The 54,759-nt window shown below is 72.4% G+C and carries 55 protein-coding genes and 2 pseudogenes (2 of these 57 running past the window's edge); 27 read left to right on the forward strand and 30 right to left on the reverse strand.

Going from position 1 to position 54,759, the window contains the following annotated elements; genetic code table 11:
* The 5 genes from dnaG to cutA all read right to left on the reverse strand — a co-directional run.
* On the reverse strand, positions 1-1,310 hold the 5' portion of the coding sequence (gene dnaG / locus BMX65_RS03745) for a DNA primase (RefSeq protein ID WP_074998608.1). Its footprint begins 607 nt before the window's first position; only the first 1,310 of its 1,917 coding nucleotides appear in the window; its start codon is at positions 1,308-1,310; the stop codon falls past the left edge of the window.
* Between the two features lie 56 nt (positions 1,311-1,366).
* The gene (locus BMX65_RS03750) at positions 1,367-3,109 is read right to left on the reverse strand and encodes a pyruvate dehydrogenase (protein WP_074998609.1); all 1,743 of its coding nucleotides are present in this window, start codon (positions 3,107-3,109) and stop codon (positions 1,367-1,369) included.
* A 232-nt stretch (positions 3,110-3,341) separates the two neighbouring features.
* Positions 3,342-4,613 (reverse strand): NAD(P)/FAD-dependent oxidoreductase, encoded by a 1,272-nt coding sequence (locus tag BMX65_RS03755; RefSeq protein WP_074998610.1) that lies wholly within the window; start codon positions 4,611-4,613, stop codon positions 3,342-3,344.
* A 253-nt stretch (positions 4,614-4,866) separates the two neighbouring features.
* A complete protein-coding gene (locus BMX65_RS03760; RefSeq protein ID WP_074998611.1) occupies positions 4,867-6,192 on the reverse strand; it encodes a deoxyguanosinetriphosphate triphosphohydrolase in 1,326 nt (441 codons plus the stop codon).
* Positions 6,193-6,220: 28 nt separating this feature from the next.
* Positions 6,221-6,553 carry a divalent-cation tolerance protein CutA gene (cutA, locus tag BMX65_RS03765; protein WP_074998612.1) on the reverse strand — a complete coding sequence of 111 codons (333 nt, stop codon included), beginning with the start codon at positions 6,551-6,553 and terminating at the stop codon, positions 6,221-6,223.
* Between the two features lie 193 nt (positions 6,554-6,746).
* Here cutA and BMX65_RS03770 point away from each other — a divergent pair, with 193 nt between their 5' ends.
* Complete coding sequence (locus BMX65_RS03770) at positions 6,747-7,139, forward strand: VOC family protein (protein ID WP_074998613.1); 393 nt, start codon at positions 6,747-6,749, stop codon at positions 7,137-7,139.
* Here the strand turns inward: BMX65_RS03770 and BMX65_RS03775 are convergent.
* Both BMX65_RS03775 and BMX65_RS03780 read right to left on the reverse strand, forming a co-directional pair.
* Entirely contained in the window at positions 7,079-7,861 is a 783-nt protein-coding gene (locus tag BMX65_RS03775) for a helix-turn-helix transcriptional regulator (RefSeq protein WP_074998614.1), read from the reverse strand. The two genes, BMX65_RS03770 and BMX65_RS03775, sit on opposite strands and share 61 nt — an antisense overlap.
* Before the next feature lie 70 nt (positions 7,862-7,931).
* Positions 7,932-8,879, reverse strand: a complete 948-nt coding sequence (locus BMX65_RS03780; RefSeq protein WP_074998809.1) for an AraC family transcriptional regulator — start codon at positions 8,877-8,879, stop codon at positions 7,932-7,934.
* A gap of 167 nt (positions 8,880-9,046) precedes the next feature.
* Between BMX65_RS03780 and BMX65_RS03785 the strand changes: the two genes are divergently transcribed.
* On the forward strand, positions 9,047-9,910 hold the full coding sequence (locus BMX65_RS03785; RefSeq protein WP_074998615.1) for an NAD(P)H-binding protein: 864 nt from the start codon (positions 9,047-9,049) through the stop codon (positions 9,908-9,910).
* A gap of 161 nt (positions 9,911-10,071) precedes the next feature.
* On the forward strand, positions 10,072-10,395 hold the full coding sequence (locus tag BMX65_RS03790) for a cupin domain-containing protein (protein WP_074998616.1): 324 nt from the start codon (positions 10,072-10,074) through the stop codon (positions 10,393-10,395).
* Positions 10,396-10,416: 21 nt separating this feature from the next.
* On the opposite strand, the gene aroQ is transcribed toward BMX65_RS03790, so the two are convergent.
* Positions 10,417-10,923: a type II 3-dehydroquinate dehydratase gene (gene aroQ, locus BMX65_RS03795; protein ID WP_074998617.1), complete on the reverse strand. Its 507-nt coding sequence runs from the start codon at positions 10,921-10,923 to the stop codon at positions 10,417-10,419.
* 186 nt (positions 10,924-11,109) lie between these two features.
* Here aroQ and BMX65_RS03800 point away from each other — a divergent pair, with 186 nt between their 5' ends.
* Together BMX65_RS03800 and BMX65_RS03805 are read left to right on the forward strand one after the other, a co-directional pair.
* Complete coding sequence (locus tag BMX65_RS03800; RefSeq protein WP_074998618.1) at positions 11,110-12,030, forward strand: oxidoreductase; 921 nt, start codon at positions 11,110-11,112, stop codon at positions 12,028-12,030.
* Entirely contained in the window at positions 12,027-12,785 is a 759-nt protein-coding gene (locus BMX65_RS03805) for a response regulator (protein WP_074998619.1), read from the forward strand. The genes BMX65_RS03800 and BMX65_RS03805 overlap by 4 nt, the downstream gene beginning before the upstream one ends.
* Before the next feature lie 33 nt (positions 12,786-12,818).
* Here the strand turns inward: BMX65_RS03805 and BMX65_RS03810 are convergent, their stop codons facing one another.
* Positions 12,819-13,298 (reverse strand): LppU/SCO3897 family protein, encoded by a 480-nt coding sequence (locus BMX65_RS03810; RefSeq protein ID WP_074998620.1) that lies wholly within the window; start codon positions 13,296-13,298, stop codon positions 12,819-12,821.
* Between the two features lie 220 nt (positions 13,299-13,518).
* On the opposite strand from BMX65_RS03810, the gene BMX65_RS03815 reads away from it, so the two are divergent.
* Both BMX65_RS03815 and trxA read left to right on the forward strand, forming a co-directional pair.
* Positions 13,519-13,962 (forward strand): MerR family transcriptional regulator, encoded by a 444-nt coding sequence (locus BMX65_RS03815; protein ID WP_074998621.1) that lies wholly within the window; start codon positions 13,519-13,521, stop codon positions 13,960-13,962.
* Positions 13,959-14,300, forward strand: a complete 342-nt coding sequence (gene trxA / locus BMX65_RS03820) for a thioredoxin (protein WP_074998622.1) — start codon at positions 13,959-13,961, stop codon at positions 14,298-14,300. Before BMX65_RS03815 ends, trxA begins: the two co-directional genes overlap by 4 nt.
* 212 nt (positions 14,301-14,512) lie before the next feature.
* On the opposite strand, the gene ppdK is transcribed toward trxA, so the two are convergent.
* Positions 14,513-17,290 carry a pyruvate, phosphate dikinase gene (gene ppdK, locus BMX65_RS03825; protein WP_074998623.1) on the reverse strand — a complete coding sequence of 926 codons (2,778 nt, stop codon included), beginning with the start codon at positions 17,288-17,290 and terminating at the stop codon, positions 14,513-14,515.
* A 401-nt stretch (positions 17,291-17,691) separates the two neighbouring features.
* Between ppdK and BMX65_RS03830 the strand changes: the two genes are divergently transcribed.
* A complete protein-coding gene (locus BMX65_RS03830; protein ID WP_239501817.1) occupies positions 17,692-18,321 on the forward strand; it encodes a gamma-glutamylcyclotransferase family protein in 630 nt (209 codons plus the stop codon).
* 32 nt (positions 18,322-18,353) lie between these two features.
* Here BMX65_RS03830 and dusB read toward each other — a convergent pair whose 3' ends face one another.
* On the reverse strand, positions 18,354-19,502 hold the full coding sequence (gene dusB / locus BMX65_RS03835; protein ID WP_074998625.1) for a tRNA dihydrouridine synthase DusB: 1,149 nt from the start codon (positions 19,500-19,502) through the stop codon (positions 18,354-18,356).
* A 133-nt stretch (positions 19,503-19,635) separates the two neighbouring features.
* Positions 19,636-20,595 (reverse strand): helix-turn-helix transcriptional regulator, encoded by a 960-nt coding sequence (locus BMX65_RS03840; protein ID WP_177214178.1) that lies wholly within the window; start codon positions 20,593-20,595, stop codon positions 19,636-19,638.
* Between the two features lie 101 nt (positions 20,596-20,696).
* Here BMX65_RS03840 and BMX65_RS03845 point away from each other — a divergent pair, with 101 nt between their 5' ends.
* Positions 20,697-22,235 (forward strand): MFS transporter, encoded by a 1,539-nt coding sequence (locus BMX65_RS03845; RefSeq protein WP_074998626.1) that lies wholly within the window; start codon positions 20,697-20,699, stop codon positions 22,233-22,235.
* A 70-nt stretch (positions 22,236-22,305) separates the two neighbouring features.
* Here the strand turns inward: BMX65_RS03845 and BMX65_RS03850 are convergent, their stop codons facing one another.
* Together BMX65_RS03850 and BMX65_RS03855 are read right to left on the reverse strand one after the other, a co-directional pair.
* Positions 22,306-23,160, reverse strand: coding sequence for a GNAT family N-acetyltransferase (locus BMX65_RS03850; protein ID WP_074998627.1), 855 nt, complete (start codon positions 23,158-23,160; stop codon positions 22,306-22,308).
* 218 nt (positions 23,161-23,378) lie between these two features.
* Entirely contained in the window at positions 23,379-23,810 is a 432-nt protein-coding gene (locus tag BMX65_RS03855; RefSeq protein ID WP_074998628.1) for a hypothetical protein, read from the reverse strand.
* A gap of 285 nt (positions 23,811-24,095) precedes the next feature.
* Between BMX65_RS03855 and BMX65_RS03860 the strand changes: the two are divergent.
* Positions 24,096-24,715 (forward strand): annotated as a pseudogene (locus BMX65_RS03860) (HEAT repeat domain-containing protein).
* A gap of 169 nt (positions 24,716-24,884) precedes the next feature.
* On the opposite strand, the gene BMX65_RS03865 reads toward BMX65_RS03860, so the two are convergent.
* Positions 24,885-25,766: an alpha/beta fold hydrolase gene (locus BMX65_RS03865; protein WP_074998629.1), complete on the reverse strand. Its 882-nt coding sequence runs from the start codon at positions 25,764-25,766 to the stop codon at positions 24,885-24,887.
* Between the two features lie 224 nt (positions 25,767-25,990).
* On the opposite strand from BMX65_RS03865, the gene BMX65_RS03870 reads away from it, so the two are divergent.
* Positions 25,991-26,632: a gamma carbonic anhydrase family protein gene (locus BMX65_RS03870; RefSeq protein ID WP_074998630.1), complete on the forward strand. Its 642-nt coding sequence runs from the start codon at positions 25,991-25,993 to the stop codon at positions 26,630-26,632.
* A gap of 102 nt (positions 26,633-26,734) precedes the next feature.
* Here BMX65_RS03870 and BMX65_RS03875 read toward each other — a convergent pair whose 3' ends face one another.
* Positions 26,735-27,145: an ATP-binding protein gene (locus BMX65_RS03875; protein WP_074998631.1), complete on the reverse strand. Its 411-nt coding sequence runs from the start codon at positions 27,143-27,145 to the stop codon at positions 26,735-26,737.
* Between the two features lie 205 nt (positions 27,146-27,350).
* Here BMX65_RS03875 and BMX65_RS03880 point away from each other — a divergent pair, with 205 nt between their 5' ends.
* The 3 genes from BMX65_RS03880 (at position 27,351) to BMX65_RS03890 (ending at position 29,081) form a co-directional block, all read left to right on the forward strand.
* Complete coding sequence (locus BMX65_RS03880) at positions 27,351-28,223, forward strand: helix-turn-helix domain-containing protein (protein WP_074998632.1); 873 nt, start codon at positions 27,351-27,353, stop codon at positions 28,221-28,223.
* Positions 28,220-28,429 carry a DUF397 domain-containing protein gene (locus BMX65_RS03885; protein ID WP_107437375.1) on the forward strand — a complete coding sequence of 70 codons (210 nt, stop codon included), beginning with the start codon at positions 28,220-28,222 and terminating at the stop codon, positions 28,427-28,429. The genes BMX65_RS03880 and BMX65_RS03885 overlap by 4 nt, the downstream gene beginning before the upstream one ends.
* A gap of 106 nt (positions 28,430-28,535) precedes the next feature.
* Complete coding sequence (locus tag BMX65_RS03890) at positions 28,536-29,081, forward strand: hypothetical protein (RefSeq protein WP_074998633.1); 546 nt, start codon at positions 28,536-28,538, stop codon at positions 29,079-29,081.
* A gap of 22 nt (positions 29,082-29,103) precedes the next feature.
* On the opposite strand, the gene BMX65_RS03895 is transcribed toward BMX65_RS03890, so the two are convergent.
* Both BMX65_RS03895 and BMX65_RS03900 read right to left on the reverse strand, forming a co-directional pair.
* Positions 29,104-29,454 (reverse strand): hypothetical protein, encoded by a 351-nt coding sequence (locus BMX65_RS03895; RefSeq protein ID WP_074998634.1) that lies wholly within the window; start codon positions 29,452-29,454, stop codon positions 29,104-29,106.
* A gap of 150 nt (positions 29,455-29,604) precedes the next feature.
* Positions 29,605-30,705 carry an NADH:flavin oxidoreductase/NADH oxidase gene (locus BMX65_RS03900; RefSeq protein ID WP_074998635.1) on the reverse strand — a complete coding sequence of 367 codons (1,101 nt, stop codon included), beginning with the start codon at positions 30,703-30,705 and terminating at the stop codon, positions 29,605-29,607.
* A 108-nt stretch (positions 30,706-30,813) separates the two neighbouring features.
* On the opposite strand from BMX65_RS03900, the gene BMX65_RS03905 reads away from it, so the two are divergent.
* The 3 genes from BMX65_RS03905 (at position 30,814) to BMX65_RS03915 (ending at position 32,660) form a co-directional block, all read left to right on the forward strand.
* Positions 30,814-31,152, forward strand: a complete 339-nt coding sequence (locus BMX65_RS03905) for an ArsR/SmtB family transcription factor (RefSeq protein WP_019356100.1) — start codon at positions 30,814-30,816, stop codon at positions 31,150-31,152.
* A 144-nt stretch (positions 31,153-31,296) separates the two neighbouring features.
* The gene (locus tag BMX65_RS03910) at positions 31,297-31,893 is read left to right on the forward strand and encodes a Uma2 family endonuclease (RefSeq protein ID WP_074998636.1); all 597 of its coding nucleotides are present in this window, start codon (positions 31,297-31,299) and stop codon (positions 31,891-31,893) included.
* Positions 31,894-31,922: 29 nt separating this feature from the next.
* Positions 31,923-32,660: an SAM-dependent methyltransferase gene (locus BMX65_RS03915; protein ID WP_074998637.1), complete on the forward strand. Its 738-nt coding sequence runs from the start codon at positions 31,923-31,925 to the stop codon at positions 32,658-32,660.
* A gap of 78 nt (positions 32,661-32,738) precedes the next feature.
* Here BMX65_RS03915 and BMX65_RS03920 read toward each other — a convergent pair whose 3' ends face one another.
* Positions 32,739-34,121: a glycine--tRNA ligase gene (locus tag BMX65_RS03920; RefSeq protein ID WP_074998638.1), complete on the reverse strand. Its 1,383-nt coding sequence runs from the start codon at positions 34,119-34,121 to the stop codon at positions 32,739-32,741.
* 207 nt (positions 34,122-34,328) lie between these two features.
* Here BMX65_RS03920 and BMX65_RS03925 point away from each other — a divergent pair, with 207 nt between their 5' ends.
* From BMX65_RS03925 to BMX65_RS03940, 4 genes are all read left to right on the forward strand, one after another.
* Positions 34,329-35,315: a metal ABC transporter substrate-binding protein gene (locus tag BMX65_RS03925; protein WP_074998639.1), complete on the forward strand. Its 987-nt coding sequence runs from the start codon at positions 34,329-34,331 to the stop codon at positions 35,313-35,315.
* A gap of 11 nt (positions 35,316-35,326) precedes the next feature.
* The gene (locus BMX65_RS03930) at positions 35,327-36,127 is read left to right on the forward strand and encodes a metal ABC transporter ATP-binding protein (protein ID WP_074998640.1); all 801 of its coding nucleotides are present in this window, start codon (positions 35,327-35,329) and stop codon (positions 36,125-36,127) included.
* Positions 36,124-37,053, forward strand: a complete 930-nt coding sequence (locus BMX65_RS03935) for a metal ABC transporter permease (protein ID WP_074998641.1) — start codon at positions 36,124-36,126, stop codon at positions 37,051-37,053. Before BMX65_RS03930 ends, BMX65_RS03935 begins: the two co-directional genes overlap by 4 nt.
* A gap of 109 nt (positions 37,054-37,162) precedes the next feature.
* Positions 37,163-37,576 carry a Fur family transcriptional regulator gene (locus tag BMX65_RS03940; RefSeq protein ID WP_074998642.1) on the forward strand — a complete coding sequence of 138 codons (414 nt, stop codon included), beginning with the start codon at positions 37,163-37,165 and terminating at the stop codon, positions 37,574-37,576.
* 178 nt (positions 37,577-37,754) lie between these two features.
* On the opposite strand, the gene BMX65_RS03945 is transcribed toward BMX65_RS03940, so the two are convergent.
* Positions 37,755-38,546, reverse strand: coding sequence for a TetR/AcrR family transcriptional regulator (locus tag BMX65_RS03945; RefSeq protein WP_074998643.1), 792 nt, complete (start codon positions 38,544-38,546; stop codon positions 37,755-37,757).
* A 135-nt stretch (positions 38,547-38,681) separates the two neighbouring features.
* On the opposite strand from BMX65_RS03945, the gene BMX65_RS03950 reads away from it, so the two are divergent.
* Both BMX65_RS03950 and BMX65_RS03955 read left to right on the forward strand, forming a co-directional pair.
* On the forward strand, positions 38,682-39,623 hold the full coding sequence (locus BMX65_RS03950; protein WP_074998644.1) for an ATP-binding cassette domain-containing protein: 942 nt from the start codon (positions 38,682-38,684) through the stop codon (positions 39,621-39,623).
* Positions 39,616-40,371: an ABC transporter permease gene (locus BMX65_RS03955; RefSeq protein ID WP_074998645.1), complete on the forward strand. Its 756-nt coding sequence runs from the start codon at positions 39,616-39,618 to the stop codon at positions 40,369-40,371. The genes BMX65_RS03950 and BMX65_RS03955 overlap by 8 nt, the downstream gene beginning before the upstream one ends.
* 6 nt (positions 40,372-40,377) lie before the next feature.
* On the opposite strand, the gene BMX65_RS03960 is transcribed toward BMX65_RS03955, so the two are convergent.
* Complete coding sequence (locus BMX65_RS03960; protein WP_074998646.1) at positions 40,378-41,031, reverse strand: TetR family transcriptional regulator; 654 nt, start codon at positions 41,029-41,031, stop codon at positions 40,378-40,380.
* A gap of 123 nt (positions 41,032-41,154) precedes the next feature.
* Between BMX65_RS03960 and BMX65_RS32405 the strand changes: the two genes are divergently transcribed.
* Positions 41,155-41,334, forward strand: a complete 180-nt coding sequence (locus BMX65_RS32405) for a hypothetical protein (protein WP_143081802.1) — start codon at positions 41,155-41,157, stop codon at positions 41,332-41,334.
* Positions 41,335-41,336: 2 nt separating this feature from the next.
* Positions 41,337-41,645 carry a DUF4190 domain-containing protein gene (locus BMX65_RS03965; protein WP_107437376.1) on the forward strand — a complete coding sequence of 103 codons (309 nt, stop codon included), beginning with the start codon at positions 41,337-41,339 and terminating at the stop codon, positions 41,643-41,645.
* A 54-nt stretch (positions 41,646-41,699) separates the two neighbouring features.
* On the opposite strand, the gene BMX65_RS03970 is transcribed toward BMX65_RS03965, so the two are convergent.
* The 8 genes and pseudogenes from BMX65_RS03970 to leuA all read right to left on the reverse strand — a co-directional run bounded on the left by BMX65_RS03970 (position 41,700) and on the right by leuA (position 52,232).
* A complete protein-coding gene (locus BMX65_RS03970) occupies positions 41,700-42,548 on the reverse strand; it encodes an isoprenyl transferase (RefSeq protein WP_074998647.1) in 849 nt (282 codons plus the stop codon).
* A gap of 172 nt (positions 42,549-42,720) precedes the next feature.
* Positions 42,721-43,467: pseudogene (recO, locus tag BMX65_RS03975) on the reverse strand (DNA repair protein RecO); the annotation flags it as partial.
* Positions 43,468-43,524: 57 nt separating this feature from the next.
* Positions 43,525-44,247, reverse strand: a complete 723-nt coding sequence (locus BMX65_RS03980) for a response regulator (protein WP_074998649.1) — start codon at positions 44,245-44,247, stop codon at positions 43,525-43,527.
* On the reverse strand, positions 44,244-45,503 hold the full coding sequence (locus BMX65_RS03985; RefSeq protein ID WP_239501849.1) for a sensor histidine kinase: 1,260 nt from the start codon (positions 45,501-45,503) through the stop codon (positions 44,244-44,246). The genes BMX65_RS03980 and BMX65_RS03985 overlap by 4 nt, the downstream gene beginning before the upstream one ends.
* 135 nt (positions 45,504-45,638) lie before the next feature.
* Entirely contained in the window at positions 45,639-47,768 is a 2,130-nt protein-coding gene (locus tag BMX65_RS03990; RefSeq protein WP_079171688.1) for an MMPL family transporter, read from the reverse strand.
* A gap of 164 nt (positions 47,769-47,932) precedes the next feature.
* Complete coding sequence (locus BMX65_RS03995; RefSeq protein WP_074998651.1) at positions 47,933-49,357, reverse strand: glycoside hydrolase family 1 protein; 1,425 nt, start codon at positions 49,355-49,357, stop codon at positions 47,933-47,935.
* Between the two features lie 128 nt (positions 49,358-49,485).
* Positions 49,486-50,151, reverse strand: coding sequence for a TerB family tellurite resistance protein (locus BMX65_RS04000; RefSeq protein WP_074998652.1), 666 nt, complete (start codon positions 50,149-50,151; stop codon positions 49,486-49,488).
* 287 nt (positions 50,152-50,438) lie between these two features.
* Positions 50,439-52,232 (reverse strand): 2-isopropylmalate synthase, encoded by a 1,794-nt coding sequence (leuA, locus tag BMX65_RS04005; RefSeq protein ID WP_074998653.1) that lies wholly within the window; start codon positions 52,230-52,232, stop codon positions 50,439-50,441.
* A 425-nt stretch (positions 52,233-52,657) separates the two neighbouring features.
* Between leuA and BMX65_RS04010 the strand changes: the two genes are divergently transcribed.
* Positions 52,658-53,755 (forward strand): M4 family metallopeptidase, encoded by a 1,098-nt coding sequence (locus BMX65_RS04010; protein WP_074998654.1) that lies wholly within the window; start codon positions 52,658-52,660, stop codon positions 53,753-53,755.
* Between the two features lie 86 nt (positions 53,756-53,841).
* A complete protein-coding gene (locus BMX65_RS04015) occupies positions 53,842-54,120 on the forward strand; it encodes a protealysin inhibitor emfourin (RefSeq protein ID WP_074998655.1) in 279 nt (92 codons plus the stop codon).
* 70 nt (positions 54,121-54,190) lie between these two features.
* Here BMX65_RS04015 and BMX65_RS04020 read toward each other — a convergent pair whose 3' ends face one another.
* Positions 54,191-54,759: the 3' portion of an HAD family acid phosphatase gene (locus BMX65_RS04020; RefSeq protein WP_074998656.1), read on the reverse strand. Its footprint extends 232 nt past the window's final position; only the last 569 of its 801 coding nucleotides appear in the window; its start codon lies beyond the right edge, outside the window — the gene reads right to left on this strand; its stop codon occupies positions 54,191-54,193.

Raw genomic sequence — 54,759 nt, forward strand, 5'->3', positions numbered from 1 at the left:
GCGACGCGGCGGACGACGAACTCCTCGTCCACGATGCCCAGCAGCCCGGCCAGCCGTACCGCGTAGCCGCGCCGGATGGAGGGGTCCTTGATCTGGGTGACGACCGGTGCGCCCTCCTCCAGCGCGGCGGACCGCCCCTCGGCGGTGTCGATGTTGTGCCGGTCCACGATGGAGCGGATGGCGAAGTCGAAGAGCGGGGCACGGTCCTCGATCACCTTGGCCACGGCCTCGTCGCCGTGCGCGAGCCGCAGATCGCACGGGTCCATACCGCCGGGCGTCAGCGCGATCCAGGTGCGGGCCGCGAACTTCTGGTCGTCCTCGAAGGCGCGGAGCGCGGCCTTCTGCCCGGCTGCGTCGCCGTCGAAGGTGAAGACGACCTCCGACTGGGCGTTGTCCATCAGCACCCGGCGCAGGATCTTCACGTGCTCACCGCCGAAGGCGGTGCCGCAGGTGGCGATGGCCGTGGTCACTCCCGCCAGGTGGCAGGCCATGACGTCCGTGTAGCCCTCCACGACGACGGCGCGGTTGGCCTTGGCGATCTCCCGCTTGGCCAGGTCGATGCCGTAGAGCACCTGCGACTTGCGATAGAGGGGCGTCTCGGGCGTGTTGAGGTACTTCGGCCCCTGGTCGTCCTCGCGCAGCTTGCGGGCGCCGAAGCCGACGACGTCGCCGGTGATGTCGCGGATCGGCCACATCAGGCGGCCGCGGAAGCGGTCGATGGGGCGTCCGTTGCGCGCCTCCTGGGCGAGGCCGGAGAGCGTGAGCTCCTTGTCGGTGAAGCCCTGCCCGCGCAGATAGCGCACCAGGTGGTCCCAGCCCGCCGGTGAGTAGCCGATGCCGAAGTGCCGGGCGGCCTCCTGGTCGAATCCCCGGTCGGCGAGGAAGCGGCGGCCGACCTCCGCCTCGGGGCCGTCGAGCTGCTCGGCGTAGAAGCGGGCCGCGATCCGGTGCGCCTCCACCAGCCGGGTGCGCTCACCCTGCTGCGAGGCGCGGCCGTAGCCGCCCTCCTCGTAGCGCAGGGTGATCCCGGCGCGGGCGGCGAGCCGCTCGACGGACTCGGAGAAGGACAGGTGGTCGACCTTCATCACGAAGTCGAGGGTGTCCCCGCCCTCCTGGCAGCCGAAGCAGTGGTAGAACCCCTTGCTCGGGCTGACGTGGAACGAAGGGGACTTCTCGTCATGGAACGGGCACAGCCCCTTGAGGTTGCCGCCGCCCGCGTTGCGGAGCTGGAGGTACTCGGACACCACGGAGTCGATCGGGACCGCGTCCCGGACCGCCTTCACGTCCTCGTCGTTGATCCTTCCAGCCACGTGGGAATTCTACGGCCGCCCGGTGACACTCCCCGACCCCGGTGCCGCGGCGCGGCTCAGGGCCGCGGGATGTTGCGCAGATTCGACCGCGCCATCTGGACCATCCGCCCCACTCCCCCGTCCAGCACGGTCCGGCCCGCGGAGAGCGCGAAGCCGCTCACCTGCTCCCGGGTGATCTTCGGCGGCAGGGAGAGCGCGTGCGGATCGGTCACGATGTCGAGCAGCGCGGGCCCGTCGTGCGCGAGCACGTCCCGCAGGGCGCCGCGCAGCTGCTTGGGCTTCTCGACCCGTACGGCGTGCGCGCCCGCGGCCTCGGCGAGGGCCGCGAAGTCCGGGTTGCGGTTGTGGGTGCCGTAGGCGGGCATCCCGTCGACCATCATCTCCAGCTCGACCATGCCCAGCGAGGAGTTGTTGAACAGCACGACCTTGACCGGCAGGTCGTACTGGACCAGCGTGAGGAAGTCCCCCATCAGCATGGTGAAGCCGCCGTCCCCGGACAGCGAGACCACCTGCCGGCTCCGGTCGAGGAACTGCGCGCCGATGGCCTGGGGCAGCGCGTTGGCCATCGAGCCGTGGCTGAAGGAACCGATCACCCGGCGCCGCCCGTTCGGCGTGAGGTAGCGCGCCGCCCACACGTTGCACATCCCGGTGTCCACGGTGAAGACGGCGTCGTCGGCCGCCTCCTCGTCCAGCACCGAGGCCGCGTACTCGGGGTGGACGGGGGTGTGCTTCTCGACCTTGCGGGTGTACGCCTTGACGACGCCCTCCAGCGTCTCGGCGTGCTTGCGCAGCATCCGGTCCAGGAACCTGCGGTCGGTCCTGGCCCGCACCCGGGGTGTGAGGCAGCGGAGCGTCTCTCGCACGTCGCCCCACACCGCGAGGTCGAGGGCGGTGCGCCGGCCCAGGTGCTCGGGGCGCACGTCGACCTGGACGATCCGGCAGTCCTTGGGCAGGAACGCGTTGTAGGGGAAGTCGGTCCCCAGCAGGATCAGCAGATCGCACTCGTGGGTGGCCTCGTAGGCGGCACCGTAGCCGAGCAGTCCGCTCATGCCCACGTCATAGGGGTTGTCGTACTGGATCCACTCCTTGCCGCGCAGCGCGTGCCCCACCGGGGTCTTGAGCCGCTCGGCGAACTCCATGACCTCACCGTGCGCGCCCGCGGTACCGGCGCCGCAGAACAGCGTGATCTTCTCCGCGTCGTCGATCAGGTGCACCAGCGCGTCGATCTCCGCGTCCCCGGGGCGCACGGTGGGGCGCGAGGTGACCAGCGCATGCTCCTCCGGGCTGTCGGGCGCCTCCTCGGACGCCAGATCGCCGGGGAGTGCGACGACGCTGACCCCCTGCTGTCCGACGGCGTGCTGGATGGCCGTCTGCAGCACCCGCGGCATCTGCTGCTCGCTGGAGATCAGCTCGCTGTAGTGGCTGCACTCGGCGAAGAGCCGGTCGGGGTGGGTCTCCTGGAAGAAACTGGTGCCGATCTCGCTGCTGGGGATGTGCGAGGCCAGCGCGAGGACGGGCGCCATCGAGCGGTGCGCGTCGTAGAGCCCGTTGATCAGGTGCAGATTGCCGGGGCCGCAGGAGCCGGCGCACGCGGCGAGCTTCCCGGTGAGCTGCGCCTCGGCACCGGCCGCGAAGGCGGCGGTCTCCTCGTGGCGGACCTGGATCCAGTCGATGGCGGGGGTCCGCCGAATGGCGTCGACCACCGGATTGAGGCTGTCCCCCACCACGCCGTAGAGGCGCTCCACCCCGCAGCGCACCAGCGTGTCGACGAACTGCTCGGCCACCGTCTGCTTCGCCATCGTTCACTCGTCCTTCGCTCGCCGCGCCACGGGAGGGCGGCGGTACGGGGTGTCGCTCTTCCGGTGAACGTATTCCCCGTCCGCCGCTCAAGCATCACGTGAATCTCCCGTACGGGCGCGGCGCGGGCCCGGACAGCGGCACCCCACCGCGGCGGACCGGCATACCGGTGGACCGCCCCGCGCGGGGCGGTCCACCGGTACGGACCCGGCGGGACCGGGCTCACGGTGGGGCTCAGGCCGGACCGGCGGCGCCCAGCGACTCCAGCGGCACGCCCGGGTCGGCCAGCGCGTCCGGATCCACCGCGGCGCCGGACCTGATCAGGTCCTGCACGGCCCCGGTCACGTCCCAGACGTTGGCGTTCAGCCCGGCCAGCACCCGGTTGTCCCGCAGCCAGAACGCGATGAACTCGCGCTTGGCCACATCCCCCCGGCACACCACCTGGTCATAGGACCCGGGCGGGGCGTGCCCGGAGTACTCCATGCCCAGGTCGTACTGGTCGGAGAAGAAGTACGGCACCCGGTCGTAGGACACCTGCGCGCCGAGCATGGCCCGGGCCGCCGCCGGACCGCCGTTGAGGGCGTTGGCCCAGTGCTCCACCCGCAGCCGGTCGCCCAGCAGCGGGTGCGCGACGGCGGCGGCGTCGCCGGTGGCGTGGATGTCCGGGTCGCTGGTCCGCAGCGAGGCGTCCACGGCGATCCCGCCGCCCGGGCCGGGCGCCAGCTCCAGACCCGCGCTCTCGGCCAGCGCGGTGCGCGGCGCGGCGCCGATGGCGGCCAGCACGTCGTGCGCGGGGTGCTCGTCGCCGTCGTCGGTGCGCACGCTCTGCACCATGCCGTCGGTACCGGTGATCTCGGTCAGCCGGGCGCCGAAGTGGAAGCGGACGCCGTGCTCGCGGTGCAGGTCCGCGAAGAGCGCGCCCAACTCCGGGCCGAGGACGCCGTGCAGCGGCGTGGGCTCCGGCTCGACGACGGTGACCTCCGCGCCGTAGGCCCGCGCCGCCGCGGCCACCTCCAGGCCGATCCAGCCCGCCCCGGCGATGACCAGGTGGCCGTTCTCCTGGCCCAGCACGCTCAGCACCCCGCGCAGCCGCTCGGCGTGCGCCAGCCGCCGCAGGTGGTGCACTCCGGCCAGGTCGGTCCCGGGGATGTCCAGCCGGCGCGGCTCGGCACCGGTGGCCAGCAGCAGCTTGTCGTAATGGATGCGCGTGCCGTCGCCCAGCCGGACCGACCTGCCCGCCCGGTCCAGCTGCACCGCGGGCTGTCCCAGGTGGAGTTCGATGTCGGCGCCCGCGTACCAGGCCGGCTCGTGCACGAAGACGCTGTCCCGTTCGTCCGAACCGGCGAGGTAGCCCTTGGAGAGCGGAGGGCGCTCGTAGGGATGGTCGCGCTCGTCGCCGATCAGGATGACGCGGCCGGTGAACCCTTCCGCGCGCAGGGTCTCGGCGGCTTTCGCCCCCGCCAGCCCTCCGCCGACGATGACGAACGTACGGTGTGCGTCGACCACTTGAAGCCTCCTCCTCGAAGACGCTGCCCCCTGCGGGCCGTGCTGTCCCCCGTCGTCCACACGTGAGCGTCCCGCATCGGGGCAGGCCCGGGAAGAGGCAGGGGGCATGGATGGGACGTATGAGCCACGCGGCGAGTTCCGCGGCACGGGGCGGCCCCGGGGGCTCCGGGCGGCCGGCCCGGCGCCCGCCCCGCCGGCCCGGCACGGGCGCCGCCCCGGTCCGCCGCCCCACCCGCGCGGAGCGCCGGGTCCCTCATCCGTGCTGCCCGCGCATCGCCAGCGCGCGGTGCAGGGCGCGGGCGGCGGCGTCGGTGAGCGTGGAGATCTGGTCGACGACCACGCGCAGCCGCGCCGTGTCCGGGTCCGCGGCGAGCGCGGCCTCCGCGTACAGGTCCGCGTACTGCGGATCCAGCCCCTCCGGCGCCCTGGCCAGCAGCGCCTCGGCCAGTTCGCGGAGGACGACCCGCTGCTCGCGGCGCAACCGCTCCAGGTCGGGCCGCTGCATCACATAGCGGTCGGCGACCGCCTTGAGCACGGCGCACTCCAGCCGCGCGGACTGCGGGACGATCAGTTCGGCCGCGTACCGGGTCAGCGGGCCCGAGCCGTGCGCGGCCCGGGTCGCGGCCTCGGCGGCCAGGCAGAAGCGCCCGATGAGCTGGCTGGTGGCGTCCTTGAGACGGGCCTGGGCGTGTGCGGTGCCGTCGTAGGAGTGCGGCCACCAGTCCTGTTCCAGGAGCCGGTCGAGCGCGGCGGCCGGCTCGCCCTCCCCGGCTCCCGGCGCGTAGCGCTCCGCGGCCACCTCGAACACGTCGCCGCGCTCGGGGCCGGACCGCAGGATGCGCGGGTCCAGATGCCCGGCCCTGATCCCGTCCTCCAGATCGTGCACCGAGTAGGCCACGTCGTCGGACCAGTCCATGACCTGCGCCTCGAAGCAGGTGCGGCCCTCCGGCGCGCCCTTGCGCAGCCAGCCGAAGACCGGAAGGTCGTCCTCGTAGACGCCGAACTTGGGCGAGGCGGGGTCCTCCGGATGGCCGCCGCGCCGCCACGGGTACTTGGTCGCGGCGTCCAGTGCGGCCCGTGTCGCGTTGAGCCCGACGTAGCCCTGGCCGTCCAGTTGCGCGGAGAACCGCTTGGGCTCCAGCCGGGTGAGCAGCCGCAGCGACTGCGCGTTGCCCTCGAAGCCGCCCGCCGGTGCGGCGATCTCGTCCAGCACGGCCTCGCCGTTGTGCCCGAACGGCGGGTGCCCCAGGTCGTGGGCGAGGCAGGCCGTCTCGACCAGGTCGGGGTCGCAGCCCAGCGCGGCACCCAGCTCCCGGCCCACCTGGGCGCACTCCAGGGAGTGGGTCAGCCGGGTGCGCGGCGTCGCGTCCCAGGCGGGACTGGCGCTGCCCGGCGCGACGAGCTGTGTCTTGCCCGCCAGCCTGCGCAGCGCCGCGGAGTGCAGAACCCGGGCGCGGTCGCGCTGGAAGGCGGTGCGCCCCGGCCGCTTGTCCGGCTCCGGCACCCAGCGTTCGAGGTCGGCGGGACCGTAGCGCGGCGCCGCGGGGGCGCCGCCCTCTACCGCGAAGGAGGGTTCCATACACCGACCGTAGCCCCAGGGCCCGGGCTCATGGCTGCGGGGAGGGCCGCGTCTCCTCCTCCACCCACCGCAGATAGTCCGCGCTGCCGCGCACCACGGCCGTGGCGATGATCTCCGGCACCTCGTACGGATGGACCTCGCGCAGGTAGTCCTCCAGCGCGCCGTAGCGGTCGGCGCAGGTCTTGAACAGCACCTGCCACTCGGAGTCCGTCTGCACCGCGCCCTCCCACCGGTAGACGGCGGTGACGGGGCCGTTGAGCTGTGCGCACGCCGCCACCCGCCGCGTGATCGCTCCCGCGGCGAGCGTCTGGGCCTGCTCCTGCGAGGCGGTCGTCGTCAGGACGGTGAGGATCTCGGCCATCCGGACAGCCTAGTCACTCCGCGCCGCCGCCCCGCGCGGAGGCGCGGCGGAAGCCGACGGCGGAAGCCGACGGCGGAAGCCGACGGCGGAAGCCCCGAGGGCCGCCAGCGGAGGGGCGGCGGATGCCGACGGCGGAGGCGCCGAGGTCCGAAACGTTCAAGACGGCCGGGGCGCGGCGCCCTAGCGTGACCGTATGACACCGCGCTTCGACCTCATCGGCATCGTCACCTCCGACATGGCCGCCTCGCTCGCCTTCTACCGGCGACTGGGCCTCGACATCCCCGCGGACGCGGACGGACAGCCGCACGTGGAGCACGTCGGGCCGGGCGGCGTACGGCTCGCCTGGGACACCGAGGAGGTCGTCCGCTCCTTCGACCCGGAATGGACGGCTCCGCCGGGCAGCGGCCGGATCGGGCTCGCGTTCCTGTGCGACTCGCCCGCCGAGGTCGACCGGATGTACGGCGAGCTGACCGGTGCGGGCCACCCGGGCCACCACGCCCCGTGGGACGCCGTGTGGGGGCAGCGCTACGCCGTCGTCCTGGACCCGGACGGCAACGGCGTCGACCTGTTCGCGCCGAACGACTGACCGGACCGGCGGCCGGCTGCGGGCACCAGCGCGGTCAGCGGAGCGCCCGCCAGGGCGCGGACCTCGCGGGAGAGGTGCGCCTGATCGGCGTACCCGGCCCGCTGCGCCGCCCCGGCGAGGGCGGTGCCCGACCGGGCCAGGTGCAGCGCCCGCTGCATCCGCAGCACCCGGGAGAGGGTCTTGGCCCCGTACCCGAACGCGGCGCGGCACCTGCGGTGGAGCTGGCGTTCGCTCAGGCCCACGTCGCGGGCCGTCCCCGCCACCCCGGCCCCCGCGCGCAGCGCCGCGACGACGGCTTCCTCCTGCGCGGCGGCGCGCCGGTCGGCGGCTGTGCGCTGCGGCGCCGCCAGCCGCTCCGCCGCGACCTCCTCCAGCGCCGCCAGCGGGTCCCGGGCACCGGCGACCCGCTCGGTCAGCTCCCGCACCCGGCCGGCGGGCCACAGGTCGGCCAGCGGCGTCCGCCGGTCCCGCAGCTCCCATGCCGGCGGGCCGAAGACCCGCGGGCCGGTGCCCGGCGGCAGCCGCAGGCCGTACGCCGGGAGCCCCGCACGCTCGGTCGCCAGGTGCGCGCGGGTGTCCGGACCCGCGACGACCAGTTCACCGTTCCACAGCAGCAGGTCCATGCAGCCGTCCGGCAGCACCCGCCCGATGGTGCCCGGGGGCACGGCGGCACGGGTCCAGCACACCGCGCCCCGCAGCCGGGACGTCCGTTCCTCGTACACGGCCCCAGGATGCACCCGGCCACCGACAGTCCGGCCGCCCGGCGCGGCGGAGCGCCACCGGGGCCGGGGCTCAGTCCGGGGCGCCTCCCGCCAGGTACGCCGTGGGGCTGACGCCGCGCAGCCGCTTGAAGGCCGCGCTCAGTGCGAAACCGTCCCCGTAGCCCACCCGGCGGGCGACGGCACCCAGCGTCGCGCCCCGCTCCCGCAGCAGCCGGGCCGCCAGGTCGATGCGCCACTGCGCGAGGTAGGACATGGGCGGCTCGCCGACCAGTTCGGAGAAGCGGCGGGCGAGGCTCGCGCGGGACACCCCGGCCCCGGCCGCGAGCGCCGCCACGGTCCAGGCGTGTCCGGGCTGCTCGTGCAGCAGCCGCAGCGCCACCCCCACCACCGGGTCGCTCTGTGCGCGGTACCAGGCGGGCGCGTCCGCCTCGGGCCGCGCGAACCAGGCGCGCAGCACGGAGACCAGCAGCAGGTCCAGCAGCCGGTCGAGCACCATCTGCTGCCCCGGCGCGTCCTTGACGACCTCCGCGGCGACCAGCCGCATCAGGTCCGCGTCCCACTCGGCCGCGTCCAGGACCAGCACCGGCGGCAGCGCGTCCAGCAGCCGGGCACTGAGGTCGCCGTGCAACTGGTAGTTGCCGCTCAGCAGGACGGCGGGATCGTCCGGGCTGCGGCCCCAGGTGCGCACCCCCAGCGCGAGCTCCTCGCACATGTCGGTCCCGTCCACGGTGGTGCAGCAGTCACCCGGCTGGATCAGCAGCCCCGGTTCGGTCTCCGGATCGTCGGCGAGCACGTAGGGAGCCGGTCCGCGCAGCACCGCCACATCGCCGGGCTCCAGCCGCACCGGCTCCGGCGCCTCGGAGTGCCGGACCCAGCCGGTGCCGCGCAGCATGGACGCCAGCGCCAGCGGCGCACCGTCCTGCACCCGTACGCCCCACGGCGGTGCGAGCACCGCCCGGTGGAACAGTCCGCCGCGCGCCCGGGCGCCGCCGAGCACGTCCGTCAGCGCCTCGGTCAGCCCGTCGGTGCCCCGCGTCCGCCACGCCCCCGCGGCCCGGCCGGACCGCCCGTCCTGTTCGGCGCCCCGCGCCGCCGCCGTTGTCACGGCAGCAGCCTAGACGCAGGGACATGCGGCTGAGCCGCTGGACGATGTCGTCGGGGGCCCGCACGGCGTTGGCTTGCGGCATGACACAGCAGAAGAACGAGAAGGCGGCGGAGCGGCAACACGCACAGGACCCGGTCCTGGTGCTGTGCGGCACCGGCAAGAACGGCTCCCGGGTCGTCGAGCAACTGCACGCACGCGGCTGTCCGGTGCGCGTGGGCTCCCGCACCGGAGAGCCGCCGTTCGACTGGGAGGACCCCGGTACCTGGGACGCCGCGCTGGCGGGGGTGGGCGCCGTTTTCGTCGTCTGCCAGCCGGACGTGGGCGCCCCGGGCGTCGCCGATGCGGTGCGGGCGTTCGGCGCACGCGCGGCGGCGGCCGGAGTGCGGCGGCTGGTGCTGCTCTCGGCGCGCGGCGAGGACCTCGCACTCCCGGCCGAGCGGGCGGTCCGGGACGCGGGCACGGAGTGGACGATCCTGCGCACGAGCTGGTTCTTCCAGAACTTCAGCGAGGGCGTCTTCCTGCCGTCCGTGCTGGAGGGCGAACTCCCGTTCCCGGCCGGAGAGGTACGCGAACCGTTCATCGACGCGGACGACATCGCGGAGGTGGCCGCCGCCGCACTGACCGAGGAGGGCCACCACGCGCGCGTGCACGAGCTGACCGGACCGCGCCTGCTCACCTTCGGGGAGGCGGCGGCGGAGGTGGCCGCGGCCGGCGGCCCCGCGGTGCGGTACGTGCCCGTGGCGCTGCGGGAGTACGCCGAAGAGCTGGCCGGGCAGGGGCTGCCGCCGGAGCTGGTGGCCTTCCTGGGCGAACTGTTCGCACAACTGCTGGACGGACGCAACGCCTCCGTCACGGACGGCGTACAGCAGGTGCTGGGCCGCCCGGCACGGGACGTCCGCGACGCCGCCCGCGAGGCGGCGCGGCGGGGGGCGTGGCGGGCCTGAGGACGCGCTCCCGGCGCACTGCGGATGCGCACCGGGTGGGACGGCGCGGGCGCGGGGCGGCGCGGGCGCGGCGCCCCGGGCGGCGGCCCCGGAGCGGCGAATCCGCTGTGGCCCGCGAGTGGCCCGGTTGCGTCGCGTGCCGTGCGGGGCACGATGGACGCATGGACGATGTGACCGCTCTGGCAGCCGAGCACCTGGCGCTGGCACGGAAAGACCCGCACGGCCGCAGCGCGTATCTCTTCCTGCACGACGGGCCCCTGCGGCAGTCCGTCATCGCGCTGACGGAGGGGTCGTCGCTGGAGGAGCACAACACACCGCCCGCGGCGAGCGTCCACGTCCTCCAGGGCCGCATCCGGCTCACCGAGGGCACCGCCGACCAGGACGTCGCCGCCGGGCAGATCCAGCGGGTTCCGCACCTGCGGCACGGCGTTCTCGCGCTGGAGGACACCGTGTTCGTCCTGACGGCGGTGACGGGTACCGACTGAGCGGCGGCTCACGGGCAGCGCTCAGACGCCGTCCGCTGCGCCCCACTCCGCGATGCGGTGCAGTACGGAGCGCAGCGCCAGCTCGTAGCCGAAGACGCCGTGCCCGGAGACCATGCCCTGGCACACCGGTGCGGTGACCGAGGTGTGCCGGAAGGATTCGCGGGCGTGCACGTTGGAGATGTGCACCTCCACGCAGGGGATGCCGAGCGAGGCCACCACCTCGACGGCGTCCCGCAGCGCGTAGCTGTAGTGCGCGTAGGCGCCGGGATTGAAGACGATGCCGCTGTCGCCGCTCCGGGTGGCGTGGATCAGGTCGATCAGCGCTCCCTCGCTGTTGCTCTGCGCACAGCGCACCTCGGCACCCAGTTCGGCGCCGAGCGCCGTGACCCGCTCCTCGACGTCCCGCAGGGTGGTGCTGCCGTAGGTCGCCCGGTCGCGTTCGCCGAGCAGGTTGAGGTTGGGGCCGTGCAGGAGCAGCACACGCGGCCTCGTGGCGGGGGACCCGGCTGCGGGGGGATTGGCGTTCATGGGGGCAGCCTAGAGCCCGGCGGCCGGGGCGCGCCCCGGCCGCCGGGCTGCAGGCTGCGGGCACCGGCGGGGCACCGTGGGGCACGGCAGGGGACCAGTCGTGGCGCGGCTGACCTCGACCGTCCGGGGGCCTGCCGTTAGCCTCCACAGGAGAGAGTCGCTGAGCGAGCGAGGAGCAGGCGGGCGATGGGCTGGACAGCGCGGAACATTCCGGACCAGAGCGGCCGTACGGCGGTCGTGACCGGCGCCAACAGCGGGCTCGGCTTCGTGACGGCCCGGGAGCTGGCACGGCGCGGAGCGCGGGTGGTGCTCGCCTGCCGGGACGAGGAGCGCGGCGACCGGGCCCGGGACGCGCTCGTGCAGGAGCTGCCCGAGGCCGGACCGCGCACCGAACTGCGCCGGCTCGATCTGGGCGACCTGGCGTCGGTGCGTGCTTTCGCCAAGGAGCTGCCGGACGAGCGGGTGGACCTCCTGGTCAACAACGCGGGAGTGATGGCGCTGCCCTACGGCCGGACGGCGGACGGCTTCGAGCGGCAATTCGGCGTCAACCACCTGGGCCATTTCGCTCTCACCGGGCTGCTGCTGGAGCGGCTGCTGGCGGCCTCGGCACCCCGCGTCGTGACGCTGTCCAGCGGGCTGCACGCACTGGCCAACATCGACATCGCGGACCTCAACAGCGAGCATTCCTACCGGCGCTGGATCGCCTACAGCCGGTCCAAGACCGCCAATCTGCTCTTCACCCACGAGCTGGCCCGGCTGTGCGCCGGCACCCCGCTGGTCGCCGCGGCCGCGCACCCCGGCTACGCGGCCACCAACCTGCAGACCGCCGGAGCCCGCATGGAGGGCCGGAAGACCACCGAGCGGGTGATGGCGCTGGGCACCCGCGTCCTGGGGCAGTCCGCCGACGCGGGCGCGCTGCCGACGCTGTACGCGGCGACCGCGCCCGGGGTGGCGCCGGACTCCTTCACGGGGCCGAGGCTGCTGGGCTGGCGCGGTGCTCCGGCGCCGTCCTGGCGCGCGCCCTGGACCCTCAGCGACGTGGCGGCCGAGCGGCTGTGGGCGGCCTCCGAGCAGTTGACGGGGGTCACCTACGGGGTCCCCGCATGATCCGGGTGGTCGTGGTCGACGACGACTTCATGGTGGCCCGGCTGCACAGCACCCTGGTCTCCCGGGTGCCCGGGTTCGAGGTCGTCGCGGTGGCGCACAACGGCGCGGAGGCGCTCGCCCTGGTGCGCGACACCGCACCGGACCTGGTGCTGCTGGACCTGTATCTGCCCGACTTCAGCGGGCTGGAGGTGTTGCAGCAGTTGCGCGGCGACGGCGCGCCGGGCGGCGGCCCGGACGTGCTGGTGATCACGGCGGCGCGGGACGCGGCGAGCGTGCGGGCCGCACGGCACGGCGGGGCCGTGCAGTACGTCGTCAAGCCGTTCGAAGGGCGGCTGCTGAGCGAGCGGCTGGAGCGGTACGCGCGGGAGCGGCAGGACCTGGAGTCGCTGACGGCCCCCGGCCAGGAGGAGCTGGACCGGGTCTTCTCCGGTCTCTCCGGCGGCGGTGCGGACGCGGCGTCCCCGGGAGCCGCCGCGGCAGGCAGCGCGCAGTCTCCGCGGGGCGCCGGCGTCGCCGTCCGGGCGCAAGCGCTGCCCAAGGGACTGACCGAGCAGACCGCGGCCCTGGTCCGCGCGGCCCTCCGGGCGGGTCAGCGGGCGACGGGTGTGTCGGCCTCGGAGTGCGCCGAGCACAGCGGCCTGTCCCGGGTGAGCGCCCGGCGCTATCTGGAGCACTTCGTGGCGACCGGGGCCGCGCGGGTCACCCTGCGGTACGGCACCACGGGCCGCCCCGAACGCCGCTACCACCGGATGTGAGGTGCGGCGCGGCGGGCCGTTCGGCGTCGCGGGTCAGACCTTGGTGAAGCACATGGTGTGGTCGCCGCCGCGGTTGCTGGAGTACTGGATGCCGTAGTCGTACTGGGCCGGGCACTCCTTGTCCGGTCCGAAGAGGCGCTGCCCCGTCTTGTACTCGGCCTCCGGTGAACCGCAGTCGACGATGGTGGGCAGCGGGTCGTCGTCGGTGCCCTCGATCTTCACGCAGTCGCCCTGCTGCGGGTCGTGCGTCTTCTGCTCCTCGATCCGCGCGGACTCCGACGCCTCCGCCTTGGCCTTCCCGCCGTTGGGATCGGTGTTGTAGTCGTACACGTACCAGCCGACCCCGCCGAACACCGCCAGGACGACGACGGCGGCGATCAGGCCGCGCAGCGGGCCGCCCTGCTGGGGGCGCTGCGGGCCGCGAGGCGGCGGGGGACCCTGGGGCTGCTGGTACTGCGGCGGAGGGCCCTGGGGCTGCTGGTACTGGTACTGGTACGGCGGTGGTGCGGACATGGGCGTTCCCCCGTTGGAGTGATGACCTAACGCGCGCTGACGCGCACTTGCCGGCCTTACTGTATGGCCACTGGCGCGCGTCCGGGCACCGCCCCCGCTCTCGCCCGACAGCAATGTCTCCGTCCGGCGTTGCGTTGACGCCGACGTCAACCCCTAGCGTGCCGAGCGCCGTACGGGAGCACGGCGGAAACCGGCGGAGAGCACGCGGAGAGGAGTCCCGATGCGGATCGGGGAACTGGCCGAACGCGCCGGCACGACCACCCGGACCCTGCGCTACTACGAGGCGCGGGGCCTGCTGGCCGCGGCCAGGGACGCGCACGGGTACCGCACGTTCGGCGAGGAGGACCTGCGGCTGCTGCGGCAGATCAGGACGCTGCGGGAGAACGGGTTCGAGCTGGAGGAGACCCGGCCGTTCGTCGAGTGTCTGCGCGCGGGGCACCCGGCGGGCGACTCCTGCCCCGACTCGCTGGAGGTCTACCGGCGCAAACTCGCCGAACTGGACGCGTGCATCGCCGAGCTGCGCACCGTGCGGGAGGAGGTCGGCGCACGGCTGGCCCGTGCCGAGATCGAAGCGGCGGCGGCGCACGCCCCCGCGCCCCGGTGCGCGCTGGCCCCCTCCGAGCCACCGACGCCACGGGAACCCGAGGAAGAGGGACGAAAATGACCGCAACAGCCGCACACCTGCGGGAAGTGACCGACGAGACGTTCGCCGAGGAGGTGCTGCGCTCCGACGTCCCGGTACTGGTCGACTTCACCGCCGACTGGTGCCCACCGTGCCGGATGGTCGCACCGGTGCTCGCCCGGATCGCCGAGCAGCGCCGAGACACCCTGAAGGTCGTCTCCCTCGACGTGGACCGCAATCCGCGGACCCAGGCGGCCTACGGCGTCCTGTCGATGCCCACCCTCGTCCTCTTCCGCGACGGCGAGCCCGCCCGCTCGGTGGTGGGTGCCCAGCCCGAGCGCCGCCTGGTGGAGCAGCTCGGCCTGGACGAGCCGCGCTGAGGCGCCGGGGCACGGGGGCGGGCACCGGGCGCACCCCGGCGGGGCCGGGCCGGGGCCCGGAAGCACGAAGGGCGACGAAGAAGGAGAAGAAGGAGAAGAAGGAGAAGAAGAAGGAGGCGGCACCCCCGCACGGGTGCCGCCTCCTGGGCCGGGTTCCCCGTCCGCGGTGAGGGTCGGTGCGGACGGGGAGCCCGGGAGTGGGATGGCTCGGGTTACGCGGTCGCGTGCTGCTGGGCCGCGGCCGCCCGGCCCGCCTCCAGGCGGGCCACCGGGATGCGGAACGGGGAGCAGGAGACGTAGTCGAGGCCCACCTCGTGGAAGAAGTGCACCGACTCGGGGTCGCCGCCGTGCTCGCCGCAGACACCGAGCTTGAGGTCGGGCCGGGTGGCCCGACCCGCCTCGGCGGCGCTGCGGACCAGGGCGCCCACGCCGTCCTTGTCGATGGTCTCGAACGGGGAGACGCCGAAGATGCCCTTCTCCAGGTAGGCCGTGAAGAAGCTGGCCTCGACGTCGTCGCGGCTGAACGCCCACACCGTCTGGGTCAGGTCGTTGGTGCCGAAGGAGAAGAAGTCGGCGCACTCGGCGAGCTGGTCGGCGGTGAGCGCGGCGCGCGGCAGCTCGATCATGGTGCCGAGGGTGAGCCCCAGCTCCACGTTGTGCCGCTGCTCGACCTCCGTGATGACCTGCTCGGCCTCCTCGCGGACGAGTTCCAGCTCCTGCACGGTGCCCACCAGCGGAATCATGATCTCGGCCCGCGGGTCGCCGCCGCCGGCCTTCCGTGCGGCGGCCGCTTCGGCGATGGCGCGGATCTGCATGGTGAACAGGCCGGGGATGACCAGGCCGAGGCGGACGCCGCGCAGCCCCAGCATGGGGTTCTGCTCGTGCAGCCGGTGCACGGCCTGCAGCAGCCGCAGATCGTTCTCGTTGGCGTCCTTGCGGGACTCGGCGAGCGCGACCCGGACCGACAGCTCGGTGATGTCGGGCAGGAACTCGTGCAGCGGCGGGTCCAGCAGCCGCACCGTCACCGGCAGTCCGTCCATCGACTCGAACAGCTCGACGAAGTCGCCCTGCTGGAGCGGGAGCAGGGCGCCCAGCGCCCGCTCGCGCTCCTCCTCGGTGTCGGCGAGGATGAGCCGCTCCACCAGCTCGCGCCGCTCCCCGAGGAACATGTGCTCGGTGCGGCACAGGCCGATCCCCTGGGCGCCGAACCGGCGGGCGCGCGCGGCGTCCTCGGCGTTGTCGGCGTTGGCCCGTACCCGCAGCCGGCGTACCCGGTCGGCGTACGCCATGATCCGGTGGACGGCCTGGACCAGCTCGTCGGCCTCGTCGGCTCCCGCGTGCGTGCGGCCCTCGAAGTACTCCACGACCGGCGAGGGGACGACCGGCACCTCACCGGCGTAGACCTTGCCGGTGGAGCCGTCGATGGAGACGACGTCGCCCTCCTCGACGATCCGCCCGTCCTGGCTCTTGAGGCAGCGCCGCTTGGTGTCGACCTCCAGCTCCTCGGCACCGCACACGCAGGTCTTGCCCATGCCGCGGGCGACCACGGCCGCGTGCGAGGTCTTGCCGCCGCGCGAGGTGAGGATGCCCTCGGCGGCGAGCATCCCGTCCAGGTCGTCGGGGTTGGTCTCACGGCGGATGAGGATGACCTTCTCGCCCGAGCGCGACCACTTGATGGCGGTGTAGGAGTCGAAGACCGCCTTGCCGACCGCGGCGCCGGGCGACGCGGCGATGCCCCAGCCGATCTGGTCGGCGCCCTTGAGCCCGCCGTTGCTGTCGAAGCGGGGGAACATCAGCTGGGCGAGCTGGGTCCCGTTGACCCGCTGCAGCGCCTCGGCCTCGTCGATCAGGCCCTGGTCGACGAGCTGGGTGGCGATGCGGAAGGCGGCCGCCGCGGTGCGCTTGCCGACGCGGGTCTGCAGCATCCACAGCTTGCCGCGCTCGATGGTGAACTCGATGTCGCACAGATCCCGGTAGTGGTTCTCCAGGGTCTCCATGATCTGCATGAGCTGGTCGTACGACGCCTTGTCGAGCTGTTCGAGGTCGGCGAGCGGCACGGTGTTGCGGATGCCGGCGACGACGTCCTCGCCCTGGGCGTTCTGCAGGTAGTCGCCGTAGACGCCCTGCTGTCCGCTGGCCGGGTCGCGGGTGAAGGCGACGCCGGTGCCGGAGTCGGGGCCGAGGTTGCCGAAGACCATCGAGCAGATGTTGACGGCCGTTCCGAGGTCGTGCGGGATGCGCTCCTGGCGGCGGTAGAGGCGGGCGCGGCTGCCGTTCCACGAGTCGAAGACCGCGCGGACGGCCAGGTCCATCTGCTCGCGCGGGTCCTGCGGGAAGTCGCGGCCGGTCTCCTCGGAGACGATGGCCTTGAACTTCTGGACCAGTTCCTTCAGGTCGTCCGCGGTCAGGTCCACGTCGGTCACGGCAGCGCGTGCGCTCTTGACCTCGTCCAGGGTCTCGGAGAAGCGCTCGCCGTCGATACCGAGCACGGTGTCGCCGAACATCTGGATGAGGCGGCGGTAGGAGTCCCAGGCGAAGCGCTCGTCGCCGGACTGGGCCGCGAGTCCGTGCACGGACTCGTCGGAGAGCCCGATGTTGAGGACGGTGTCCATCATCCCGGGCATGGAGAACTTGGCGCCGGAGCGCACGGAGACCAGCAGCGGGTCGTCGGCCTGGCCGAGCTTCTTGGCCATGCGCTCCTCGAGCGCCGCCAGGTGCCCGCTCACCTCGTCCCGGAGGGCCGCGGGGGCCTCTCCGGACTCCAGGTACGCCTTGCAGGCTTCGGTGGTGATGGTGAAGCCCGGCGGGACGGGCAGACCGAGGTTGGTCATCTCGGCGAGGTTGGCTCCCTTCCCGCCGAGGAGGTCCTTGAGGTCCTTGTTGCCCTCACTGAAGTCATAGACGAACTTCCGCTGCTGCGACTGCTGCTGCGACGCGCCTGTTGCGGACTGTGCGTTCGCGGACTCTGTGTTCTTCGCGTGAACCGGCACCGGACTCGGCTCCTCGTGGTCGGCTGCCCTGACGGCGGGGAGCGTACCCAGATCGAAGGCTTACGAGTACGTCCAACAGCACGTCACACGGCTGTAACCACCCGTGTGCCGAGAGATCGAAAGCAGAGGGCCGTATCAGCTAATTGGTCATACCATTCAAAGCTCGAAATGATGACTACGCTGAGCCGAACAACTCAACGGTTTCACCGACGCGGAGTAGTGATCGCCTACAACACAGAAACCAAGGGTCGGTAAAACCACGACCCGCTCCTTGGAGATGTACAGCTCACATCTGAGCGCTCATCTGAGCGCACCCCTGATCAAGGTGGCGCGAATCACGCGGCTGAACGGGTGAACGTCTCACCATCCGGACGAGGTCCGGCCCGCAGTAGATTGCCGTGGTGACCGATCCGAACACCGCTGAGAATCCGGCCTCCCGGCACGCCCGCCTCGCCCCCGTCGACACCGCGGCGGACGCCCTGTTCGTCTACGGCACGCTGCGCTTCGACCGCATCCTGGCCGCCCTGCTCGGCCGCGTCCCGCCCCGCACCCCGGCCACCGCGCCCGGCTGGCGCACCGCGGCACTCGCGGGCCGCCCCTATCCCGGACTCGTCCCGTCCTCCGGGCACACGGCCACCGGGCTGCTGCTGACCGGACTGAGCCCTGCCGAGTGGCGCGCGCTGGACGACTTCGAGGACGACGCATACGAGCTGCGCCGCCTCGCCGCGGAGCGGGAGCCTGCGGCAGAGCGGGAGCCTGCGGCAGAGCGAGCGCCTGCGGCAGAGCGAGCGCCTGCCGCGGAACAGAGTCCTCCCGCGGAACGCGGTGGGACGGAGAACGGCAGGACGGCGGGCAACCTCTCCGTGCCCGGCCGGATCTGGACGTACGTCTGGGCAGCGCCGGACCAGGTCGCCGCGGAGGACTGGTCAGCGGACGTCTTCGCCGCCCGGCAACTGGAGGGCTACGCGGCCCGGCTGGAGGCCGCCGCGGCCACGGCCGCGCGGCACCGGGGCGGGTGCCCCGACCGCTGAACGCCGCCGAGGGCAGCCGTCGTGCCGGGTGGTCAGCCGCCGGAGGTGGCCAGTTCGGCGTCCGCGCCGAGGCCGGTGTCGCACGCGTTCGGATCGTCCAGCCAGCCGTCCGGCAGCACGACCTTGTTGCGCGAGTGGGTCCGCCCGCGCGGGCCGTCGGCCCCTTCCGGCCACTCCTGGGACAGGTCGAGTCCGTCCAGCAGGGAGCGCAACTCGGCCAGCGAGGCCGCGACGGCGAGCTGCTTGCGCATCTCGGAGCCGACCGAGAAGCCCTTGGTGTACCAGGCGACGTGCTTGCGGAAGTCGATGACGCCCCGCGCCTCGTCCCCCAGCCACTCCCCCAGCAGCCCGGCGTGCCGCACCATGACGTCGGCGACCTCGCCCAGCGTCGGCCGGGCGCGGACCCCGGTGTCCTCGCCGCCGAGCGCGGCCACCAGGTCGGCGAACAGCCAGGGCCGCCCCAGGCAGCCGCGCCCGACCACGACGCCGTCGCAGCCGGTCCGGCGCATCATGCGCAGCGCGTCGTCGGCCGACCAGATGTCGCCGTTGCCCAGCACCGGGATCTCGGGGACGGCGTCCTTGAGGCGGGCGATGGCCTCCCAGTCGGCGGTCCCGCCGTAGTGCTGCGCAGCCGTACGGCCATGCAGGGCGATGGCGGTGACACCCTCCTGCACCGCGATCCGCCCGGCGTCCAGGAAGGTCAGATGGTCGTCGTCGATGCCCTTGCGCATCTTCATCGTCACCGGCCGGCCGCCCGCGTTGTGCACCGCCTCGTGCAGGATGGCCCGCAGCAGCGGCCGCTTGTACGGCAGTGCGGAACCGCCGCCCTTGCGGGTCACCTTCGGGACGGGGCAGCCGAAGTTGAGGTCGATGTGGTCGGCGAGGTCCTCGTCGGCGATCATGCGTACCGCCTTGCCGACGGTCCCCGGGTCGACGCCGTAGAGCTGGATGGAGCGCGGCTTCTCGCTCGCATCGAAGTGCACGAGCTGCATCGTCTTCTCGTTGCGCTCCACCAGCGCCCGCGTGGTGATCATCTCACTGACGAACAGGCCCCGGCCGCCGGAGAACTCCCGGCACAGCGTCCGGAACGGCGCGTTGGTGATCCCGGCCATCGGCGCCAGCACGACCGGCGGCTGGACAGCGTGCTCTCCGATGTGCAGCGGCTGGATCGACGGGCTCATACGGCAGGGGTTCCTCGGCTCGTTCGGCGTTGTTCGTCGTTGTTCGGCGTTGTCCGGCGTTGTCCGGCGTGGCGGACAGCTTCCCATTGTCCCCCATCCGGCGACGGACACCGCAGGTCGGTCTCCGTCCCGCTCACCGACCGCCGGCGACCAGGCCGAGCAGCCGCTCCACCCGCGCCTGGGTCTCCTCGTCCCGCGGCACGTACGTCCCCAGGCGCGCGCCCTCGGCCGGGCCGAGCCACAGCCCGTGGTAGGTGAAGGAGACCATCCCGACCCGCGGGTTGCGGAAGCGCTTGGTGTGGTCCATGGCGCGGACCACCTCGTGCCGCTCCCACAGCGCGCGGAACTCCGCGGAGGTACGCATCCGCGCCAGCAGCGCCTTCCACGCGGGCTCCGCCAGATGCTCGGCCATCCGGGAGCGGAAGCGGGCCACCATCAGCCGGATCGCCTCCTCCCGGTCCGGCATCGCGGCGGCCCAGTCCGGGTCGGTGAAGGCCAGCCACATGCAGTTGCGGTCCTCGGGCGGATGCGCGTCCAGATCGCCCAGCAGACGGCCGTAGACCCGGTTGTAGGCCACGATGTCGTAGCGCGCGTTCTGCACGCAGGCCGGAAAGGGTTCGAGCCGGTCGAGCACCTTGCGGATGCCCTCCGGCAGCACGGGCGTCTCGGCGGCGGGCGTCGGATCGGCCGTCCCGCCGAGCGCGAACAGATGAGCGCGCTCGCTGGAGTCCAGCATCAGCGCCCGGGCGAGCGCGTCCAGCACCTGCGCCGAGACCTGGATGGCGCGGCCCTGCTCCAGCCACGTGTACCAGGTCACGCCCACGGTCGACAGATGCGCCACCTCCTCGCGACGCAGCCCCGGTGTCCGACGGCGCGGCCCCCTGGGCAGCCCCACCCGCTCGGGCGGGATCCGCTCGCGCCTGCTGCGCAGGAACGCCGCGAGTTCCTTGCGGCGGACGCTGTCGGCGGGGGCGGGGGGTTCCGGTGCGGGCGCCGCCGGTTCCGGTGCGGGCGCCGCCGGTTCCGGTGCGGGCGATCCCGGTGCGGGGCCTGCCGATCCGAAGCGGGTCGCTCCGGGAGTGCTGACGCTCATGGCACCAGGATGGCGCACGCCGCATCCTGGTGCCGGGTAGTTCCGGTACCAGGATGAGGACCGCCTGGTACCAGGCCGGCAGGCGGTCGAGGCTCGTCCTCATGAGCCACGAGACCTCCACTGCCGCGCGGTCGGCCCCCGCCCGGACACCGGACCCCTCCGACCGGACGCGGAACCCTTCCGAGCGGAAGCAGAACCCCTCCGACCGGAAACACGGCCCGTACCCGGCGCCCGGACCGCCGGCGCCGCAGGCCCCGGCAGCGCTGCACCCTTCCGGCCTGGTCACGCTGCTGCTGGGCGCCGCACTCCCCATGATCGATTTCTTCGTCGTCAACGTCGCCTTCCCGAGCATCGAGAGCGACCTCGGCGCCTCCCCGGCAGCGCTGGAGATGGTCGTCGCCGGATACGCCGTCGCCTATGCCTCGCTGCTCGTCCTGGGCGGCCGGCTGGGCGACGCCCTCGGCCGGCGGCGGCTCTTCCTGTGGGGCGTCGCCGCCTTCGGAGCCACCTCGCTGGCCTGCGGATTCGCCCCCGGAGTGTGGTGGCTGACCGCCGCCAGGGCCGCACAGGGAGCCGCCTCGGCGATGATGTTCCCGCAGGTGCTCGCCACCATCCAGGCCACGAGCGAGGGACGGGCGCGGTCCCGGGCCATCGGCCTGTTCGGCTCGGTCGGCGGGATCTCCGTCGTCACCGGGCAGGTGCTGGGTGGCGTGCTGGTCGCCGCCGACCTGGGCGGCACCGGCTGGCGGGCCATCTTCCTGATCAACGTCCCGGTGGTGCTGGTCATACTCGCCATCGGCGCCCGCACGGTGCCCGAGAGCCGCTCGGAATCGCCCGCACGCGGAGACACCGCCGGAACAGTGCTGCTGGCCTGCGGGCTGATCGCCCTGCTGCTGCCCCTGACGGAAGGGCGCGCGGCAGGCTGGCCCTGGTGGTCCGTCGCCCTGCTGGGGGCGGCGGCCGTGCTGGCATATTCCTTCTTCGCCGTCGAACGCCGCGAGGAGCGCGCGGGCCGCAGCCCGCTGCTGCCGCCCTCACTGCTGCGGGAGCCCGGCGTCCGGCGCGGGCTGCTCATCGGCGCCCCCGTCTTCCTCGGCTTCAGCAGTTTCATGTTCGAGAGCGCACTGCTGCTGCAGCAGGGGTTGCGGTACGGCGCGCTCAAGGCGGGGCTCACCCTGGTGCCGATGGGCCTGGCGCAGTTCGCCGCCTCCGTGCGGGCCCCACGGCTGACCGAACGGTTCGGCGCGGGACGAGTGCTGGTGCTGAGCGCCGTCGCCCAAGGCGCGGGCCTGGGTGCCCTGCTGCTGGCTTTGTTCACGAAGTGGCCCGGACTGCCGCCGGTGGCGCTGGCGCCCGCCCTGCTGCTGTGCGGACTGGGCCAGGGACTCCAGTTGCCCACGTACTACCGCGTCCTGCTCTCCGGCGTTCCCGCCGCCAGAGCCGGCGCGGGCAGCGGCCTGGCCGCCACCGCCCAGCAGGCCGGCTTCGCCCTCGGCGTCGCCGCCCTGGGCTCCCTCTTCCTCGCTCTGACGCCGCAGTACGGCATGCGCGAAGCCCTGGCGGCCGTCCTGGCCCTCCAGGCATGCGGGCTGCTGGCTCTGGTGGTGACGGGGGTGCGGATGCCCCGCACGGTGGGCTGAGGGCCGAGCACCCGCGGGGTCCCGCTGCGAGCCCTTTCGGAGCTCCTCGGCGGGTACCGGGCGCGGCGGACTAGAAGTCGTACACGGCGAAGTCGGCGACCGGGCGGTACCCGATCCGCCGATAAAGGCCGTTACTGGTGGGGTTGGCCAGGTCCGCGAACAGCACGACCTCCGACGCGCCCGCGGCCGACGCGGCCCAGCTCACCGCGGCTGTCGCGGCACCCGCGTAACCGCGGCCACGCAGCGGGGCCGGGGTGTAGACGGGCGCTACCCGGATCTGGCCCGCGACCATGAGGGTCCTGCCCGCCATGGAGACGGGGGTGCCGTCCGGAGTCTCCCAGAGCATGACGCGTTGGTCGGCGATACGGGTGTCCGCCCATGAGCTGTCGCCCGCAGCGGGAGTCCCTCCGACGTCGGTGACGAACTCGCGGTGCCAGAGCATCAGCCGCTCACGGTCCTCCTCACCCGCGACCCGCCCCCGGCCCTCGGGGAGCGGCTCCGGTGGCGTGAGCGTGCCCAGTCGGTAGAGACGCTGCCGCTCCTGCAGCGTCGGCACCGCACCCGTGTGCCGCTGCCAGGCCCGGGCGAACGACGCGGCGGTGTCCTGGTCGGCGTGCACACCGGGGAGCTGATGACCGAGGCCCGCCAGGCAGGCGGCGAGACTGTCGGCCTCCCCCGGGTTCAGCGGGGTGAGTGTCAGGCGGCGGGGCGGGGTACGGAAAAAGACAGCACGGACCTCGCCCGCCCGCTCCAGCAGGCCGAGAACCGGGGCGTCGGCGCCGTACGCGTCCGCCCCGCGCGTCCGCAGTGTGTCGGTCACCGTCAGCGGGAGAGTGTGCAGGGCAGGACGCAAGCGCAGGAAGGTCCTGGCGCGAGCGAGAAAAGCGCCGACGTCCTCGGTGAGATGCCAGTCGTCCGGGCTCATGCCTCATGATCCCGCGGTTCGGCGAGGTGCGCCCCCGGATTTCGCCGTCGGAGGCACGTACATGTCTGTCAGGAGGGCTTCGCAGCCGACACCTCGCCGCCGGGTGTCTTCGGAGCGCTCGGCGGCGCCAGGAAACCGGCTGACTCCGCGACGGCACCTTCCGCCGACCACCGACCCCGACGACCTGTCGGCCCGGTCTCCAGACTCTACGGTCCCGATCATCCAGAGGCGGACTGCGATCCGGCGATCTCTTCCCGCAGCCGGCCGGTGAACCGACGCAGCAGATCCAGCGTCTCCTGGAACTCGGCCCGGCGATCGTCCCTCCCGTCGGTGGGCCGGGTGCTCCAGACCCGACGCGCGAGAGCATCGGCGAGATCGACGGTTTCACCGCTGCAGAGCAGGTAGAGGGCTGAGCGTGCTTCCTGCATCCGGTTCACCAAGTCGTCGGCGCCCGGGCCGTCATCACTCAGCCGTGTTCCCTTCAAGTGGTCCAGCAGTTGCACCACGGCCGTGTTGAAGCCGATCCCGGCTTTCAGCTTCTGCTCGCGGAGCCACATGCGGTCCTGCCTGCGCGCGGTGAACCACGCACCGAACACGACCCCTATGAGGCCGATTGCGGCCCCGACGGCCACGGACACAATGTTCTCCACGGCCAGCTCCCCCCGTCGTCACAGCGGCGCCAGGCTACAGCGGCCGTCGGGGGCCGGGCTCGGCGAACGTCCCCGCCCGAAACAGGTACCGAGCGCGGCGGTGTCGCACGTTCTCTCCGCCCGGTGCCCCGGGGAGCGCGCCGCGGTGACCGGCCGCAGCCGTTGCACCTTCTGACCGATCGGACCGCTCCCTGGCCGGGCTCGGCCACCGTGCGCCCAGGACTCGGCTCGGACGCCCCAGCCTTCCCGCCGGTTCTCTGCGAACACAGCACTAGCATGCTGGTCATGGCCATGTTCGTGCACCTGACATCGGCGGCGAACGCACCGCGCATCCGGCGGTCCGGCATCCGCGCGGCCTCCCGCGGGCAGGACGGTGCGCGCGGGGTGTACTGCTTTCCAGCGCTGCCCTCCTACACCCTGACCCACCAATGGCTGCGTGAACTGGCCCGTACCGGCAGCCGGGGAGGTCTGGTGGCTGTCCATGTGCGGCTGGACGACAACCAGCAGGTGCGGGTTGGTCGCTACGCACGCGAGCAGGCCGCCGTTCCCGCGGCCGAGGCGGTGCGGCGCATCGCGGCTCTGAGCGGTTGCCGCATCCGCTGGACGGTCCGCCGCCGCCCGCCAGGGTGCTGCTCGCACGGATCTCCGCGGCCGGCACCCCCGGAGACCCCGCCGCGCTCCGGGAGGCCCTGCACTGGTTCGGCAAGCTCCGCCGCGGCCCGCTCGCCCAGCTCACCCACCTCGCCACCCACCCCGATCCCGGCGTGCGGGAGGAATTGGCGTGGGCCGTCTCCCGCTGGTCGACCCCGGGCGTGGCCGAGCTGCTGGACGGACTCGCCGACGACCCGCACCCGGATGTCCGCGAAGCGGTGGCGACGGTCCGCACACTGTCGCAGAACGGTTAGGCCCTGTCCTGCGGGTCATGTGACCTCACGAGCGAGGAACGGACCCGGTCGGAGCCGCATCTGCCGAAGTCCGGGAAGCGGGACGGCCGGTGGGCGTCCTCGCAGCCGTCCTGGCCGATGAGGAGCGACGGCCCCGCAGTTGGTTCCCGTCATGGACCGCGTCCACGCCTCAACCGGTGTGGGCCACCACGGCATCGATGAGCTGGGGCCAGCGTTCACGCGGGCGGTCGTGGCCCATGTCGGGGACCAGCAGGAGTCCGGCGCCGGGCACCAGCTCCGCAGTGCGTTTGCCACCACTGGGATCGATCAGCGTGTCGTCCAGGCCGTGGATCACCAGCGTCGGCACCCGCAGTTCACGCAGGTCGTCCGCGCGGGAACCGCTGAGGATCATCGCGCCGAGCTGCCGCCCGATCCCCGCGGGGTAGTAGGCGCGGTCGTAGCTCGCGGCGGCCAGCTCACGCAGCACCGCGCCGCTGCCGTATCGCTTGGAGGCCCACACCAGTTCCTTCTCCGCCGCCGCGACGTACCCCTCGCGGTCCGCGGGCTTGGGGCCGAACAGCACCGCCTGGGCCTGCGGGCTGGGCCGGCCGTATTCACTCTCGCCGGTCGAGGACATCATCGACGTCAAAGTCAGCACCCGCTCCGGACGGGAATGGGCCATCGTCTGGGCGATCATCCCTCCCATCGACGCGCCGACCACGTGGGCACGTTCGATACCGAGTTCGGTGAGCAAGCCGAGGCCGTCCTCGGCCATGTCGACAAGCCGGTAGGGAACCATCGCGAGGGCGGCGGGAAAGTCGCCCGAGCTGACGGCTGCGACGAACTCGCCCATGTCCACGGGGTGAGCGTCGAACTTGGTGGACAACCCGCAGTCGCGATTGTCGTACCGAATCACATAACGGCCCCGGTCGGCCAGCGCCCGACAGAAGTCCTCGTGCCAGCCGAGCAACTGCGCGCCGAACCCCATCACAAGCAGGACCGGAGGGTCTCCCGGGTCGCCGAAGCTCTCGTACGCGATGGACACCTCGGGGGACACGGCAGCGATCGGCATATGCGGAGCCTGTCACAGCCGCCCCTCCGGCGCAGCCAGATTTCGGGGGGTGACCTGCGCATACTCCTCTGGCTCCGCCCTCGATCCGCCGGACAGGGCCTGGTGCCGTATCGGTCGACGTTCGCCCTGCAGTGCCTCGGAGCGCGGAGGGGGCACATGCCTCGGCGAACGCGACGTCGTAAATCCGCCAGCGCGCTCGCGGTCGGCCGGGCGAGCATCCCCGCATGAGCGCTGCGACACAGGGAGTCCGCATCCGGCACCGCGGGGATGAACCGCAGATCCATCCCACCGCCTACGTCGCCCCGACGGCCACACTCGTCGGTGACGTGCGCGTGGGGCCGAGGGCGCGGGTGATGTACGGCGCGGTGCTCGATGCCGAGGGGTCCCGGATCGAGGTCGGAGAGGCGTCGGTGATCTGCGAGAACGCAGTGCTGCGCGGGTCTGCGGTCACCGGCGATCAGCCGGTGCTCGTCGCCGATCACGTCTTCGTGGGGCCGCACGCCACGCTGCTGGGCTGCGCGGTCGGCAGATGCGTCTACGTGGCGACCGCGGCGACAGTTCTGCAGTGCGCACAGGTGGGGGCCGGCTCGGTCGTCGCCGTCGGCGCGCTCGTCCATGCGCGCACCGAGGTGCCCGAGGAGTACTTCGTACCGCCGCACAATGTGGCGCTCGACGCGCCGGTGCGACTGCTGGCCCCTGGCGATCCGGGCCTGGCCGAGGCCGTCAGGCGGGTGGGTTTCGCGCAGGTGGCGTTCGACGTCGACGCGGAGCGGACCGATCGCATCAGCCGGTACGAGCACATCGCGGAGGTGCGCGTCGCCGAGTTCGGCGCGCACGCGGACGATGAGGTCCTGAATCGCGGCTAGCGCCGCATCAGCGGTCCTTGTACCTGTTCGACGGCACCGGCCACGCCGACGACCGGCGCCAACGCGCCGCCGTCGACGGGGCGAACGTTGCCCGACGCGGGGCTAGTCCTCTCCCTCGCGGCGCACCGCGAGGTGCACCCACACCGTCTTGCCCGCACCCGTGCGGGGGCGTACGCCCCATGCCTGGGACAGGGCGTCGACCAGGAGTAATCCACGCCCCGAGGTCTCCTCCGGTGCGGGTTTGCGGAGTTCGGGCATCTCCCACTGGTAGGAGTCGGAGACCTCCAGAACGAGGACCCCGTCCCGGCGGCGGAGCACGAGCTCCACCTGGTCGCCGATCCCCTGCGCGGCATGGGTGACCGCGTTGGTCGTCAACTCGCTGACGACGAGTGCCGCTTCGTCGCAGAGGTGGCCGAGTTTCCACTCCCTGAGCACCAGCCGCACATGCTCCCGCGCCCTCGGCACGGACGCCTTGCTGAGACGGAACCTTGCGATGTTCGTACGCCCGGACATGGGGCCTCCCGCGGCTGAGCAGGTCGATTCATTCACCCTTGGTGCGCACACAGGTGCGCTGGGTGAGATGGCTCACGCTACGGACCCATGGAGATATTTGGCAAGTGATTCGATTGGCAAGTTTGCCAACTACGCTGCGTCTCAAACTCCTGTCCCACTCACCCAGTTGGTGTGCAGACTTGGAGCAGCACGAAGGGGAGGACACATGCCCTCGGACCGAAGGCCGACGATGCGCGGCAGACGACTCGGCTCTGCGCTGAGGCGGTACAGGCTGGCCGCAAAGCTCGACCAGGAGCACGCAGCCAAAGCATTGGGCTGCTCGACGGCGAAGATGAGCCGTATCGAGTCGGGCGCCAACTGCGCCCGCGTGCCCGAGGTCCGTTATCTCCTGGACCTCTACGAGGTGAACGACGAGGCGACACGCTCGCAGCTCGAACGACTGGCCCGGAGCGCCACCAAGCGCGGCTGGTGGGTCAACCAACCGGTGCCTGTGCCGGACAAGCTGGGCGACTATCTCGCGCTGGAATCCGACGCCACGTTCATCCGCACCTGGCAGACAGCTCTGGTGCCGGGCCTGTTGCAGACGGAGGAGTACACGAGAGCTCTGGCGACTGCGAATCCCATGCCTCGGGATGAAGCGGACGTCGCACACATCGTCGCGATCCGTCAGCAGCGACGGCAGCAGTTCCTCCGCTCCGGCGCCCGACTGGCTGCGGTCATCTGGGAACCCGCACTCACCTCCATGCCCGACCCGACAACGCACCGCGCGCAACTGCTCGACCTGCTGCGGCTCGAACAGCAGCCGCTGATCAGCTTGCAGGTGCTGCCACTGGGCGAGTGGTCGGCAGCGACGAGTTCACCGCCGTTCGTGATGCTGTCCTTCGACGGGGAGTGGGCTCCGTCCGCCGTCGCACAGGACACCCACCAGGAAAGCGTCGTCATGGAGGACGACGACTTGACGATGCCCTATGCGCACGCCTTCGACGCGCTGCGCTCCGCGGCCCTGACCACCGACCGGACCCGAGATCTCCTTCAGAGGCTCGTTGCCGACCTTCCCGAGGCGGAGGAATCCGAGTGAACCGCAAGACCGTCGTCCGCCCCTTCCGCACATCGTCGTACTCGGGCGGCGGCTCCGCCAACGAGTGCGTGGAGGTCGCCCACACAGCGGCCGGCGGGCGCGCGGTCCGCGACAGCAAGGACCCCGCGCGGGGGACGGCGTACTTCGGGGCCCAAGCCTGGCAGGCATTCGTCAGCGCGCTGGGCGGGGGCCCGGAGGCCGGCTGAGCCCAGCACAAGTGTGGGTGCCCCCTACCGCGGTAGGGGGCACGGACACATACGTGGCTCCGCGGTAGCTCCCGCGCGGCGTATCCGGCGCCATAGCTTCCCGCCCATGAACGCTTCCCGGACCACCACAGCACCCTCCCTCTCCGCACCCTCCGCCTCGCGGCGGTTCGGACGGCGGCTGGGAGGGGCCGTCGCCCTCTTCCCGGTCGGGCTGTTCGCCCTGCTCGCGGAGCTCGGCGGACAGAGCGGGTCCGCACGCCGGGCGCTGCGCGCGGACCCCGGAGCGAGCAGCCCACGGGTACTGACACAGGCGCTACTGACCGTGCTGCTCGGCGTCCTGGCGCTGATCCTGGCCGGGGTGCTCGCCCTCGGCATCGCGCGCGGGCTGTTCTACGGATTCGTGGACAGCGGCCCCTACGACGGCTCCTGGGGCGGCCCCGGAAAAGCCGGGGCCTGGCTGGCGCACTTCGGGGTGAGCGTGCCGATCTGCGGAGCGGCGGTCGGGCTGCTGTACGGCCTCGGCGCGCTGCACCGGCGGATGACGGCCCCGCTGCGCGGCGAGCACCGGCCCGCGTGGGTACTGCCGGCAGTGCTGCTGAGCTGCGCGGCTGCCGTACTGTTCCTGGTCGCCTTCGTGCACCAGTTGGACTGAGCCGCAACCCCCGCGGGTGTCCTCATTCCCCCTGGGACCAGGCGGCGACCGGGAGCGTGAGGTAGACGCCGAAGTCGTCGAGGCCGGTCGCCTCGGCGATGCTGTCGTGGAGCCGGTCCACGCGCTCCTGGCGGTCGGTGGCCCGGCTCTCGAACCACTTGGAGCGCACCTCGATCACGATGTCCAGGCCGCAGCGGTCGAGGGGGCCGAGCTGCCGGAAGCGGAGCTCCACGTCGCCGGGTTGCAGGTCGCCGTCGTAGGGCTCCTCGGGGCACTCGACGGCCACGGAGACCAGGTGCGGCAGCACCGCGCCCAGCTCGCGGAGCGTGTGCTCGGGCACGTCCGGCGCACAGGTCACTTCGACGAGGGGCATCGCTCACTCCTGACAGGCTCGGCGGACGCCGGTCCCGGCGTCACAGCACCAACAGTAGGCACAGCGGGAGCCGGTGACGGCATCGGCTCCCGCTGACCGCCACCGGCCCCCTGTCGGCCCCCCGGTCCCGGCCCGGCCGAACGGGCCCGGCTACGCCCGGTGGTACTGCACCGGGCGACGCGGCTGGGCGTCCAGTTCCACCGCGGCCTCGTTCGCCCAGTACGGGCGGCGCAGCAGCTCGCGGCCGAGGAGGACCGCGTCGGCCTGGCCGGAGGCGACGACCTGCTCCGCCTGCCGGGACTCGGTGATCAGGCCGACGGCGGCGACAGGCAGGTCGGTCTCCTTGCGGACCCGCTCGGCGAAGGGCACCTGGAAGCCGGGGAGGGCCTCGATACGGGCGTCGGGCGCGTTGCCGCCGGTCGAGGTGTCGAGCAGGTCGACGCCGCGGGCGTGCAGCTCCTTCGCGAGGCGGACCGTGTCGTCGCCGGTCCAGCCCTCGCGGTCGTCCTCGGGGTTCTCGCTCAGCCAGTCGGTCGCGGAGATCCGGAAGAACAGCGGCAGTTCCTCGGGCCACACCGCGCGGACGGCCTCGACGACCTCCAGCGCGAACCGGGTCCGGCCCTCGAAGGAGCCGCCGTACTCGTCGGTGCGGTGGTTGGTGTAGGGCGAGAGGAACTCGTTGATCAGGTAGCCGTGCGCACCGTGGATCTCCACGACGCGGAATCCGGCCTCGTGGGCGCGGCGAGCGCTGTCCGCGAACTGCCGCACCAGCTCGGCTATCTGCTCCCGGGACAGTTCGTCGGGGGTGGTGTGCCCGTCGGTGAAGGGCACCGGGCTGGGGCCCAGCGGCTGCCAGCCGTGGTTCTCGCCGGGTGCCAGAGGGGCGCCGCGGTCGACCCAGGTGCGCTCGGTGGACGCCTTGCGGCCCGCGTGCGCGAGCTGGATGCCGGGGACGGTGCCCTGCTCGGACAGGAACCGGGTGAGGCGGGTGAACGCCTCCTGCTGGCGGTCGTTCCACAGGCCCAGGTCGTAGGGGCTGATCCGGCCCTCGGGGGTGACAGCCGTGGCCTCGACCAGCACCAGACCGACTCCCCCGGCGGCGCGCGCGCCCAGGTGCGCGAGGTGCCAGTCGTTGGGGGCGCCCTGGTCGGGGCCGTCCGGCGCGGCCGAGTACTGGCACATCGGTGCCATCCAGACGCGGTTGGGCACGGTCACCGACCGCAGGTCGAAGGGCTCGAACAGTGCGCTCACGGCGCTCTCCAATCGGGGTGGGAGCCGTTGCCGGCACAACGGCCTTAGTACGATAACCGCCGTACTACGATGCCTGTCAAATTTCGATGACTGCCGTACTATGGACCCGTGCCGACCACGACCGCCGTACGCGAACTCCCGCATCCCGCGCCGGAGGAGATCCGCCTGGAGACGGTGCTGCACGCACTGTCCGACCCGATCAGGCTGCGCATCGCCACCGCACTGGGCGCCCATGGCGAAGGCGACGGGGCCGGCGCCGCCTGCTCCCAGGTCGAGCTGCCGGTCTCCGCCTCGACCGCGACCCACCACTTCCGGGTACTGCGCGAGGCGGGCGTGATCAAGCAGTGCTACCGCGGCACCGCGAAGATCAGTTGCCTGCGCCGCGCCGACCTCGAGGCCCGCTTCCCGGGCCTGCTCGACGCGGTACTGCGCGCGGCAGCGAGCTGAATCCCACTCCTTCGAGGGGTCCCGTCGAGGGATCCGCTCACATTGTCGGTCCATCCGGCTACGGTGCGTGGCAACTGGCTCACAGCACCTGGAGAGCGCATCATGACGGAGACGCTGGAACGACCGACCGCCAGGACGACACCCATGACGCCCATAGAGACCCCCGAGGGACCGCCGCGCTACCAGGCGCTGTTCCGGACACTCTTGACCATGGAGGTGCCCGAGGGATACCGGGCGGAGATCATCGGGGGAAACATCGTCATGTCGCCGTGGTCGAAGGGGTACTACCTGCGCGTCATGCGTTCACTGCGGACGCAGATCGAGCCGCACCTGCCGACCGGACTGGTCGTGGACAGCTCCCCCTACCTCTTCGCCCTCCCCGGACAGGAGCGGGCATACGGTCCGGACGTCTTCGTGGCAGCCGAGCGGGCCTTCGACACCGAAGAGCGATGCATCGACGGTGAGTCCCTCACGCTCGTCGCCGAGTTGACCTCTGACTCGACGCGCCGTGTCGACTGGACCGACAAACTGCCGGTCTACGCCAAGGCGGGAATCCCCGTGTACCTCCTGCTCGACATGCAGGAGGACACCCTCTCCGTCTTCTCGACTCCGACCTCGCTGGGGTACGCGGAACGCAAGACCTACCGGTTCGGCGAAAAGGCATCGATGCCCCCGCCGTTCGACTTCGAGCTGGAGACGGACGGGTTCGGCCAGGGACCGGCCCCGGAAAAGGAGAGCTGAGAGAACCTCCGCTCTGCCAGAGTTCCGGCATGGACCGACAGACGCGCTCCCTGCTCGCACACGCCGACCACCCCGTCGCGGCGCCGCTCGACGACTCCTCCGTGGACCGGCTGCTCTCCCGGGCGGTCGTCCGCGGCGACGAACACGTGATCGACCTCGGCTGCGGCGAAGGAGCGTGGCTGCTGCGCGTCCTGCGGGGGCATCCCGAGGTCACGGCGGAGGGAGTCGACCTCTCCGCGGAGGCGCTGCAGCGGGCCCGGCGCGGCGCGGAGGAGGCGGGGGTCGCGGAGCGACTGGCACTGCGCCAGGAGGAGGCCGCGGCGTTCTCCGCCGAGCGGCCCGGCGACGTCGTACTGAGTGTGGGCGCCGCGCACGCGTTCGGCGGGCTGCTGCCCGCGCTGGAGGGCGCGCGGCGACTGCTGGCGCCCGGCGGCGCGGTGCTGGTCGGGGACGCCTACTGGGAGCGCGAGCCGAGCGCGCGGGCGCGGGAGATCCTGGGCGCGTACGAGGACCTCGCCGGAACGGTCGGGAAGGTCACCGCGGAGGGCTGGACCCCGGTGTACGCACACGTCTCGACCCGGCACGAGCTGGACGACTACGAGTGGAACTGGACCGGTTCCCTCTCCCGCTGGGCACTGGACCACCCCGGCCATCCGGACAGCGCGGAGGCCCTGCGCGCGGCGGCGGAACACCGGGAGGAGTGGCTGCGCGGGTACCGGGAGAGCTTCGGCTTCGTGTGCCTGCTGCTGCGCCGCACACCCGGGTGAGATCCGGCAGGTGGTAGCGCCGTGGCCCGGCACCCCTGCGCGGGGTGCCGGGCCACGGCGGACCTGGAGTGCGGCGGGTCAGCAGCCGAGAAGGCGGCCGGCCAGGTAGCCCTCGATCTGGTCGAGGGAGACGCGCTCCTGCTTCATGGTGTCGCGCTCACGCACCGTGACGGCATTGTCGTCGAGGGTGTCGAAGTCGACGGTGACGCAGAACGGGGTGCCGATCTCGTCCTGGCGGCGGTAGCGGCGGCCGATGGCGCCCGCGTCGTCGAAGTCGATGTTCCAGTGCTTGCGCAGCGCCTCGGACAGGCCGCGGGCCTTGGGAGAGAGCTGCTCGTTCCGGGAGAGCGGCAGCACGGCGACCTTGACCGGGGAGAGCCGGGGGTCGAGGCGCATCACGGTGCGCTTCTCCATCTTGCCCTTGGCGTTGGGCGCCTCGTCCTCGATGTAGGCGTCCAGCATGAAGGCGAGCATCGCGCGGTTGACACCGGCGGCCGGCTCGATGACGTACGGGACCCAGCGCTCGCCGGCCTCCTGGTCGAAGTACGACAGGTCCTGGCCGGACGCCTTGGAGTGGGCCGTGAGGTCGAAGTCGGTGCGGTTGGCGACGCCCTCCAGCTCGGAGAACTCGCTGCCGCCGAAGTTGAAGCGGTACTCGATGTCGGCGGTGCGCTTCGAGTAGTGGGAGAGCTTCTCCTTCGGGTGCTCGTACCAGCGGATGTTCTCCTCGCGGATGCCGAGGTCCCGGTACCAGGCCCAGCGCTGGTCCATCCAGTACTGGTGCCACTCCTCGTCCTCGCCCGGCTTGACGAAGAACTCCATCTCCATCTGCTCGAACTCGCGGGTGCGGAAGATGAAGTTGCCCGGCGTGATCTCGTTCCGGAAGGACTTGCCCGTCTGCGCGATGCCGAACGGCGGCTTCTTGCGCGAGGTCTGCTGGACGTTCGCGAAGTTGGTGAAGATGCCCTGCGCGGTCTCGGGACGCAGGTAGGTGACCGAGCCGGAGTCCTGGGTGGGGCCGAGGTGGGTGGAGAGCAGCCCGGAGAACTGCTTCGGCTCGGTGAAGCCGCCCTTGTTGCCGCAGTGCGGGCAGTTGATGTCGGCCAGGCCGTTCTCCGGCTCGCGGCCGTGCTTGGCCTCGTATGCCTCGATCAGGTGGTCGGCGCGGTAGCGCTTGTGGCACGAGGTGCACTCGGTGAGCGGATCGGTGAAGGTGGAGACATGGCCCGACGCCTCCCAGACCTCGGGGGCCAGAATCACCGACGAGTCGATGCCCACCACGTCGTCGCGGGAGGTGACCATGGAGCGCCACCACTGACGCTTGATGTTCTCCTTCAGCTCCACGCCCAGCGGCCCGTAGTCCCAGGCGGCACGCTGACCGCCGTAGATCTCACTGCACGGGTAGACGAAGCCACGGCGCTTGCTGAGGCTGACAATTGTGTCGATCTTGTCGGCGGCCACGGTGCTCTCTTCATTGACGGCGAGACGGAATACCTCAGATTACTGGGGGCCGTAGGGGGCGCGGCAAATCGGTTGCGGCTCGCATCGGGACCTCTTGTCCGGAGTCATCGGGACCGCCCCGGAAGATCCCCTCCGACAGTGCGCCGTGATCACGGAGCGCAAAGCTTTAGTTGACAATCGTTTCCAGTTTCGATGAAAATGAGTGTCATGAACATCGGCCACCGCCCCCGTCGGCTCATACGTACCAGCGCAGCCCTGACCGCCCTCGGGCTCGCTTCCCTCCCCCTCGCCGCCTGCGGCAGCGACAGCGGCGACAACGGGAAGGTTCAGGTGGCCGCGTCCTTCTACCCCATGGCATACCTCGCACAGCAGATCGGCGGCGACCACGTCGAGGTCAGCAACCTCACCAAGCCCGGCACCGAGCCGCACGACCTGGAGCTGAGCCCGAAGCAGACCGGGCAGCTCAGCGAGATGGATCTGATCGTCTACCTCAAGGGGCTGCAGCCCGCGGTCGACGAGGCGATCGAGCAGTCGGGCGTCAAGAACGTCGCGGAGGCCGCCTCCTTCACCACCCTGGAGGACCACGGCACCGACGTGCACGGCGAGGAGGGCCACCAGCACGGGGAACACGGCGAGGAGGGCCACGACGAGCACGAGGGCCACGACCACGACACCGCGGGCGACCCGCACATCTGGCTCGACCCGGTGCGCTACGCCGAGGTCGCCGAGGGGGTCGGCAAGCAGCTCCAGAAGGCGGACCCCGACCACAAGGACGCCTACAAGAAGAGCACCGCGGACCTCGTCTCCCGCCTCAAGACCCTCGACGGGGACTTCGAGGACGGCCTCCGGGGCCGGAAGTCGGACACCTTCATCACCACGCACGCCGCCTTCGGCTACCTCGCGGAGCGGTACGGGCTGCGCCAGGCGGCGGTCGCCGGCATCAACCCGGAGTCGGAGCCCAGCGGGGCCCGGATGAAGGAACTGCACAAGATCGCGGAGAAGGAGGACGTGGACACGGTCTTCTTCGAGAACAACGCGAGCGACAAGACCGCCCGGACACTGGCGGACGACCTCCGGCTGAAGACCTCGGTGCTCAGCCCGCTGGAGAGCGTGAAGGACCCCGGGAAGCAGGACTACTTCTCGGTGATGCACCAGAACCTGACCGCACTCGAGACCGCGCTCGGCGCGCAGTGAGGGCGTGAGGCATGACGAGGACGACCGCGGCCCGGGACGGCGCCGCAACAGCCGACGGAGCACCCGCTGTGGTGCTGCGCGAAGCCACCGCCTCGCTGGGCGGGCGGCCCGTGCTGCGCGGCGTGGGGCTGACCGTGGAGCGCGGCGAGACCGTCGCGCTCCTGGGAGCCAACGGCTCGGGCAAGTCCACCACCATCCGCGCCGTGCTGGGGCAGGTGCCGCTCACCGGCGGTGAACTGGAACTGTTCGGCACCCCGGCCGCCCGGTTCCGGGACTGGCGGCGGCTGGGCTACGTGCCGCAGCGCTCGACGGCGGCGGCCGGGGTCCCGGCCACCGTGCGGGAGGTCGTCTCGGCCGGCCGGCTGGCCCGGCGGCGCTTCCGCCCGCTGGGCCGCGAGGACAAGGCCGCGGTACGGCACGCCCTCGAACGCGTCGGGCTGGCGGACCGGATGCGGGACCCGGTCGACGCGCTCTCCGGCGGCCAGCACCAGCGGGTACTGATCGCCCGGGCACTGGCCGCCGAACCGGAACTGCTGATCATGGACGAGCCGCTGGCCGGGGTGGACGTCACCAGCCAGGACGTGCTGGCCGAGACCTTGCGCCGGCAGGTGGAGCAGGGCACCTCCGTGCTGCTCGTCCTGCACGAACTCGGCCCGCTCGCCCCGCTGATCGACCGTGCCGTCGTGCTGCGGGACGGCGTGGTCGAGCGGGTGGCGGACCCCGCCACGCTGCACGACCCGGCCTGCCATCCGCACGACTCCGCGTCCGCCGCCGAACCGGCGTCCAAGATCGGAACGGGATTTCTCTCATGATCGAGATGCTCGGCTTCGCGTTCATGCAGCGCGCGCTGCTGGCCGCACTGCTGGTCGGCATCGCGGCACCCGCCGTGGGGATCTACCTCGTCCAGCGCCGTCAGGCCATCATGGGCGACGGGATCGGCCATGTCGCGCTCACCGGTGTCGCGCTCGGCTTCCTGCTGAGCACCAACCCGGTGTGGATGGCGGTGCTGGTCGCCTCGCTCGGCGCGATCTCGATGGAGCTGATCCGCTGGTACGGCAAGGCGCGGGGGGACGTCGCGCTGGCGATGCTGTTCTACGGCGGCATGGCGGGCGGCGTCATGATCATCAACCTGTCGCCGAACGGCTCCAACGCGAACCTCACCACCTACCTCTTCGGCTCCATCACCACCGTCTCCGCCGAGGACCTGACCGCCATCGTGGGGCTGTCCGCCTTCGTGCTGCTCGTCTCCCTCGGGCTGCGGCGGCAACTGTTCGCCGTCTGCCAGGACGAGGAGTTCGCCCGGGTGACCGGCCTGCCGGTGCGGCTGCTGAACCTGCTGCTGGCCGTGACGGCCGCCGTCACCGTCACGGTGGCGATGCGGGTGGTCGGACTGCTCCTGGTCAGCGCGCTGATGGTGATCCCGGTCGCCGCGGCGCAGCAGGCCACCCGCGGCTTCGCCGCCACGCTGGGGCTGGCCATGGGCTTCGGCGTCGCCGTCACCCTGTCCGGCACGGTGACCTCCTACTTCGCCGACGTGCCGCCCGGGGCGAGCATCGTCGTCCTGGCGATCCTGCTCTTCGGGATCGTCACCGCGCTGGCCACGCCCCTGGCACGGCGCAGGTTCCGCAGCGGGGGCGGGACTGTCGCCCGAGGGGAGGAAGAGGGCACTCTGGTAGCGGACGGGAGCGCGCAGTCCGACGGCGGCACCGGGCCGGTGGATCACCCGGGCAGGGTGTAATACCCGCCTGCCGGGGGCGCCTGGCACAATGGGGGGCCGCGAACGCCGCGCCGACCCGGAGCCGCCTCGGCGCCCTCCCCGGAGCCGACGAACGTTAAGGAGCCAGAGCGTGACCACCGCAGGTCCCCCCGTACGCGGCCGGTCGACCCGGCAGCGCGCCGCCGTCTCGGCGGCACTCGCCGAGGTCGAGGAATTCCGCAGCGCGCAGGAACTGCACGACATGCTCAAGCACCGCGGCGACTCGGTGGGGCTCACCACGGTCTACCGCACCCTCCAGTCCCTCGCCGACGCGGGCGAGGTGGACGTGCTGCGCACCGACGAGGGCGAGGCCGTCTACCGGCGGTGCCACAGCGACGACCACCACCACCATCTGGTCTGCCGCGCCTGCGGCAAGGCCGTGGAGGTCGAGGGCCCGGTGGTGGAGAAGTGGGCGGCCTCCGTCGCGGCCGAGCACGGCTTCGTGAACGTGGGGCACACCGTGGAGATCTTCGGCACCTGCGGGGACTGCGCCGCCGCGGGGTAGCCCGCGGGCCCGGCAGTGCGGCGGAGCCGCGGACGCCCGCCGCCGCACCGCGGAGAGCACCGCCCGGCCCCGTTCACGTCGCTGAGCATCATCGGCCCGCACCCGCACCCGCACCCGCACCCGCACCCGCACCCGCACCCGCACCCGCACCCGCGGAGAACGTCCCGCGGACCCGCGGTCACCCTCCGTCGCGGGGCGAACAGTCGGCGATCCTGGCGCCGACTCCGTCCAGCACGATGCCCAGGCCGTAGGCGAAGTCCGCCGTGCCCTCGGTGTCACCGGGGGCGGTCTCGTGCACCTCGCCGGAGGCCAGCAGTTCGCGGACGGCAGGGAACCCGCCGGTTGCGGTGAGTTCGCTCAGCAGACGCCAGTAGCGGCGCTCCGCGTCCTCCCAGCCCGAGCCCTGCTGCCGACTCGCCTCCGCGATGTCCGCGAGGAGGGCAACGCTGCTGCGGATGTAGCCGCTCAGCGTGATCAGCGCACCCAGCTTCCGCTCGGCGTCCAGCCCGGTGCCCCGCAGGTGGGCGAGTGCCTGCTCCATCCACTCCACGCCGTGCGGGGACAGCGGCGGGGTACCGATGGGGATCCGGACGATCCACAGGTGGCGCAGCAGGACGTCGCGGTAGGCGCGGGCCCAGTGCTCCAGTCCGTCCCGCCAGCCCTCCGGCGAGGGCTCCGGTCCCGGCGGCGGGGTGCCGATCGCCGCGTCCTCCATGAGGATCAGCAGGTCGTCCTTGCCTGCGACGTAGCGGTAGAGCGCCATGGTCGAGACGCCGACCTCGGCGGCGACGCGGCTCATCGAGAGCGCGGCGAGCCCCTCGGCGTCGGCGACGCCGATCGCGGCGGCGACGATGCGCCGCACGTCCAGCCCGCGCGCCGGACCTCTGCCGGGCCGCTCGCGCAGCCCCCAGGCGGCGGCCACACCGGCCGGCAGGCCGTCCGGTGCCGGCGCCTGCTCCCGCTTCGCCATCTTCCCTCTCTCCACCCTTCCTCTCCGCCCTTCGGGGTTGCCGTCGCACCCCCGGTTCGTGTATAGCATACGCAGTAAGGTTTATGAGATACACAGTTTCGTGTATCAGATACACACAATGAGGGGGGAAGTGCCATGCACCCAGCGGCAGAAGCGGATTGGGCGATCGAGACGCGCGGGCTGAGCAAGGCGTACGGCTCCGTCCATGTACTCGCGGGGCTCGACCTGCGGGTGCGGCGCGGCAGCGTCTTCGCACTGCTGGGACCGAACGGGGCGGGCAAGACCACCACCGTCCGGATCCTGGCGACGCTCACCCGCGCCGACGCGGGGCAGGCCGTCGTGGCCGGGCACGACGTGACCGCCGCACGGTCCCGGGTACGCCGCGCCATCAGCCTCACCGGGCAGTACGCGGCGCTGGACGAGGAGCAGACGGGAGAGGAGAACCTGCGGATGATGGCGCGCCTGCGCGGCCATTCACGGTCGGCGGCCCGCAACCGTGCCACGGAACTGCTGGAGCGGTTCGCCCTGACCGAGGCCGGCCGACGGCGCGTGTCGACCTACTCGGGCGGGATGCGGCGCAGGCTGGACATCGCGGCCGGACTGGTCACCGACCCGCAGGTGGTCTTCCTGGACGAGCCGACGACGGGACTCGACCCGCGCAGCCGGCGCACGATGTGGGAGACGATCGGCTCGCTGACCCGGGCGGGCGTGACCGTCTTCCTCACCACGCAGTACCTGGAGGAGGCCGACCGGCTGGCCGACCATGTCGCCGTGCTGGACGGCGGCCGGGTGCGGGCGGAGGGCACTCCCGAGGAGCTGAAGAAGACGGTCGCAGCCCAGCGGCTCGACCTGACGATGACCGGCCGCTCGGCCTATGCGGAGCTGGCCGGGCAGCTCGGCGAGCGCGCGCTGCACCGGGCACCCGAGGAGCTGGTGCTGGGAGTGGCGACCGACGGCAGCGCCGCGCATGTCCGGACGCTGCTGGACGAGTTGGACCCCACGCGTGCGCAGGTCGCGCACTTTTCGCTGCACAGCGCCACCCTGGACGACGTCTTCCTGGAGCTGACCCATGAGTGATCTCGCGGACTGCACCGTGCTGGCCGGGCGGTCCGTCCGGCTGACCCGGCGCAACCCGGACGCCGTGATCACGGCACTGGTGCTGCCGGTACTGCTGATGCTGGTGTTCGTCTACTTCTTCGGCGGTGCCATCGAGACGAACACCGGGAAGTATGTGACGTACGTGGCGCCCGGGGTGCTGATCCTGTGCGCGGGATACGGCGCCTCGATGACGGCGACGACTGTCTCCGACGACATGACCGGCGGCATCATCGACCGCTTCCGCTCGATGGACACCGGACCCACCGCCGTACTGAGCGGCCATGTCGCGGCGAGCGTCGCGCGCAACGCGGCAGCCACGGCGGCCGTGCTGGCCGTGGCCTTCGCGATCGGGTTCCGGCCGCACGCGGGACCGGCGGAGTGGCTGGCGGCCATCGGCATCCTGCTGCTCTACATCACCACGCTCTCCTGGCTGGGTGCCGCGGCGGGCCTGCTGGCCAAGACGCCGGAGGCCGCAGGCGGATTCACCTTCGCCATGCTCTTCCTGCCCTACCCCAGCAGCGCGTTCGTCCCGATCGACACCATGCCGGACTGGCTGCACGGCTTCGCCGACCATCAGCCGGTGACCCCCGTCATCGAGTCCCTGCGCGGTCTGCTGCTGGACCAGCCCACCGGCAACAGCCCCTGGCTGGCGCTCGGCTGGTGCCTGGGGCTGCTGGCGGTGGCACTGCCGCTGTGCGCGGTGCTGTTCCGCCGGCGCACCGGCTGACCGCACCTACGAGGCGGGGAGCGCCCGGTCCGAGGTCCAGTGGCGGCGGCCCAGGCTGATGAGGCGGAGCTGGCGGCGCGCGGTGCCCGCGACGACGTGCTCCGGGGGTCCCTCGCCCTGGGCGGCCTCCAGGAAGGCGGAGGCGGTCATCACCATGTGGTCGACGTAGGTCTCGCCCAGCATCCGCAGATCCTCCGGGCTCCAGCCCCGGGAGACCTCGTCGCGGGCGAGCACCTCGGCCACCTCCTGCGCGAACCGGTCGAGCTGGGCGCCGATGGCGGTCCGCACGGCGGCCACCCCGCCGTGCCGCTCGCGCACCACGAAGCGGATGTGCTCGGGGTGTTCGCGCACGAACCGGGCGATGGCGCCGACGAGGTGGTCGATGCGCTCGCCGTCGTCGCTGCGCTCGGTCAGCCCGGCCCGTATCACCGTGTGCAGGCTGCCCAGCGACTCCTCGACCAGCGTGACGCCCAGGTCGGCCACGTCGCGGAAGTGCCGGTAGAAGGCGGCGGGCGAGATGCCCACGGCACGGGTGATCTCCCGCAGTCCGATGCTGCTGAGGCTCTGCTCCTCCAGCAGCGCCAGGCCCGCGTCCAGGAGTGCGCGACGGGTCCGGGCCTTCTGGAGGTCCCGCTGCGTGTGAGGGGTGCTGCTGCTCATGGTTTCAGTAAACAGTTGTGCGCCGAACGCCGCAATGCTGTAGTCTCCAACTCAGTGAACAGTTGTCACCACATCTGTTCACCGAAAATCGCACGCGCCCGACGACCGCCGACAAGCCGACGCATGGGGAGGGAAGGACAGATGATCTTCCTGGTCGCCGCGTTCCTCCTGCTGGGAGTCCTGGTGGGCCCACCGGCCCAACTCCCGCCCGAGGTGACCGTCCCGGCAGCCGCGGTGATCTCCGCCTGGCTGCTCGTCTTCACCGCCCGCGAGCGCATCCGCCGCCACCGGCAGAGGAGCTGACCGTGACCACGACCACCGCCGACTCCACCGAGAACCGCCCGCTCACCACGCCGCTGCGCAAGGGCCGCACCCGGCTGGGCGACGCCGACGACATGGCCGTGGCCTCGTTCGTCATGGGCCTGGTCGGACTGCTGGTCTTCAACGTCGTCCTCGGCCCCTGCGCGCTGGTCCTGGGCGGACTGGCCCTGGCCCGCGGCACCACCCGCCGCGGGCGCGCGCTGCTGGGCACCGCCCTCGGCGCCGCCGATCTGCTCGTGCTGGCGGTGCTGATGACCGCGAACGGCACCGTCTCCTGGGACTTCACCGGCTGACCGGACACCGCGGCGCCCGGCGACTCCGGCACCGCTGCCGACGGCCCACGGGCCTCAGCCGGCGGCGGTGCCCTGCTCGTTCTGCTCCTGCTGCTCGCCCGCCTCGTCCCGCGCACCGCCGAAGCGGCGGTCGCGCCGGGCGTACTGGAGGCAGGCGTCCCACAGGTCGCGCCGGTCGAAGTCCGGCCACAGCACGTCCTGGTAGACCATCTCCGCGTAGGCGCTCTGCCAGATCAGGTAGTTGGAGGTGCGCTGTTCGCCCGAGGGGCGCAGGAACAGGTCGACGTCCGGCATGTCGCGGTAGTACAGGTACTTGGCGAACGTCTTCTCGCTGACCTTGGCCGGATCCAGCCGCCCCGCCGCCACCTCCTCGGCGACGGCCCGCGCCGCGTCCGCGATCTCGGCACGGCCACCGTAGTTGACGCAGAAGTAGAGCGTCATCGCGTCGTTGTCCTCGGTCTGCTCCTGGGCGACCTGGAGCTCCTGGACGACGGACTTCCACAGCTTGGGCATCCGGCCCACCCAGCGGATGCGGATGCCCAGCGCGTCCATCTCGTCGCGGCGGCGGCGGATCACGTCCCGGTTGAAGTTCATCAGGAAGCGCACCTCCTCGGGCGAGCGCTTCCAGTTCTCGGTCGAGAAGGCGTACAGCGACAGGTTCTTCACACCCATCTCGATGCACCCCTTGAGCACGTCCATGACGACGCCCTCACCGACCTTGTGGCCCTCCGTGCGCGGCAGCCCCCGCTGCTTGGCCCACCGGCCGTTGCCGTCCATGACGACCGCCACATGGTTCGGGACCAGCTCGCCCGGGATCTTGGGCGGCCGGGCACCCGAGGGGTGCGGCTCGGGCGCCTCGTACTCGCGCTGCTGCGACCAGGGCAGCATTCCGCGGCGTGCCATCGGTACTCATCTCCAGCGGGCGGGACAGGGGGACAGTGCTGACCGCCCGAGCCTAACCGCTCCCCGGGCCGCCGTCCGGCCCGGTCCCCGCGGATCCGGCCGGACGCGGCAGCCCCGACCCGGCCGGACGCGGCAGCCCCGCCGACCCGGCCAGGAGATCCTGGCCGCTCGACGCCTGCCGGATGTACCGCAAGGAGCGCAGCCCGCGCTCCAGGTGCCAGTGCAGGTACGCCGAGACCAGCCCCGAGCCCTCCCGGCGGTGCCGGTGCTCCGAGGCGTCCGCCGTCTCCCAGTCGCCGGTCAGCAGCGCGCCCAGCAGCCGCAGCGCCTCCGGGGAGGGCACCACGCTGCCCGGCACCCGGCAGTCGTGGCACACCACGCCGCCGGACGCGACGGAGAAGAACCGGTTCGGTCCGGGCAGACCGCACTTGGCGCAGTCCGCGAAGCTGGGCGCATAGCCGCCCATCGCCAGGGAGCGCAGCAGGAAGGCGTCCAGCACCAGCCCCGCACCGTGCTCGCCCGACGCCAGCGTCCGCAGGCCGCCGACCAGCAGCAGGTACTGCTGCACGTTCGGCTCGCCCTCGTGGTCGGTGAACCGCTCGGCGGTCTCCAGCATGGCCGTACCAGCGGTGTAGCGGTCGTAGTCCGCCACGATGCCCTGGCCGTAGGGGGCGATCGTCTCCGTCTGCGTGCACAGCGGCAGACCCCGGCCCACCAGCTCGCTGCCCCGTGCGAAGAACTGCACGTCGACATGGCAGAACGGCTCCAGCCGGGCCCCGAACTTCGACTTCGTCCGCCGCACCCCCCGCGCCACGGCCCGCACCCGCCCGTGACCGCGGGTGAGCAGCGTGATGATGCGGTCGGCCTCGCCCAGCTTCTGGGTGCGCAGGACGATGCCGTCGTCGCGGAAGAGGCTCACGCGATCACCGACGCGTTCCGGGTGCAGCACATGACGGCATTGTCCCGCACCCCGGTGTCAGCCGGCGGCTCCCGGGGTGATGAGGCCCGACTCATAGGCGGCGATCACCATTTGCGCACGACTGCGTACGGAGAGCTTCCCCATGATGCGGCTGACGTGGGTCTTGGCGGTGAGCGGGGAGAGGGCGAGGGCCCGGGCGATCTCGGCGTTGTTCAGACCGCGGCCGACCAGGGACAGCACCTGGCGCTCCCGCGCCGAGAGGACGGCCAGGGCTTCCGGGTACGGCTCGCCCGGTGCGTCCGGCCCGGGGGCGCGCAGCACCCGGGCGATCAACCGGGCGGTGGGACCGGGCGAGAGCAGCGCCTCGCCCGCCGCGACCGTGCGGATCCCCTCCAGCAGTTCGGCCGGGCGGGTGTCCTTGACCAGGAACCCGGAGGCCCCGGCACGCAGCGCCTCGACCACGTGCTGGTCGGTGTCGTACGTGGTCAGGACGAGGACTTTGACGCCGCCGAGGTCCTCGTCCGCGGCGATCTGCCGGGTGGCCGCGATGCCGTCCAGGTCGGGCATGCGGATGTCCATGACGACGAGGTCCGGACGGGCGGTCCGGGCCAGCGCGACCGCTTCCCGGCCCGTCGCGGCCTCTCCCACCACGTTCATGTCCGGCGCGGAGGCGAGGAGCATCGCGAAGGCGGCCCGTACCAGGGTCTGGTCGTCCGCCAGGACGACCCGCAGCGGGCCCGTGGCAGCGGTCGGTCCGGGGTTCGGGGCGGTTTCCGTCATGGCAGGGCGCTCTCCGATGCGGCGGCGGTCGGGCGGGCGGGAAGCAGGGCCGTCACGGCGAATCCGGGACGCAGAGCGCGGGCACCGGCCTCCAGCGTGCCGCCGACGCTGCGGGCCCGCTCCCGCATTCCGGCGATGCCGAATCCGCCCGGACCGCCCGGCGCCTCCCCCGCGGACTGCCCGGCCCCGGCTCCGCCGTCGTCGACCACGCTGACCCGCAGCGCCCCGCCGGCCCCTTCCACCAGGGCCCGTACCGACACGGCGGAACCCGCGTGCCGGACGGCGTTGGTCAGCGCCTCCTGGACGATGCGATAGGCGGCGGCGCCCACGGCGGGGGCGGGCGCCAGTGCGTGCGCCGAGTCGTGCACCGACACCTCGACCCGCGCGCCCGCCTCGCACGCCGCCCGGGCCAGATCCGGCAGCCCGGACAGGCCGGGCAGCGGCTCCGTCCGGTCGGCGTCCCCGGCCCGCAGCACCTCCAGCGTGGTGCGGAGTTCGGTGCGCGCACCCCGGCAGGTGTCCGAGATGGCTTCGAGCGCCCTGGCGACCGCCGCCCGGTCGAGCCGTTCGGGGTCGGCCACCAGCACGTGCGCGGCGACGGACGTCTGCACACCGATCAGGGTGATGCTGTGCGCGAGCAGATCGTGCAGATCGCGGGCGATGCGCAGCCGTTCCTGGGCGACCCGGCGGGCCGCCTCCTCCTCCCTGCTGCGTTCGGCCCGTTCGGCGCGCTCCTCGACGGCGGCGAGGTAGTTGCGGTGGATGCGCACCGTCTCGCCGAACAGCACACACACCACGATCCATCCGGACGAGCGCAGCATGTCGCTCAGTTCATGGCTGCGCCCGGCGGTCCCCATGACGGTCGCCATGAGGCCCACGATCGCCCCGAGGGTGACGAACGAACGCAGCGGCGGCCCGGCGACGGCCATCGTGTACAGCGCGATCAGCGGCGCGGGCACGGCGGCGAGGTGCGCGAAGTCCTGCGCGTGGTACGGGCCGACGCAGGCCACGATCGCCAGTACCGTCAGCCACGGTGCGCGGCGGCGGACGGCCAGCAGCGCGCCGGAGCAGGTCAGCAACGCCCAGCCGAGCGGCGTGGGGACGTGCCCGTCGGCGGGCGAGGCGGTCAGCGCCATGGCGGTCTGCACGGCGCACACGGCCGCCGCGAGCAGCACGTCCCGCCGGGCGACGGGCGTGCCCTGCCGCCGCGGACGCAGGTGGCGGGCCACGAGCGCGTTCACCGGATCGCGAGGCATCTGCACGGCTCCCATCCTGCGGTACGGGCGGCACACCGGAACAGACGGGTGCGGCACGCCGGGAGCGGCCCGAGCAGAGCGGTGCGGCAGGCCGGGAGGGGCTCGGAAGCCGGCCCGCCGCGTGCGCGCCGAGTGTCAGGCACCGCCGCTGCCTTCCCGCTCCGCTGCGGACAACCGCCCCGGCCACCACATCCACCGCTTGAGCAACTGACCGGCGGAGGTGACCAGATAGGTGCGCACCAGGAAGGTGTCCAGCAGTACGCCCACCGCGATGACCACACCCAGCTCCGCCATCAGCACCATCGGGAGCGTCGCCAGCACGCAGAAGGTGGCGGCCAGCACGATGCCCGCCGAGGCGATCACCCCTCCGGTGCTCCGCAGCGCGACGAGCGACGCCTCGGTGACCGGCACCCCGCGCAGCGCCTCCTCACGGGTGCGGTGCATCAGGAAGATGCCGTAGTCGACGCCGAGCGCGACCAGGAAGACGAACGTCATCAGCGGGATGCCCGGATCCGTCCCCGCGAACCCCAGGACCGGTTCGAAGACCAGCCCGCCCAGCCCCAGCGCGGCGGCCCAGGAGGCGACGACGGCGGCCGTCAGGACGAGCGGCGCGACGAGACTGCGCAGCAGCAGCACCAGGACGAGCAGCACCGCCGCCAGCACCAGCGGGATCACCAGCCTGCGATCGGCGGCGTCGGTCTCGCGCAGGTCCAACTGCTGGGCGCTCACCCCGCCGACCAGGGCCTCGGCGGTGTCCAGTTCGTCCAGTGCGCCGCGGAGCCGCCGGATGGTGGCCGTCTCGGCCGCCGACTCGGGGGCATCCTCGGCGAACGCGGAGAACTCCGTCCAACCGCCCCCGCTGCGCTGCTCTTCGACCCGTACGATGCCGTCCGTGCCGCGCACCGCCCGCTCGGCCTCGGGAGCGTCCGCGGTGCGGGCCAGCACCGTCAGCGGCCGGTTGCTGCTGCCGGGGAACGCCCGGGCGACCGTTTCCTGCGCAGTGACCGACTCGGGCTTCTCGGTGAAGGTGTCCTGCTGGCGCAGGGCGCCGGGCATCGCCAGGGAGCCCAGCGACAGCGCGCCCAGCAGCACCGCACCGCCCACCAGCACGGTGACCGGGCGGCGCCCCGCGGATCCGCCCATGAAGGTGAACAGTGTGCGGCGGTCCGGGGTCCGGCTGCCGTACGCGGGGATCAGCGGCCAGAACAGCCGCCGCCCCAGCAGCACGAGCAGTGCGGGCAACAGCGTCATCATGGCGACCAGTGCGCAGCCGACGCCCACGGCACCGACCGGGCCCAGTGCGCGCACGCTGTTGAGGTCGGCCGCCAGCAGGCACAGCAGCCCCGCAGCGACCGTGCCGGAGGAGGCCAGTACGGCGGGTCCGCAGCCGCGCAGCGCGGCCGCCATGGCGTCGACGGGCCGCTCGTGCAGGCGCAGTTCCTCGCGGTAGCGGGAGACCAGCAGCAGGGCGTAGTCCGTGCCGGCTCCGAAGACGAGCACCGTCATCACCGAGGTGTTCATGGTGGTGGCCGTCAGGTCGAATGCCTGCACGAGCCCGTGGACGAGAGCCCTGGCCACCAGCGCCGCCGCCCCGACCACCAGCAGCGGCACCAGCCAGAGCACCGGGCTGCGGTAGGTGAGGACCAGCAGCACGGCCACGACCGCCGCCGTCCCCAGCATCAGCGTCCCGTCGACGGACTCGAAGATCTCGCTGCTGTCCGCCGCCATCGCGCCCGGACCGCCCAGTTCGACGGAGAGTCCGCGCGGCACGTCCGCCACCCGGTCCCGGATGCGGTGCACCGCCTCGTCCCGTACGTCCTCGTCGCCCATCCCGGTGAGGGAGAAGGCGGTCAGCAGGGTCTCGCCGTCCTCGGCGGGTACTGTGCGCGGCAACCCGCGGTCGGCCCCGCCCACCAGCCGGTAGGTGTCGGCGATCCGGCGCAGTTGGCTGCGGGCCAGTTCCCGGTCCGCAGCCGAGAGACCGCCGTCCCGGTGGTGCACGAGCAGCAGCGCGCTGGTCCCGCCGCCGGGCAGGTCCTCCAGGAGGTGCTGCACCCGGGTGGAGTCGGCTCCGGCGGGCAGGTAGTCGGTGGGCTTGTCCCGGGTCACCTCGGCGAGTCGGGCCGCGAACGGCGTGGCCAGCGCCAAGGCGAGCACCCACAGCACGAGCACCGCCCAGGGGACGGCACGGGGCCGCCTTCGCCCCCGGGTCCCGGGCTCGGGCGTGGGTGCGGGCGTGTCCGCCCGCTCGGACACGTCGGTCATGGGTCCCATCAGGGCCCCTTTCCTGGTCGGGAGACTGGCTCTCGACCAGACTCCCGGCCGCACGCCCGCCGCTCGTCGGTCCCGGGGCCGAACCCCGCGCTACCCCGGCGGGCGGCCCCCGGCCCCCCGTACTCCCCCGGTCGTACTCCGCCGGGAGCGGCGGGTCACCGCGCGGGCGGGCCGGTGCGCTGCTCGCCGCGCTGCTCGCGCAGGGCGCGACGCAGCCAGTGGAAGGAGTCCTTCGGCGTGCGCTCCGATGTCGCGTAGTCCACGTGGACCAGGCCGAAGCGCTGCGCACAGCCCTCGGCCCACTCGAAGTTGTCCAGCAGCGACCAGACGAAGTAGCCGCGGACGTCGAGGCCCTCGGTGAGCCCCTGGTGCAGGGCGCGCAGATGGGCGTCGTGGAAGGCGATGCGGCGCGCGTCGCGGGTGCGGTCCGGGTAGGCGCAGCCGTTCTCGGTGATCAGGACCGGGGGCAGCCGGTCGCCGTACCGGTCCCGGAGGATGTGCAGCGTCTCCGGCAGCCCCTCGGGGGCGACCGCCCAGCCGAAGCCGGTGCGCTCCCTTCCCGGCAGCTCGTGCAGGGTGAAGGGGAGTCCGGCGGGGAGCTCGACGCCCGCGAACCCGCCGCCCGCGGGCCCGGCGTCTGCGGCGGGCCCGGCGTCTGCCGCGGGCCGCGGTTCGGGGGCGCCGATCAGGGTGGGCTGGTAGTAGTTGACGCCGTACCGGTCGAGGGGCTCGCTGATGGCCTTCAGGTCGTCGTCGACCGGGCCCGGGAGCAGCGCGGCCAGTTCCTCGTCCGGATAGCGCCCCAGCAGCAGCGGATCGGCGAACAGCCGGTTGGTGAGGGTGTCGTAGAGGTCCGCCGCTTCGGCGTCCGCCGCGCTGTCCGTCCGGGGCCGCACCGGTCCGTGCGAGTTGGCGATGCCGATGGAGCGGACGCCGCGCGCCCGCAGCGCCCGGACCGCCAGCCCGTGGCCGAGCAGTTGGTGGTGCGCCACCGGCAGCGCGTCGAACAGCAGCCGCTCGCCGGGCGCGTGCGCACCGAGGCCGTAGCCCAGCAGCGTCAGTTCGGCGGGCTCGTTCAGGGTGATCCAGTGCGCGACGCGGTCCCCGAGCCGGGCGGCGACCGTGTCGGCGTAGTCGGCGAACCGCTGCGCGGTGTCGCGCCGCAGCCAGCCGCCGCGCTCCTCCAGCGCGAGCGGGGTGTCCCAGTGGAAGAGCGTCGGTACGGGCCGGACGCCGGCCTCGCACAGGGCGTCGACGAGCCGGTCGTAGAAGTCGAGTCCGGGCCCGTTGACCCGGCCGGCGCCGGAGGGCAGGACACGGGGCCAGGAGACGGAGAACCGGTAGGCGCCGACGCCGAGTTCGCGCAGCAGGGCCACGTCCTCGGGCCAGCGGTGGTAGTGGTCGGTGGTGACCGAGGCGTCGCTGCCGTCCTTGATCCGGCCCTCCTGCCGGACGAAGGCGTCCCAGGCGGAGGGGCCGCGCCCGTCCTCGTCGAGCGCGCCCTCGATCTGGAACGCAGAGGTCGACACGCCCCACAGGAACCCGTCGGGGAAGGCGGGCAACGACTGATGACTCGTCATCCCCGGAGCCCACCAGCGGGTGCCTGCCGAGTCAATACCCGTGCGCTGCACGGCTTTTGGCCGAGCCGTGGGGAGCCCCGACGGGCCACGGCGCCCGGAGCACCGGCCCCGCTGAGGACCCCGGCCGGTCAGGAAGGAGTGCGGGCCTGGAGCAGCAGCCGGTCCACGTCGTCGGCGCCGATCCGCAGCGCCCGCCCTACGGTGGCGAGCACCTCGCGCTCCGCCGAGCAGTACATGCCGTCGGCGAGCGCGATCCGCGCCCCCTGGAGCAGCAGGCTCTCGCGGCCGGGCACGGCCAGATGCGGGGTGAGCGGCGCGAGCACCTCGTGCAGTTCGATCTCCAGGGAGATGCTCCGGCCGCGCTGCCTGCTCTCCGCGGTGACGGCGGCCAGCAGCGCGGTCAGCTCCTCCTCGGCGCAGCCGGGGAACCCGGCGGCCCGCACGGTCTCCGCGGCCGTCTCGCGGGCGGCACGCGCGTCCGAGCCGCCCGCGGCGAGCACGGCGAGCGCCACGCTGTGCACCGCCTCGCGCAGCATGGCTGCCAGCCGCGCCGTGGTGGGCCCCTCGAGCACCTCGGGGCCGAAGTGGCCGCGGCAGGCGACGCATTCGACGATCGGCCCGGCCGTGCCGCGCGGGATCAGCGGAATGTTGAGCACGACGAATCTGCGCCGTCCGGTGCGCCTGCGGTAGCGGCGGTCTCCCCCGCAGCCGGGGCAGAAGAAGTCGCCGTCGTCGAGGGTGCGCCAGCTCGTGCGGACCCCTGCCAGGCATACTCGGAAGGGTCGTTGGCGCATGGCCTCGCACCTCCATCACGATTCGGCAACGTCGCCGGGTAACGTGATGTTAACCACAGCAGGGGTGCCGGAGACACCCCCCGGAGGGATTTTCGGTCCCTCCGGGGTCAGGCGCCTCCGGCCCGCGGCGCTGTCCGGGGCGTGGCGGGATCCCGGGGCGTGGCAGGGTCCCGGGCCGGACTCCTCGCGGCTCCGGCCGGCTTCGCCACTCGGGCCCCGCAGTTCTCCGCCATTCCCCGCAGTTCCCCGTCAGCCTGCGTCGTCCCACGTCCTCCGCGGGTCCCCCGTCACCTGGCGGCGCGGTTCACGGCCGAGACGGCGGCCTTGATGGAGGCCCGCACGATGTTCGCGTCGATGCCCACGCCCCACAGGACCTGCCCGCCGATGGCGCACTCGATGTAGGCGGCGGCCTGGGCGCCGACGCCCTCGCTCATGGTGTGCTCCACGTAGTCGAGCAGCCGCACGTCCACGTCGACGGCGTGCAGCGCGTCGAAGAAGGCGGCCAGCGGGCCGTTGCCGGTGCCGCTCAGCGTCACGGGCGTACCGTCGACGACGGCCTCCACCGTGAGCGCGTCGGCGCCCTCGCTGGTGGTGGAGGTCTGCGCACCGCGCAGCGCGATGCGGCCCCAGCTCTTCCCGGGGGTCGGCAGGTACTCGTCCTGGAAGATCGCCCAGATGTCGGCGGGCGTGACCTCGCCGCCGTCCGCGTCGGTCTTCTCCTGGATGATCCTGGAGAACTCCACCTGCATCCGACGGGGCAGGTCCAGGCTGTGCTCACCCTTGAGGACGTAGGCGATACCGCCCTTGCCGGACTGCGAGTTGACGCGGATGACGGCCTCGTAGGAGCGGCCCACGTCCTTGGGGTCGATGGGCAGGTAGGGGACGGCCCACTCGACGTCCTCCACCGGACGGCCCGCCTCGGCCGCCCGCGCCTCCATGGCGTCGAAGCCCTTCTTGATGGCGTCCTGGTGGGAGCCGGAGAAGGCGGTGTAGACCAGGTCGCCCACGTACGGGTGGCGCGGGTGGACCTCCATCTGGCTGCAGTACTCGTAGGTGCGCCGGATCTCGTCGATCTGCGAGAAGTCGATCATCGGGTCGACCCCCTGGCTGAACAGGTTCATCCCCAGGGTGACCAGGTCGACGTTCCCGGTGCGCTCGCCCTGACCGAACAGGCAGCCCTCGACGCGGTCGGCGCCCGCCATCACGGCCAGCTCGGCGGCGGCCACGGCGGTGCCGCGGTCGTTGTGCGGGTGCACGGACAGGCAGACGTGCTCGCGGCGGGACAGGTGCCGCCCCATCCACTCGAAGCGGTCCGCGTGGGTGCTGGGGGTGGAGCGCTCGACGGTCGCGGGCAGGTTGAGGATGATCTCGCGGCCGTCCTCGGGCTGCCATACGTCCATGACGCTCTCGCAGACCTCCAGCGCGAAGTCCAGCTCGGTGTCGGTGAAGATCTCCGGGCTGTACTGGTAGCCGAAGACGGTGCGCTCGTCCAGCAGCTTCTCGGCGTACTCCGCCACCAGCCGGGTGCCGTCCACGGCGATCTGCCTGACCTGGTCGCGGGTGCCGCGGAAGACGACCTCGCGGAAGACCGGGGCCGTCGCGTTGTACAGGTGCACCGTGGCGTGGTGGGCGCCCTTGAGGGACTCCACCGTCCGCTCGATCAGCTCTTCGCGGGCCTGGGTGAGGACGGAGATCGTCACGTCCTCGGGGATCGCGTCCTCCTCGATGATGGAGCGCACGAAGTCGAAGTCGGTCTGGCCCGAGGAGGGGAAGCCGACCTCGATCTCCTTGTAGCCCATCCGCACCAGCAGGTCGAACATCTCGCGCTTGCGGGCAGGGGACATCGGGTCGATCAGCGCCTGGTTGCCGTCCCGCAGGTCGGTCGAGAGCCAGCGGGGCGCCGCGGTGATCCGGTTGCCGGGCCAGGTGCGGTCGGGCAGGTCGACGGCCTCGTACTGCCCGTACCGGTGGAACGGCATCCCCGAGGGGCGTTGGCGCGCGGTGGCGGCGGTGAGGGGGGTGGCGCGGCCGACGGGGGCCTGCGCCGAGCGGGCGGACCGGTTCTGCTGCTGGGGTGTCATGCGTACAGGCTCCTGTGAGGTCACTGCTCGAAGACCGACGACAGCACTGGACTCCGCGGGGAGGGGGTCGGCCTTGCGGTGGCTACAGACCCTCGCCGCGGCAGCTAAGAAGAAGCAGCCCGAAACGCATGATGTCGGCAGCATAACCGAGGACCGCACGGTATCCGTGGGGCGTATCAGCATGCGGAATGCCGGGCGGGAGCCACCGGGGCGCATCCCGCCCAGCAGTGCGCCGCGCGGCCCGGACGTGAGCGGCCCCGACGCGGGCAGCCCGGAGGTGAGCGGGGCGGCCGCGCAGACGGACGGGGCCTGGGGGCGGCGCACCGGACGGATCCGGGCAGAGCGGCGCCGCGTTCAACACCGTTTTGTGCGAATCCTCGCCGCGACCGGTGACAGGTCGGTGACTCAGTGCCACATTGCTCTGTATGAACGCACCTCGCGCGCACTCATCGCAGCCCCATCCCGTCTTCTGCACGATCGTGCCTCCGCACCTCCTCGACCAGGTGTCCAGGAACAGCGACGACCTTCTCTCCCGGCCCGCGCGGCGCACTCTGGAGCAGGACGCGACCCAGCGAACCCGACGCCAGATCACTACTGTGCGTCACGGGCTGCTCGCGGGGGCACCGGTCGCACCGGACATCGACCCCGCCGAGCGCACCCCGCAGCGCACCATCTCCGACGCGGACAACAAGGAGCGGCTGCCCGGCGAGGAGATCCGCGCCGAGGGCAGCGAGCCCGTCCAGGACGCCTCGGTCAACCGGGCCTACGCCGGCCTGGGCGCCACTTTCGAGCTCTACCTGAGCGTCTACGACCGCTATTCCATCGACGGCGCCGGGCTGCCCCTGGACGCGACGGTGCACTACGGCGAGGAGTACGCCAACGCCTTCTGGGACGGCGAGCGCATGGTGTTCGGCGACGGCGACGGCGAGATCTTCCGCGATTTCACCCTGCCGGTGGACGTCATCGGGCACGAGCTGACCCACGGCGTGACGCAGTACAGCGCCAACCTGGAGTACTACGGCCAGTCCGGGGCGCTCAACGAGTCGGTCTCCGATGTCTTCGGCGCCCTGATCAAGCAGCACAGCCTGGGCCAGAGCGCGCAGGAAGCCGACTGGCTGATCGGCTCCGGGCTGTTCACCGACCGGGTGGAGGGCGCGGCGCTGCGCTCCATGAAGGCGCCCGGCACGGCCTACGACGACGATGTGCTCGGCAAGGACCCGCAGCCGGCGACGATGGAGGACTACGTCTCCACCGGCGCCGACAACGGCGGGGTGCACATCAACTCCGGCATCCCCAACCACGCCTTCTACCAGCTCGCCGTGGACCTGGGCGGCAACGCCTGGGAGCGCGCGGGCCAGATCTGGTACGACACCCTCACGGGTGGTTCGCTGCAGCCGGACACGGACTTCGCCGCGTTCGCCGCGGCGACCACCGAGGCCGCCTCGGCCCGCTACGGCGACGGCAGCGACGAGCACGAGGCGGTGCGCAAGTGCTGGTCCGAGGTGGGTGTGACGACGGAGTGACCGCGGCGGCAGCCGGCTGACACCGTCCGCCCGAACCCGCCCGTCCGGCCCTTACCGTGCGGCCGCCGGGCGGGGAGGATGGAGCCATGCGTATCACTGTCATCCGCACAGGCGGCTTCGCCGGGCTCACCCGTCGGGCCACCGTCGAGACCGGCGACCGGCCCGACGCCGAGGAACTCGCGCAACTGGCCGACCAGGCGGTGCGCGAGGGCCTCAGCGAGGCGCCGACGGGCGTGCCCGACGGGTTCCACTACGAGGTCGACGTGGCGACCGACCAGTCGGCCGCCACCGCGCACTTCGCCGACCCCAAGCTCACCGAGGCGCAGTCGGCACTGGTGAGAAAGGTGCTCAAGGAAGGCGCGTGAGCGGCCGGGTGCCGCCCGGGTCCGGCAGCTCCTGCCCTGACGGGGTCCGGCCCGCGCGGGCCGGACCCCGTCAGGGCAGGTAGTACATGGGGTTGGGCATCTTGACCGCGCGGCCGGAGTGCCCGCCCTTGAGGTCGCTGTACTGGTCACCGAAGTTGGCGAGGATGTCGTAGCCCTGTGCCTCGAGGTGCTTGCGGGTGCCGGACTTGTACTCGATCGTCGTGCAGTCGCTGCCGCACTTGAGGTAGGGCGGCGGGTTCTCCTCGTCCTTGAGGAAGAAGTGCTCCTTGTCGACCGGGTTGCGGTAGCCGGCCTCCTTGAGGTTCCGGACGCTCCAGTCGCGCTGGTACTCCTTGCGCCCGGTCACCAGGAAGACGGTGATGCCCTTGCCGTGCGCCCAGTTGACGAGCTTGCGCATGCCGAAGACCGGGTCCATGTCGGTGGTCCGCAGATAGTCGTCCTGCGCCTGCGGGGTGTAGTGGTAGCCGATCCGCCGCTCGAAGTTGTAGGTGAGCAGGGTGGTGTCGTCCACGTCGACGACGACGGCCGGCTTGTCGCCGGAGCCGTGCCGGGATCCGTGCGCGTCGTACCGGCGCAGGTCCCGGGTGAGGTCCTTGCGGGCCTTCGCGGCGATGCGGC

It is taken from the genome of Streptomyces qinglanensis, assembly GCF_900111245.1.
Lineage (GTDB): Bacteria > Actinomycetota > Actinomycetes > Streptomycetales > Streptomycetaceae > Streptomyces > Streptomyces qinglanensis.

Excerpts from the sequence above, each read along its gene's own strand:
- BMX65_RS03750 (WP_074998609.1), bottom strand. The coding sequence starts at position 3,109 with ATGGCGAAGCAGACGGTGGCCGAGCAGTTCGTCGACACGCTGGTGCGC.
- BMX65_RS03760 (WP_074998611.1), bottom strand. The coding sequence starts at position 6,192 with ATGGAACCCTCCTTCGCGGTAGAGGGCGGCGCCCCCGCGGCGCCGCGC.
- cutA (WP_074998612.1), bottom strand. The coding sequence starts at position 6,553 with ATGGCCGAGATCCTCACCGTCCTGACGACGACCGCCTCGCAGGAGCAG.
- BMX65_RS03770 (WP_074998613.1), top strand. The coding sequence starts at position 6,747 with ATGACACCGCGCTTCGACCTCATCGGCATCGTCACCTCCGACATGGCC.
- BMX65_RS03785 (WP_074998615.1), top strand. The coding sequence starts at position 9,047 with ATGACACAGCAGAAGAACGAGAAGGCGGCGGAGCGGCAACACGCACAG.
- BMX65_RS03790 (WP_074998616.1), top strand. The coding sequence starts at position 10,072 with ATGGACGATGTGACCGCTCTGGCAGCCGAGCACCTGGCGCTGGCACGG.
- aroQ (WP_074998617.1), bottom strand. The coding sequence starts at position 10,923 with ATGAACGCCAATCCCCCCGCAGCCGGGTCCCCCGCCACGAGGCCGCGT.
- BMX65_RS03800 (WP_074998618.1), top strand. The coding sequence starts at position 11,110 with ATGGGCTGGACAGCGCGGAACATTCCGGACCAGAGCGGCCGTACGGCG.
- BMX65_RS03805 (WP_074998619.1), top strand. The coding sequence starts at position 12,027 with ATGATCCGGGTGGTCGTGGTCGACGACGACTTCATGGTGGCCCGGCTG.
- BMX65_RS03810 (WP_074998620.1), bottom strand. The coding sequence starts at position 13,298 with ATGTCCGCACCACCGCCGTACCAGTACCAGTACCAGCAGCCCCAGGGC.
- BMX65_RS03815 (WP_074998621.1), top strand. The coding sequence starts at position 13,519 with ATGCGGATCGGGGAACTGGCCGAACGCGCCGGCACGACCACCCGGACC.
- trxA (WP_074998622.1), top strand. The coding sequence starts at position 13,959 with ATGACCGCAACAGCCGCACACCTGCGGGAAGTGACCGACGAGACGTTC.
- dusB (WP_074998625.1), bottom strand. The coding sequence starts at position 19,502 with ATGAGCCCGTCGATCCAGCCGCTGCACATCGGAGAGCACGCTGTCCAG.
- BMX65_RS03840 (WP_177214178.1), bottom strand. The coding sequence starts at position 20,595 with ATGAGCGTCAGCACTCCCGGAGCGACCCGCTTCGGATCGGCAGGCCCC.
- BMX65_RS03845 (WP_074998626.1), top strand. The coding sequence starts at position 20,697 with ATGAGCCACGAGACCTCCACTGCCGCGCGGTCGGCCCCCGCCCGGACA.
- BMX65_RS03850 (WP_074998627.1), bottom strand. The coding sequence starts at position 23,160 with ATGAGCCCGGACGACTGGCATCTCACCGAGGACGTCGGCGCTTTTCTC.
- BMX65_RS03865 (WP_074998629.1), bottom strand. The coding sequence starts at position 25,766 with ATGCCGATCGCTGCCGTGTCCCCCGAGGTGTCCATCGCGTACGAGAGC.
- BMX65_RS03870 (WP_074998630.1), top strand. The coding sequence starts at position 25,991 with ATGAGCGCTGCGACACAGGGAGTCCGCATCCGGCACCGCGGGGATGAA.
- BMX65_RS03875 (WP_074998631.1), bottom strand. The coding sequence starts at position 27,145 with ATGTCCGGGCGTACGAACATCGCAAGGTTCCGTCTCAGCAAGGCGTCC.
- BMX65_RS03880 (WP_074998632.1), top strand. The coding sequence starts at position 27,351 with ATGCCCTCGGACCGAAGGCCGACGATGCGCGGCAGACGACTCGGCTCT.
- BMX65_RS03890 (WP_074998633.1), top strand. The coding sequence starts at position 28,536 with ATGAACGCTTCCCGGACCACCACAGCACCCTCCCTCTCCGCACCCTCC.
- BMX65_RS03895 (WP_074998634.1), bottom strand. The coding sequence starts at position 29,454 with ATGCCCCTCGTCGAAGTGACCTGTGCGCCGGACGTGCCCGAGCACACG.
- BMX65_RS03910 (WP_074998636.1), top strand. The coding sequence starts at position 31,297 with ATGACGCCCATAGAGACCCCCGAGGGACCGCCGCGCTACCAGGCGCTG.
- BMX65_RS03915 (WP_074998637.1), top strand. The coding sequence starts at position 31,923 with ATGGACCGACAGACGCGCTCCCTGCTCGCACACGCCGACCACCCCGTC.
- BMX65_RS03925 (WP_074998639.1), top strand. The coding sequence starts at position 34,329 with ATGAACATCGGCCACCGCCCCCGTCGGCTCATACGTACCAGCGCAGCC.
- BMX65_RS03930 (WP_074998640.1), top strand. The coding sequence starts at position 35,327 with ATGACGAGGACGACCGCGGCCCGGGACGGCGCCGCAACAGCCGACGGA.
- BMX65_RS03935 (WP_074998641.1), top strand. The coding sequence starts at position 36,124 with ATGATCGAGATGCTCGGCTTCGCGTTCATGCAGCGCGCGCTGCTGGCC.
- BMX65_RS03945 (WP_074998643.1), bottom strand. The coding sequence starts at position 38,546 with ATGGCGAAGCGGGAGCAGGCGCCGGCACCGGACGGCCTGCCGGCCGGT.
- BMX65_RS03950 (WP_074998644.1), top strand. The coding sequence starts at position 38,682 with ATGCACCCAGCGGCAGAAGCGGATTGGGCGATCGAGACGCGCGGGCTG.
- BMX65_RS03955 (WP_074998645.1), top strand. The coding sequence starts at position 39,616 with ATGAGTGATCTCGCGGACTGCACCGTGCTGGCCGGGCGGTCCGTCCGG.
- BMX65_RS03960 (WP_074998646.1), bottom strand. The coding sequence starts at position 41,031 with ATGAGCAGCAGCACCCCTCACACGCAGCGGGACCTCCAGAAGGCCCGG.
- BMX65_RS32405 (WP_143081802.1), top strand. The coding sequence starts at position 41,155 with ATGGGGAGGGAAGGACAGATGATCTTCCTGGTCGCCGCGTTCCTCCTG.
- BMX65_RS03970 (WP_074998647.1), bottom strand. The coding sequence starts at position 42,548 with ATGGCACGCCGCGGAATGCTGCCCTGGTCGCAGCAGCGCGAGTACGAG.
- BMX65_RS03980 (WP_074998649.1), bottom strand. The coding sequence starts at position 44,247 with ATGACGGAAACCGCCCCGAACCCCGGACCGACCGCTGCCACGGGCCCG.
- BMX65_RS03985 (WP_239501849.1), bottom strand. The coding sequence starts at position 45,503 with ATGCCTCGCGATCCGGTGAACGCGCTCGTGGCCCGCCACCTGCGTCCG.
- BMX65_RS03990 (WP_079171688.1), bottom strand. The coding sequence starts at position 47,768 with ATGACCGACGTGTCCGAGCGGGCGGACACGCCCGCACCCACGCCCGAG.
- BMX65_RS03995 (WP_074998651.1), bottom strand. The coding sequence starts at position 49,357 with ATGACGAGTCATCAGTCGTTGCCCGCCTTCCCCGACGGGTTCCTGTGG.
- BMX65_RS04000 (WP_074998652.1), bottom strand. The coding sequence starts at position 50,151 with ATGCGCCAACGACCCTTCCGAGTATGCCTGGCAGGGGTCCGCACGAGC.
- leuA (WP_074998653.1), bottom strand. The coding sequence starts at position 52,232 with ATGACACCCCAGCAGCAGAACCGGTCCGCCCGCTCGGCGCAGGCCCCC.
- BMX65_RS04010 (WP_074998654.1), top strand. The coding sequence starts at position 52,658 with ATGAACGCACCTCGCGCGCACTCATCGCAGCCCCATCCCGTCTTCTGC.
- BMX65_RS04015 (WP_074998655.1), top strand. The coding sequence starts at position 53,842 with ATGCGTATCACTGTCATCCGCACAGGCGGCTTCGCCGGGCTCACCCGT.